This window comes from uncultured Dechloromonas sp., from assembly GCF_945957265.1.
In the GTDB taxonomy this organism is placed as follows: Bacteria; Pseudomonadota; Gammaproteobacteria; order Burkholderiales; family Rhodocyclaceae; genus Azonexus.
The window spans coordinates 52,330-93,383 of the sequence record NZ_CAMFKO010000015.1 but is presented as its reverse complement, the minus strand read 5'-3'; the positions used below and the strand labels follow the sequence as shown (position 1 = coordinate 93,383).

Sequence of the window (41,054 nt, the reverse complement as noted above, 5' to 3'; positions counted from 1 at the left end):
GGATGGCGTGGTGTCGAATTTCGCCTTCCACGGTGCCGAACAGGCCAGGCCGCTGTGGCGTTACCCTGATCTGGGGCCCCACGTGGTGTTCCTGTCCAACGTCATTGGGCGGACCCTGACCGAACAGATGCGCGAAGAGTCTCGTTACCTGCGCAGCCATGCACGAGCGCGCGCTGCACTCAAGGAAGTGGTTGAGATGCCGGATCAACAGGCGGATAGGGTGCTGCGCTCGCTTGAGCAGAGCCGTGGGGAGCTCAGCAATGTGCTCGCCAGGGAAATGCCGGTGTTGCGGCAGCCCGGCGTGTGGGACGAAATTGTCGCCGCGGTCGCCCAGGCGTTTCGGGACTAGTAGCCAGTCACGCAGGTGTGCGGGGCGTTCCGAACACAGCGGAATCTGCGTGACTGACTATCCGGATAGCCAAAGTTCTACAAACCAGGCATCCGGCCGCGCCGTTGCGCGCGGCGCATGACGGCCCGCCAGCGGCTGCGCAGGTGATAGGCCAGCCCGCGCCGTACCTGCCGGCTGCGCCGACGCAAGGCCGACAGCGCGGCATGCAGGCGCCGGTAGGCCGGGTGGGCGTGCAGCCGGGCGAAAACGGCCGACTTGAAGCGGGTGACGGCGGCGTAGGCGCGCGCGAACCAGGCTATCGTCAGCAACTGCGTCTTGGTCAGCGTGAAGATGCGGGCGAGCAGGGCGGTGCCGACGATCTTGGCCGCCATGAAGGTGAGCACGCCGAGCAGCGGCGCGCCGTGGGCGAGAAAGTACAGGCCGGCCAGCTTGAACGGCAGCAGTGCTGCACCGGGCAGCAGGAACAGGGCCAGCGCGACGTAGCGCGGGGCGCCGGCGACCCAGGCGTCGACCTGGCGCAGCAGCGGCCAGCGGGCCAGCCAGGCCATGGCGCCCTGCAAGGGTTCCCACAGCCATTCCCAGAACCACAGCACAAAGGCGGCGAGCAGGATGAACGGCGTGGTCAGGGCGCGCTTCAGGCGGTGTTCCATGACGGCAATCTCGGAAGGGAGGCGCCAGTATAAGGAGGCGCCGCCTTGCCGTTTGTCGGCTTTGCGTGACGGTGCGTGATCGGGGCCGCCGCAACTTTTCCGGCAGCGCCGGGAACATTGGGCGCCGCCACGGAGTCCGAGATCACACACGATCCTTGCCTCTTACAAAAATCCCCATGCTGACCATCGAAATCGTTTCCGACGTCGTCTGCCCGTGGTGCTTCATCGGCTTGCGGCGCATCGACGCCGCCATCGAGCTGGTGCGGCGCGATGTTCCCGACTTTCACTGCGCCAAGCGCTGGCTGCCGTTTTTCCTGAACCCGGATACGCCGCCGGAAGGCGAGCCTTACCTGCCTTTCCTGGTCGCCAAGTTCGGTGGCGTCGAGCGGGTCGAGGCATTGTTTGACCGGGTGCGCGATGCCGGGCGCGAGTATGGCCTGGACTACGCCTTCGAGAAAATTGTCTTGCGCGCCAACACGCTGCGGGCGCATCGCCTGATCCACTGGGCGCAGCAGCGGGGCGATGCCGAACGCCTGGTCGAGCGCCTGTTCGCCGCCCAGTTCCAGCGCGGCGAGCATGTCGGCGATATCGGCCTGCTGGCGGCCATCGCGGGCGAATGCGGCTATCCGGCCGACGAGGTCGCCGCCTACCTGGCGTCGGATCAGGATGTCGAATTGCTGCGCGCCATGGAGGCCGAGATCCGGGCGGCGGGAATCCGCCAGGTGCCGACTTTCATCGTCGACCGCCAGCGCGTGGTGGTCGGCGCCGAAGACCCGGCGGTGCTGGCCGAAGCCATCCGCGAAACCCTGGTTCGGCGCTGAGCGCGGCGCGTCATAAAAAAAAGGGCCGGCATGGGCCGGCCCTTCCTGTTCGTCTCGCGTTTCAGAGCATCAGAAAGCGTACTTCACGCCGACCTGGATCAGGCGCGGCATGCCGACCTGGATGCCGCGGGTGCGATCCACGATATAGGTCTTGTCGAAGACGTTCTTGCCGGTGATGAAGGCCGACAGCGATTTGTCGAAGCGATAGTTGAGCGCGGCGTTCCACACCGTGTAGGCCGCGATCTCGCCCTTCTGGCCATCGGCCGTCGGCGCCACCGTGTTGGCGAAATCGGAATACTGGCTGCCGACATACTGGGCTTCGACTTCGCCCCTGAACGGACCGATGCCGTAGCCGAGCGCGGCGGTCAGCGTGTGCTCCGGCGCATAGGCCTGGCGCTTGCCCTGGACGCCGACGACGGCGCCGTTGGCCACGTTGCGGAAGGCTTCGGTCTGCTCCGCCGTCGGCAGCCAGGTGTAGGCCATGCGGCCGAACACGCCGTTCGACAATTCGGCATTGGCGGCCAGTTCAAGGCCTTCGAACAAGGCCTTGCCCTGCGAGAGCGGCGTGCTGCCGCCGGCAATCGAACCGACGGCGATCAGGTTGTCGTAGTCGTTGCGGAAATAGGCGGCCTGGACGGAAACGCCTTGCAGCGGTTGCGAACGCACGCCGAACTCGAAATTCAGCGACTTTTCGTAATCCACATCGACGACCGTGCCCGTGCCGCCGATCAGGTCTTCCACGCGCGGCGGGGCAAAACCCTTGTGCAGGCTGGTGAATACGGTCAGCGTCCGGGTCGGGTTCCAGGTCGCGCCGATACCCGGCGTGAAGGCGTGCACGCTGGATTCGCCGCTCTGGCCGGTCAGGCGATTGGTGCGCTCGGCCTTGATCGATTCGTAACGGGCGATCGGCGTCACGCTGAACTGGCCGATGTCGAAGCGGTTGGCGATGAAGCCCGAATAGGCGCTGGTCTTGCGCAGGTTGCTCTCGACCAGCGTGCCGCTGCGGGCCATCGGGCTGGTGCCGTTGACCTGCTTGCGATCCTGCTCCTCGAAGTGTGCCCGGACGCCGGCCTGGAACTCGCCCAGTCCATGCGCCACGGTCAGGCGAGGCTCGATCCCCCAGGTCTCGTAGCTGCGCAGGCGCCCCTGGGTGGAGTTGCAGGCGTCGGGGTTGATGGCGACGCCGGCCAGGCGCGACGGATTCAATGCGGCGCATTGAGCGTCCTGGCTGTTGCTCGCCTGGCGCCACCAGTCGCGGTCGAACTTCGAGTAATACAGGCTGGTGGTCAGCGTGCTCTTGTCGTCGATCAGGAAGTCGTGGGTTGCGGAGAGGCCGGTCCGCTCGGCTTCGAAACGGTCGTTCTTGAACGGGTTGTAGCGGGCGCCCTGGCGGTCGTATTCGGCTTGCGTCAGGCCGGAGTAGGTGAGCGTCGAATCTTCCTTGTAGAAGTTCGCGCGCAGCGTGATCGCGTTGCGGTCGCCGAGCATGGCGCCGTACTTGACGTTGAAGTCGTCCAGCTTGTGGTTCATGTTGTCGCGGGCGCCGTCGCCTTGCTTGTGCCCGTAATCCAGGGTCAGGCCGCCGCCGCCGACATTCACCTTGCCGTTGAAGAAGTCGCGGCTGCCGACCACGCCCTGGACGTAACCGCCGAAGTTCTGGCGCGGCGCCGGGGTGATGTAGTTCACCACGCCGCCCACCGTCTGCGGCCCGAACATCAGCGAGCTGGCTCCTTTCAGGACTTCGATGCGCTCGTAGCGGTCGACCATCGGATGGTAGTAGCTGGCATTGTCGCCATAGGGCGCATAGGCCAGCGGCAGGCCGTCCTCGAGCAGGGTGATCTTGGTCGAACGGGTCGGGTTCAGGCCGCGCATCGCAATGTTGGGACGCAGGCCGAAACCTTCCTCGTCGCGGGCGTGCACGCCGGGCACCTTGCGCAGCGCCTCGTTCACGGTGAAGACGTGGGCATCCTCCAGCTCTTTCTTGCCGAGGATCTGGCCGGCGCCGCCCAGGGTCGGCAGGTTTTCCTCGCCGCCGATGACCTTGACGGTCGCCAGCGTTTTTTCAGGGGCGCTTTCCTTGGCATGGGCAGCCGGCAGGCAAGCGTATGCGGCGGCAATCGCCAGCACGAGCGGCGTGGGAGAAAGTGTCTTTCTCGACAAGCAGGACTTCATTTTGACTCTCCAGAGACAGTTTTTTTGTGGTGCTGGCTGGCTGCCTGGAGAACTCGATGGGTGGCTGGCTTGCAATCGTGTTGGTACAGCGGCCGGAATTGTAAATAAAAGTAAATATCATTTCAATTCAAGGTGCTGCCATGGCAGGCGATGGCGCGGGGCGCGGCCCGGAAAAAAATGGATACAAATCGTCGCACAAAGACAACTTGAAAAATTGTGCTTTGACCTGAAACTAAAGCGCATCGCGAGCCTTGAGGAGATTTCCATGCAGTCCCATGAAATCCTGCAAACCCACGTCGTCGCGGATTTCCTGACGGCCGCCAGGCGCTATTTCGGCGTGATGCCGGCAGTGTCGGCGATGACGCGCCGGGACGGTCCATATGCCCGGCTCCGTCCCGTTTTCCGTTCGCTGCTGGTCGCCGGTTCGCTGGGGACGGTGCTGGCGCAACCGGTATTCGCGCTGGAAACAATGCGTCCCGCGAGTGCGCGCGATGCCGCCAAAAGCGCGGCCAAGCGCGAGGCCTCCGCTGTCTGGGTGGACGCAGCCTTGGCAGCTGCCGAAAAACCTTCCCGCGACTGACCCATTCCAGGAGAAATGAACATGAAAGCACTGAAGATGACGGTTGCCGCAGTGGCCGTTGCCGCCGCGCTGGGCGGCGCCTATTCCTTCGGCCAGTTGCAGACGGTCGCCAGCGCCCATGCCGCGCCGGCCGCCGCCGTGGCCGCGCCGAGCGCGCCCTTGCCCGGCGTGGCTGCGGCGGCGCTGCCTGACATGCGCGGCATCGTTGCCGCCAACGCGCCGGCCGTGGTCAACATCAGCGTCAGCGGCACGCGCAAGACCTCGGTCGGCGTGCCCCAGCTTGATCCGGACGATCCGCTCTATCAGTTTTTCCGCCGTTTCGGCGGACAGATGCCGCAAGGCAGGACACCGGTGCAGGGGATGGGCTCGGGATTCATCGTCAGCGCCGACGGCACGATCCTGACCAACGCCCATGTCGTCGAGGATGCCGACGAAGTGACCGTCAAGCTGAGCGACAAGCGCGAGTTCAAGGCCAGGGTGCTGGGTGCCGACAAAGCCAGCGACGTGGCCGTGCTGAAGATCGAGGCCAAGGGGCTGCCGACCGTGCGCATCGGTGCGTCGGCGCCGACGCAGGTCGGCGAATGGGTGCTGGCCATCGGCTCGCCCTTCGGCTTCGAGAGCAGCGCCAGCGCGGGCATCGTCTCGGCCAAGTCGCGTACGCTGCCGGACGGCAGCTACGTCCCGTTCATCCAGACCGACGTCGCGGTCAATCCGGGCAACTCGGGCGGTCCGCTGTTCAACATGAACGGCGAGGTGATCGGCATCAATTCGCAAATTTATTCGCGCAGCGGCGGTTACCAGGGGCTGTCCTTCGCCATTCCGATCGAGGTGGCGATGAACGTCGAGCGGCAGATCGTGACGACCGGCAAGGTCCAGCGCGGCAAGCTGGGCGTCAGCATCCAGGAGGTCAACCAGTCCCTGGCCGATACCTTCGGTCTCGCCAGGCCGGCCGGCGGCCTGGTCTCCTCCGTGGAAAAGGGCGGGCCGGCAGCCAGGGCCGGGATCGAACCGGGGGACGTGATCATTGGCATCGACGGCAAGGCGGTGAATGCGGCCGGCGATCTGCCGGCGGCCGTGGCCCTGAAGAGTCCCGGCGAAACGACCCGCCTGCAGGTCTGGCGCAAGGGCCGGGCGCAGGATGTCGAGGTCAGGGTCGGCAGTTTCAACGACGAGAAAGTGAGCGCCGCGGAAGCGCCGAGCGCCGACAAGGGGCGCCTGGGCGTCGCCGTCCGGCCGCTGACGCCGGAGGAAAAGCGCCGGGCCGACGTGGCGGCCGGCCTGCTCGTCGAACAGGCCGGCGGTTCGGCGGCCAAGGCCGGCATTCAGCCGGGCGACATCATTCTTTCGGTGAACGGTCAGCCGGTCGCCAGCGTCGACCAGCTGCGCAGCGCCATTGCCAGTGCCGGCAGGAAGGCGGCGATCCTGGTCGAGCGGGGCGAATCGCGCATCTTCGTGCCGGTCGATCTCGGCTGACGGCGGGTTTGCCGGCGCCGTCGCGCGCTCAGCTGCCGTCCTTCTTCTTCAGCCGGTACTGCAGTTGCGGCCGGGTGATGCCCAGCCTGCGGGCAGCGCCGGCCAGGTTGCCGTCGGCGCGCTTGACGGCTTCGTCGATGAGGCGGGTTTCCAGGTCCTCGAAGGGAATCCCGCTGTCGAGGATGGCGTCGATCAGGGCCGAGGAGGCGCAGGGTTCCTTTTTCTGCTCCAGGCCACCGGCCTGCGTGATCTGCGTTTCGCTGAAATCGCTGGCGGCGACGTTGGCGAACAGGTGCTCGAGTTCGATCCAGCCGCCGTTGGGGGCGAGGATGAGGCCGCGCTCGATCATGTTTTCCAGTTCGCGCACGTTGCCCGGCCACTGGTAGGCCTTGATCGCCTGCATGGCCTTGTCGCTGACGCCGAGCAGCTTCTTCTCGTAGAGCGTGCAGAAGCGGGCGAGCATGGCCTCGATGAGCAGCGGGATGTCGGCGATACGCTCGCGCAGCGGCGGAATCTGGATGGGATAGACGCTGAGCCGGTAATAGAGGTCGGAGCGGAAGCGCCCGGCCTTGACCGCGGCCTGCAGGTCGACGTTGGTGGCGGCGACGAGGCGGATGTTCAGCTTGCGCACGCGGTCGTCGCCGAGGCGCTCGATCTCGCCTTCCTGCAGCACGCGCAGCAGCTTGGCCTGGGCGGCGAGCGGCAGTTCGCCGATTTCGTCGAGGAACAGCGTGCCGCCGTCGGCACGCTCGAACTTGCCCATGCGTGAGGTCTGGGCGCCGGTGAAGGCGCCTTTCTCGACGCCGAACAATTCCGATTCGATCAGGTCGTTGGGCATCGCCGCGCAATTGACGGCGACGAACGGCCCCTGCTTGCGGTTGCTCATCTGGTGCAGGGTGCGGGCGAAACGCTCCTTGCCGACGCCGGTTTCGCCGAGCAGCAGCACGGTGACCTGGGTGCCCGAGGCGCGGGTGACCAGGTCGTGGGCGTGCTGGAAGCCCTTGGAATTGCCGACCAGTTGCGGTGTCTGCGTCTGCTGCGAGATGGTGGTGCGCAGGTAGTCGACCTGGTGGCGCAGTTCCAGCAGGTGGTTGAGCATCGAGTCGGATTCGAAATAGCCGGCGTGCTGGTCGGCGTCGTCCCATTCCTCCAGCGGCTTGCCGACGATGCGGCAGTGGTTGTGGCCGCAGGCCACGCATTCGACTTCCTTGAACAGGATGAAACGGCCCATGAAGGCCGAGGTGTAGCCCGAGGCGTAGCCGATCTGCGACCAGCACACCGGCTCGTCCGACTGGCCCAGTTCGCGCAGGTGGATGTCCTGCTCCCAGGAGTTTTCCCACAGGAATTCGCCATAGAAGTCGCCGCTGTCGAAATCGAGCCGCATCTCGATCGGCGTGACGCGGACGATGCCCTCCAGCATGTGCAGTTGCGGCCCGGTGAAGAAGGCGTCCTGCATCGACTGGTGGCCGCGGATGCGCTTGGCCAGTTCGGCATCGCAGACGCCGGCGGCGTAGCCCATGCGGGTCAGCAGGCGGCGGGCGTGCTCCTTGCCGACCGAGCCGACCAGTTCGCGGCGCAAGGCGCCGAGCGCCGAGGTGTGCATGAGCACCATGCGGTTCTCGGCCAGCCAGATCGTGCCGTCCCTTTCGCAAAACTTGACCAGGTTGCGCAGGTCGTTCGATTCCGGATAACGGATGGTTGTCATCTTGTCTCTCTGTCACGAATGGCCGGCGTTACCGGGGTGATCCGCTCTTGTTTTTGTATTGCTGCCTGGCCGGTTGATCCGGGCGGTTTTGCGCCGGTCGCCGGTAATTTTCTCGAGATTATTTCACGGTTTTGTTCGTCGTGGGGTCGCAAATTCGCCCGCAATCCATCCGGCATGGCCGCGTCGGACGCGGGAAGCGGCGGCTCGGCCCGGCGCTCTTCCGGGCAGCGAAACCCGGCTGTCGGCAGTTGATCATTTGATTAACTCAATCGAAATTCATTCACCAGATCGTAATGATGCACTGCGGAAAAATGGCTGCCGATTTTTCGTGATCTCAATGAAAACAGTCGCTTAACTCATTGGCACGCTCCTTGATAAAGAGAAGCCCGGCAGCGATGGGCGCTGCGCGGTTTTCAGGAGGCAGGCGATGGGGCGGCAAGAGAGGCAAGGCAGCACGTTCGACGCAGGGCGGCGTTACGTCCGTATCTGCAGGCGGCGTCCGGACGGCTTCATCGAATTCGAGTTCTCGATTGGCGATCCGGAACTGGCAGTCGAGCTGATGTTGCCGGAGTCGGCCTTCCACGAGTTTTGCCTGGCCAACGAAGTCATCGTGCTCGATCCCGCGACCTCGGATCAGGGCGACTGGGTTTCCCGGTTGAACGACGCCTCGCGCCAGGGTTTTGAAGACGCAGTCTGAACACACCATCCCGCGTGCGGGAATAACGACAGGAGACAACAATGCAGATCGATCTGCGCACCGTGGCCATCAAGCCTTTGCGCCATACCTTCGACCACCTGGTCGAGCGTTTCGGCGACAAGCCGGCCAGCCGCTACCAGGAGGGCAGCTACAACATCCAGCAGGAAAGCATCTTCCACTACCGGCCGAGCTGGGATGCCGAACGCGTGCTGTTCGACAAGAAGCGCACCAAGATCCAGATGCAGGACTGGTACGCCCTGAAAGACCCGCGCCAGTACTACTACGGCGCCTACACCATCGCCCGCGCCCGGCAGCAGGACGCCGCCGAGTCGAGCTTCGACATGATCGAGGAGCGCGGCCTGGCCGAGCTGATCCCGGCCGAGCTGAAGCAGATCGCGCTCGACGTCCTGGTGCCGATGCGCCACGTCGAGTGGGGCGGCAACATGGGCAATTCCTACATCACCGCCTACGGCTACGGCACGGTCATCACCCAGCCCTGCCTGTACCACGCCATGGACCACCTCGGCGTCGCGCAGTACCTGACCCGCATCGGCTTGGTGCTCGACGGCCCGGAGGCGCTCGATGCCGCCAAGGAAGCCTGGATGTCCGCCACCGCCTGGCAGCCGATGCGCCGCCATGTCGAGAACCTGCTCGTGCTGGAGGACTGGTTCGAGATCTTCGTCGCCCAGAACCTGGTGCTCGAAGGCCTGCTCAACCCCATGCTCTACGACTACCTCGACGCCGAGTTCTCGGCCAAGGGCGGCACGGCCATCTCGATGATGACCCGATTCATGGCCGAATGGTCGGCCGAGACCGCCAAGTGGATCGACGCCCAGATCAAGACGGCGGCCGCCGAGTCGCCGGAGAACAAGGCGCAACTGAGCGCCTGGGTCAGGCACTACCGCTCGGCCACCCGCGAGGCGCTCGCCCCGATAGCCCAGCGCGCCTTCGGCGACAAGGCCGACGAGGTGCTGGCCGATCTCGCATCCGAATTCAACGCCCGCTGCGCCAAGCTCGGCCTGGCTGTCTAGGAGTCTTCATGTCTACCGTATTCATCGCCTTTCAAACCAACGAGGACACCCGTCCCATCGTCGAGTCCATCCTCGCCGACAACCCGCATGCGGTGCTCGACGAGCAGCCGGCCATGGTCAAGATCAACGCCGAGGGCAGGCTGGTCATCAAGCGCGAATCCATCGAGGAACGCATCGGCCGCGACTTCGACCTGCAGGAGCTGCAGATCAACCTGATCACCCTCTCCGGCAACATCGACGAGGACGACGACCAGTTCACGCTGGCCTGGAAAAACTGAGCAAGGAGACTCTGATGGACATGAAAGCCAACAAGAAAAAGCTGGGCCTGAAGGAAAAATACGCCCACATGACGCGCGGCCTGGATTGGGAAACCACCTACCAGCCGATGGACAAGGTCTTCCCGCAGGCGACTTTCGAAGGCATCAAGATTCACGACTGGGACAAGTGGGAAGACCCCTTCCGCCTGACCATGGATGCCTACTGGAAGTACCAGGCCGAGAAGGAGCGCAAGCTGTACGCCGTGCTCGACGCCTTCGCGCAGAACAACGGCCACCTCGGCATTACCGACGCGCGCTACCTGAATGCGGTGAAACTGTTCCTGACCGGCATCTCGCCGCTCGAATACGTCGCCCACCGCGGGTTCGCCGCCGCCGGCCGCAACTTCCCCGGCGTCGGCCCGCGCGTCGCCTGCCTGATGCAGTCGATCGACGAGATCCGCCACGCCCAGACGCAGATCCATGCCCTGTCGAACTACAACAAGTTCTACGAAGGCTTCCACGCCGGCGCCGCGCACCAGATCGAACGCGTCTGGTACCTGTCGGTGCCCAAGTCCTTCTTCGACGACGCCTTTTCGGCCGGCCCCTTCGAATGGATGATCGCCATCGGCTTCTCCTTCGAGTACGTGCTGACCAACCTGCTGTTCGTGCCCTTCATGTCCGGCGCCGCCTACAACGGCGACATGGCGACCGTGACCTTCGGCTTCTCGGCGCAGTCCGACGAAGCACGCCACATGACCCTGGGTCTCGAGTGCATCAAGTTCATGCTCGAGCAGGACCCGGACAACCTGCCCATCGTCCAGAAATGGATCGACAAGTGGGCCTGGCGCGGCATCCGCGTGCTGACCCTGGTCGGCATGATGATGGACTACATGCTGCCCAAGCGCGTGATGAGCTGGAAGGAAGCCTGGGAAATCTACTTCGAGCAGAACGGCGGCGCGCTGTTCAACGACCTGGCCAAGTACGGCATCAAGGTGCCGGACTGCATCACCCAATGCACGGTTGACAAGGAACACATCTCGCACCAGGCGTGGTGCACCTTCTACCAGTACGCCCACGCCTCGGCCTTCCATACCTGGCTGCCCAACGACGAGGAAATGGACTGGCTGTCCGCCAAGTACCCGAACAGCTTCGACAAGTACTACCGGCCGCGCTACGAGAAGTGGCGCGAAATGGCCGACAAGGGCGAGCGCTTCTACAACAACACGCTGCCCATGCTGTGCCAGGTCTGCCAGATCCCGATGGTGTTCACCGAGCCGGACGACCCGAGCAAGATCTGTTACCGCGAGTCCGACTACAACGGCGAGAAGTACCACACCTGTTCGGACGGCTGTAAGCACATCTTCGACGACGAGCCGGAGAAATACATCCAGGCCTGGCTGCCGGTGCACCAGATCTACCAGGGCAACTGCTTCCCGGAAGGCACCGATCCGACCGCGGAGGGTTTCGACCCGATGGCCAAGGTGCTCGAGTGGTACCACATCGAAAACGGCAAGGACAACCTGGACTACGAAGGCTCGGGTGACCAGGCCAACTTCGCCGCCTGGCGCGGCGCAGCCACGCAAAACGTCTAGAGGCAGTTGGTAGTTGCTTGTCGTTAGCAACTGCCAACCCCAAACCACAGCGCTAGCAACGAGTGACTAGCGACTAACAACTAGAAGGAGATAAACATGGCTGTCAAAGCCCTTGGCGATTACAACTTTCCGCCTGCCGACACGCAGGACAAGTTCCACGGCAACCAGCTGCTCTATGTCGGCTGGGACGACCACCTGATGTTCTGCGCGCCGTTCGCGTACTGCCTGCCGCCGGGCACCCTGTTTTCGGAACTGGTGGAGAAACACCTGCCGCATTCCTTCGGTCCGCACCCCGACTGGGCCAAGGTCGAGGTCGCCGGGATCGTATGGCTGAAGTCGGGCAAGCCCTTCGTGCCCGATTTCAACAAGACGCTGGCTGAACAGGGACTCCGGCACAAGGACGTGCTGCGCATGCAGACCCCGGGCCTGAACGGCAACGGCACCTGCTTCTAGGTCGAGGGCGGCATGAGCTACGAACTGACCATCGAACCCCTCGGCCAGACCATCGAAGTCGAGGACGGCCAGACCATCCTCGACGCCGCCCTGCGCGCCGGCATCTACCTGCCGCATGCCTGCTGCCACGGCCTGTGCGCGACCTGCAAGGTGCAGGTGACCGACGGCGAGATCGATCACGGCGAGGCCTCGACCTTCGCGCTGATGGACTTCGAGCGCGAGGAGAACAAATGCCTGGCCTGCTGCGCGCGCCTGGAGTCGGACGTGGTGATCGAAGCCGAGATCGAGGACGACCCCGATTCGCTCAACCTGCCGGTCGAGGACTACGCGGGCGAGGTGGTCAGGATCGAGTCGCTGACGCCGACGATCAAGGGCATCTGGCTCAAGCTCGACCGGCCGATGCAGTTCCAGGCCGGCCAGTACGTCAATCTGGAAATCGACGCCCTGGGCGGCCAGTCGCGTGCCTTCTCGCTGGCCAACGCGCCGCAGACCGATGATGTTGTTGAGCTCAACGTGCGCATCGTGCCCGGCGGCCAGGTCACGACCTGGCTGCACGAGCAGCTGAAGGTCGGCGACCGGCTGAAATTCAGCGGGCCGTACGGGCGTTTCTTCGTCAAGAAGTCGGCCCAGGTGCCGCTCGTCTTCATGGCTGGCGGTTCCGGGCTGTCCAGTCCGAAGTCGATGATCGAGGACCTGCTCGACGAAGGCTGCACCCTGCCGATGACCCTGGTCTATGGCCAGCGCAGCCGCGCCGAGCTGTACTACGACGCCGAGTTCCGGGCGCTGGCCGGGAAGTATCCGAATTTCAGCTACGTGCCGGCGCTCTCCGAGGAAGCGGCCGGTTCCGACTGGGACGGCGCGCGCGGCTTCGTGCACGAGGCGGCCAAGGCGCATTTCGGCAACGACTTCCGCGGCCACAAGGCCTACCTGTGCGGCCCGCCGGCGATGATCGAAGCGTGCATCACGACGCTGATCCAGGGCCGGCTGTTCGAGCGCGACATCTACATGGAGAAATTCTTCTCCGCGGCCGATGCCTCGCAGCAGCTGAAGAGCCCGCTGTTTCGGAACATCTAGTCGCTAGTGCCTGGTTGCTGGCAAAAGCACCCCCCGCCTCTGCTGGCAACCAATGACTAGCGACTAATAACTGGGTCCCAAAAATGATCTATTTCAACGTGTTGATCGAGGAAACCGGCGAGAGCTATCGCTGTTCCCCGCAGGAGTCGCTGTTGGCCGGCATGGAGCGCCTGGGCAGGAAGGGCATTCCGGTCGGCTGTCGCGGGGGTGGCTGCGGGGTGTGCAAGGTGGAAATCACCTCGGGCAGCTATTTCAAGCGGGTAATGAGCCGCGACTACGTCAGCGTCGAGGACGAGGCGGCGGGTCGGGTGCTGGCCTGCCGGGTGCGGCCGACCAGCGACATCACGCTGAAGGTGCTGGGCAAGATGGCGAAGGCCGTTTGTCGCACCCAGCCGGCCGCATCGGCGGCGGCCTAGGGCGGAGCCGGCGGGAATGAGGGCTCAGGCCTGCCGTTTGTCGCTCTGCTGGTCGGCCTGGATCGCCTGCACCGAACGGAAGGTCAGGCGGATGTGCTCGGACAGGATGTCGGCGGCCTTGTCGGCGTCGCGGTTCATCGCGGCGTGGAGCAGGGCTTCGTGCTCGACGTGAATGTCGCGCGGGATGGGCTGCAGGTACAGCGACATGCGCCGGTAGCGTTCGGCCTGCTGGTAGAGGATGGACAGGAAATGCTTGAGCCAGCGCGACGGACAGGCGGCGATCAGCACCTCGTGGAAGATGCGGTTGCGCTCCTCCCATTCTTCCCGGTCCTCGCTGCCGATGCGCTTTTCCTCGGCCTTGGCGAGGCGGTGGAAGGCGGCCAGCAGGCTGGCCTCCCAGGCATCGTCGCCCATCGCGATGGACTGGCGCAGGGCGTCGCATTCGAGCATGACGCGGGTCTGGGTGATGTCCTCGAAGTCCTCGAGCGACACCGGGGCGACGCGAAAGCCGCGTTGTCCCTGGCTGACGACCAGGGCATCGGAGATGAGCAGGGAAAGCGCCTCGCGCAGGGTGCCGGCGCCGACGCCGTAGTTGTCCTTGAGGTGCTCGACGCGGAGCTTCTCGCCCGGCGCCAGGCGGCCTTCGATGATGTCCCGGCGCAGGGCGCGGTAGGCCGATTCGACCAGGGTTTTCGGCTCGGCGGCGAGGCCTTCGGCAGGGGCGCTGATGTTCATGATGTTTGGCTATCGGTAGGAGCACGTTTGCAAAATTCTAACCCGATATCCGGAATTTTCGGTTGAAATTAAAAATCTCGAGAAAACGTGTTGACATCGAGATTGGTTGTAAATATCGTTATGGTAAATCGATTGCATGGATTTCTTGTGCAGTCACCTCACTCGAAAAACAGGAGAAGACAAATGGCAATGACTGGCGTACTTCGTCCCGGGCACATTCAGCTGAAAGTGCTCGACATGGCCGAAAGCGTTGATTTCTATTCACGGGTGCTGGGCCTGATCGAAACCGGTCGCGATGCCCAGGGCCGCGTCTATTTCAAGACCTGGGAGGAGCGCGATCACCACAGCGTGATCCTGCGCCAGGCCGAGTCGGCCGGCATCGACTTCTTCGCCTTCAAGGTCGATAGCGACGCCACCCTGGCCAAGCTGGAGAAGGATCTCCAGGCCTACGGCGTCGCCACCCGCCGCATCGAGGCCGGCGACCTGCTGGAAACCGGCGAGCGCGTGCGCTTCACGCTGCCGACCGGCCACGACATCGAGCTCTATGCGCACAAGACCGCCGTCGGCAACGACATGGGCGAGTTGAATCCGGAAGCCTGGTGCGCCAGTGCCGAAAAGGGCATCGCCCCGATCCGCCTCGATCACGCGCTGCTCTACGGCCCGGACATCGAAAAGGCACAGGCTATCCTCCAGGACGTGCTGGGCTTCTACCTGGTCGAGCACATCCAGCTCGAAGACGGCCAGACCGACCTCGCCATCTGGCTGTCGTGCTCGACCAAGGCGCACGACATCGCCTTCGTCCGCCATCCGGAGCCGGGCAAGCTGCACCACGTTTCCTTCCTGCTCGAAACCTGGGAGCAGGTGCTGCGCGCTGCCGACCTGATGTCGATGAACCGCGTTTCCATCGATATCGGTCCGACCCGTCACGGCGTGACGCGCGGCACGACCATCTACGCCTTCGACCCCAACGGCAATCGCTTCGAAACTTTCTGCGGCGGCAACTACGCCTATCCCGACCAGAAGCCGACCAAGTGGACGATGGATGAGGTCGGCGCCGCCGTGTTCTATCACGACCGCAAGCTGAACGACCGCTTCCTGACGGTGGTGACCTGATGCAAGTCGCCGTCGCCACGCCGGGGATCACCGCCGAAGCGGCCGCCGCAGCCTGTGCGGCGGCGGTCGCTCGCGCGGTGAGCAAGGGCTGGAGGATCAACGTCGCCGTCGTCGACCGCGGCGGCAACCTGATGGCCTTCCTGCGCCAGCCGGGCGCCTACATCCACTCCATCGACATCGCCATCGACAAGGCCTACACCGCGGCCAGCTTCGGCTTTCCGACCAGGGCCTGGATGGGGGCGATCGGCCACGACGACGGGATGAAGCTGGGCTTCTCCAGCCAGCCGCGCCTGATCGTCTTCGGCGGCGGCCTGCCTATTCCGGGCACTGCGGGCGAGGGTGGCGAGTGGATCGCCGGCATCGGCGTCTCCGGCGCCTCCGAGTCCGAGGACGAGGAATGCGCGCGGGCAGGGCTGGCGGCCATCGGCCTGGCCTGACAACAGAAACCCATAGAGGACAGCATGAAACAAATCCTGAATTTCATTAATGGCGAATTCGTCGCGACTGCCCGTCAGTTCGAGAAGCGCACGCCGCTCGACAACAGCGTCATCGGCCTGGTGCACGAAGCCGGCAAGGCCGAGGTCGATGCCGCGGTCAGGGCCGCGCACGAGGCGCTGGAAGGGCCGTGGGGCAGGATGGCGGTAGTCGAGCGCACCGACATCCTGAACAAGGTGGCCGACGAGATCAATCGCCGCTTCGACGAATTCCTCGACGCCGAGTGCGCCGATACCGGCAAGCCGAAGAGCCTTGCGTCGCACATCGACATCCCGCGCGGCGCCGCCAACTTCAAGATTTTCGCCGACGTGATCAAGAACGCGCCGACCGAGTTCTTCGAAATGGCCACCCCGGACGGCAAGGGCGCCATCAACTACGCCATGCGCCGCCCGGTCGGCGTGGTCGGCGTCGTCTGCCCGTGGAACCTGCCGCTGCTGCTGATGACCTGGAAGGTCGGCCCGGCGCTGGCCTGCGGCAACACCGTGGTCGTCAAGCCGTCGGAGGAAACGCCGCAAACCGCCACCCTGCTCGGCGAGGTGATGAATGCCTGCGGCGTGCCCAAGGGCGTCTACAACGTCGTGCATGGCTTCGGCCCGAACTCGGCCGGCGAATTCCTGACCACCAACCAGGACGTCAATGCCATCACCTTCACCGGCGAAACCCGCACCGGCGCCGCCATCATGAAGGCCGCTGCCGATGGCGCCCGCCCGGTGTCGCTGGAAATGGGCGGCAAGAACCCGGCCATCGTCTTCGCCGACGCCAATCTCGACGTCGCCATCGAGGCCACCCTGCGCTCCTGCTTCGCCAACTGCGGCCAGGTCTGCCTCGGCACTGAGCGCGTCTATGTCGAGCGCCCCTTGTTTGAGACCTTCGTCGCCGCGCTGAAGGCCGGCGCCGAAAAGCTCAAGCTCGGCGTGCCGGGCGACCCGGCCACCAACATGGGCCCGCTGGTCAGCCAGGAGCACCGCGACAAGGTGCTGTCCTACTACGCCAAGGCGGTCGAGGAGGGCGCCACGGTGGTCACCGGCGGCGGCATTCCCGACATGCCCGGCGGACTGGCCGACGGCGCCTGGGTGCAGCCGACCATCTGGACCGGCCTGGACGACAACGCCGCCGTGGTGCGCGAGGAAATCTTCGGACCGTGCACCACGATCATGCCCTTCGACAGCGAGGACGAAGTGATCCGGCGCGCCAACGACACGAGCTACGGCCTGGCCGCCTCGGTGTTCACGCAGGACGTCAATCGCGCCCACCGCGTCGCCGGCCGCATCGAGGCCGGCCTGGTGTGGGTCAACAGCTGGTTCCTGCGCGACCTGCGCACGCCCTTTGGCGGCGCCAAGCAGTCCGGCATCGGCCGCGAGGGCGGCGTGCATTCGCTCGAGTTCTACACCGAACTCAAGAACGTCTGCGTCAAGTTGTAGGGCGAGCCCGACATTGGCCGCTGGCCGATTCAACAGAGGAAACACCAGAGGAAATATCGCGATGGAAAAAGCACAAATCCTGCAACTGGGCGACGAGCTGTACGAGGCGCTGGTCGCCGGCCGGACGGTCAGCCCGCTGACCTCGCGCGGCTTCGACATCAGCATCGAGGATGCGTATCACATCCAGCAGCAGATGCTTCTGCGCCGCCTGGAAAAGGGCGAGAAGGTCATCGGCAAGAAGATCGGCGTCACCAGCAAGGCGGTCATGAACATGCTCGGCGTGCATCAGCCGGACTTCGGCTACCTGCTCGACGGCATGGTGTACAACGAAGGCGAGTCGATCGACATGGCGACGCTGATCCAGCCGAAAGCCGAGGGCGAAATCGCCTTCCTGCTCAAGAAGGATCTCCAAGGCCCGGGCGTCACGGCGGCCGATGTGCTGGCCGCCACCGAAGGCGTCATGGCCTGTTTCGAGATCGTCGATTCGCGCATCACCGACTGGAAGATCAAGATACAGGACACCGTCGCCGACAACGCATCCTGCGGCGTATTCGTGCTCGGCGACCAGCTGGTCGATATCGGCAAGGTCGACCTCGGCCTGTGCGGCATGGTGCTCGAGAAGAACGGCGAAATCGTCGTCACCGGCGCCGGCGCCGCGACCATGGGCCACCCGGTCAACGCCATGGTCTGGCTGGCCAACACGCTGGGCCAGCTGGGCATCGCCCTGAAGGCCGGCGACATCGTGCTGTCCGGCGCGATGGGGGCGATGGTCCCGGTGGTCAAGGGCGACAACCTGCGCGTAAGCATCGGCGGCATCGGCGGCTGCTCGGTGCGCTTCGTCTAGGCGATTACCCGACATGGACCTCCAGATTTCCGGCAAGACGGCTGTCGTCAGCGGTTCCACCGCCGGCATCGGCTTCGCCATCGCCAGCGAACTGGCCCGCGAAGACGCCAGCGTGGTCATCAACGGCCGCCGCCAGGCCGGTGTCGATGCCGCCGTCGCCCGCCTGCGTTCGCTGGTCGGCGGCGCCCGGGTCAGCGGCGTGGCGGCCGACCTGTCGACCGCCGCCGGGTGCCGGGCTTTGTTCGACGCCTGTCCGCGGGCCGACATCCTGGTCAACAACCTCGGCATCTTCGAGCCGCAGCCGTTCGCGGCCATTGCCGACGACGACTGGCAGCGCTTCTTCGACACCAACGTGATGAGCGGCGTGCGCCTGGCGCGCCACTACCTGCCGGCCATGCAGGCGGCGAACTGGGGGCGCATCGTGTTCATCTCCAGCGAGTCCGGCATCAACACGCCGGGCGAGATGGTGCATTACGGCATGACCAAGTCGGCCCAGCTCGCCGTGTCGCGCGGCCTGGCCCAGAGCTGCGCCGGCACCGGCGTCACGGTCAATGCCGTGCTCCCCGGCCCGACCCGCTCGGAAGGCGTCGCCGGGTTCTTCGCCAAGCTGGCCGCCGAGTCCGGCATCGGCCTCGACGACATGGAGCGCCGCTTCTTCGCCGAAGCCCGGCCGACCTCAATTATCAAACGCATGATCGATCCGTCCGAGGTTGCCGCGCTGGTCGCCTACGTCTGCAGCGCCCGCGCTGCCGCGACCACCGGCGCCGCGCTGCGCGTCGAGGGCGGCATCGTTTCCACCATTTGTTGAATATCCCTTCAAGGAAAATTCCATGACCCAGAAAATCAAATGCGCGCTGATCGGTCCCGGCAACATCGGCACCGACCTGCTGTACAAACTCAAGCGCAGCCCCTTCCTCGAACCGGTGTGGATGATCGGCATCGACCCCGAATCGGAAGGCCTCAAGCGGGCCGCCGAGATGGGCCTGAAGACCTGTTCGACCGGCGTGGACGGCTTCCTGCCCCACGTTCTCAAGGACGAAATCCAGATCGCCTTCGACGCCACCTCGGCCTACGTCCATGCCGAGAACACCCGCAAGCTCAATGCGCTGGGCGTGCTGATGATCGACCTGACGCCCGCCGCCATCGGCCCCTACTGCGTGCCGCCGGTCAATCTCAAGGAACACGTCGGCAAACGTGAAATGAACGTCAACATGGTCACCTGCGGCGGCCAGGCCACCATCCCCATGGTCGCCGCCGTCTCCCGCGTCCAGCCGGTCGCCTACGGCGAAATCGTCGCCACCGTGTCGAGTAAATCCGCCGGCCCCGGCACCCGCAAGAACATCGACGAATTCACCCGGACCACCGCCGGTGCCGTCGAGAAGGTCGGCGGCGCCAAGAAGGGCAAGGCCATCATCATCATCAACCCGGCCGAACCCCCGCTCGTCATGCGCGACACCGTGCACTGCCTGACCGAAAGCGCCCCGGATCAAGCCGCGATCACCGACTCCATCCACGCCATGATCAAGGAAGTCCAGAAATACGTCCCCGGCTACCGCCTGGTCAATGGCCCGGTGTTCGACGGCAACCGCGTCTCCGTCTACATGGAAGTCACCGGCCTCGGCGACTTCCTGCCCACCTACGCCGGCAACCTCGACATCATGACCGCCGCCGGCGCGCGCACCGCCGAGATGTTCGCCGAAGAAATGATCAAGGGCACGCTCAAGCTCGAGCCTGTCGTCGCCTAAGGAGAAAAAGAGATGACCCTCAAAGGCAAGAAAATCACCGTCCACGACATGACCCTGCGTGACGGCATGCACCCCAAGCGCCACCTGATGACGCTGGAGCAGATGGTCAGCATCGCCACCGGCCTCGACGCCGCCGGCATTCCGCTGATCGAAGTCACCCATGGCGACGGCCTGGGCGGTTCCTCCGTCAACTACGGCTTCCCGGCCCATACCGACGAGGAATACCTCGGCGCCGTGATCCCGAAAATGAAGAACGCCAAGGTATCGGCTCTGCTGCTGCCCGGCATCGGCACCGTCGATCACCTGAAGATGGCGCGCGAACTGGGCGTGAACACCATCCGCGTCGCCACCCACTGTACCGAGGCCGATGTCTCCGAGCAGCACATCAGCATGGCTCGCAAACTGGACATGGACACCGTCGGCTTCCTGATGATGGCTCACATGAACAGCCCGGAAGGCCTGGTCCGGCAGGCCAAGCTGATGGAAGGCTACGGCGCCAACTGCATCTACGTCACCGACTCGGCCGGCCACCTGCTGCCGGAGACGGTCAAGGCGCGCCTCGGCGCCGTGCGCGACGCGCTGAAGCCGGAAACCGAACTCGGCTTCCACGGCCACCACAACCTGGCCATGGGCGTCGCCAACTCCATCGCCGCCATCGAGGTCGGCGCCAACCGCATCGACGCGGCGGCGGCCGGACTGGGCGCCGGGGCCGGCAACACGCCGATGGAAGTGCTGATCGCCGTGTGCTCCCTGATGGGCATCGAGACCGGGGTCGATGTGGCGAAGATCACCGATGTCGCCGAAGACCTTGTGGTGCCGATCATGGACTTCCCGATCCGTATCGACCGTGATGCGCTGACCCTGGGCTATGCCGGGGTCTATGGCTCCTTCCTGCTCTTCGCCAAGCGGGCCAGCCAGAAGTACGGCGTGCCGGCCCGGGAGATCCTGGTCGAGCTGGGCCGTCGCGGCATGGTCGGCGGCCAGGAGGACATGATCGAGGATACCGCCATCACCATGGCGCGCGAACGGGGATTGATCGCATGAAGCTGAACCAGAACACCATCGCCGGCCTCGCCGAACTGCTCGAAAACGCCGAGCTGAAGGCGCACGACGTCGTCAAGATCACCGATGCCCATCCCGACATGGACTGGGACGACGCCTACGCCATCCAGAACGAGATCCTGCGCCGCAAGCTGGCGCGCGGCAACCGCGTCGTCGGCCTGAAGTGCGGCCTGACCTCGCGCGCCAAGATGAAGCAGATGGGCGTCGAGACGCCGTGCTTCGGTTTCCTGGTCGACACCTTCACCGTGCCGGACGGCGGCGAGGTGAAGATTGCTGAACTGATCCACCCCAAGGTCGAGCCGGAAATTGCCTTCGTGCTCAACAAGCCGCTCAGGGGGCCGGGTTGCCATGTCGGCGCGGTGCTCGCGGCGACCGATTTCGTGATGCCGGGTATCGAGGTCATCGACTCGCGCTACCGCGACTTCAAGTTCGACCTGAAGAGCGTGATCGCCGACAACTGCTCGTCGTCGCGCTATGCGCTGGGCGGCATGGCGGTGCCGCTGGCCGGTCTCGACCTGCGCACGCTGGGCGTGGTCATGGAGAAGAACGGCGAAGCGGTCGCCATTGGCGCCGGGGCGGCCGTGCTCGGCCATCCGGCGGCGGCCATCGCCATGCTGGCCAACCACCTCGGCGCCCGCGGCGAAGAGATTCCGGCCGGCACCATGATCCTCTCCGGCGGGGTGACCGAAGCGGTTGCCGTCGCGGCCGGCGACCACGTCAATCTGCGCATCCAGTCGCTGGGTAGCGTCAGCATCAAGTTCGCCTGAGGAGAGCGCCATGCCGTTCGCACAAATCTACCTGATCGAAGGCCGCAGCGACGAGCAGAAGAAACTGCTCATCGAGAAGGTCAGCGCCGCCATGGCGGAGGCGCTGGGCGCGCCGCTGGAAAACACCCGGGTGTGGATACAGGACGTGCCCAAGGCGCAATGGGGCATCGGCGGCAAGACCGCCAAGGAGCTGGGGCGCTAGCGGCCTGTCGCGGCGGGCGGGGCGCAGGCCTCGACCCGCCAGGCGGGTAGCGGAAAAGTGACTGAATGATATTGGGCGGTATGGGCCGATGACGGCCCTTGTCGTGCCAAATATAAATATCGAGATTTTTCGCAATTCACGGGAAGAAAGTAAATCCCGGAAGAAGCGGAAGCGGAGCAAATCGAGGGTGTGCCGCAACAACGGCCGCCCGGTACGGAGGAGGTTTTATGGGGCGGATTTCTGCCGCACGACAATGGCCGCTGGGCCTGGCGATGACCGGCCTGTTGCTGGCGGCCTGCACGCAGGCGCCGGACATGTCGGGCATCGCGTCGGAACGCGAGCGTTCGCTGAAGCGCTACGACATCAGCCAGGCGATTGCGGCCAACGACAAGGTGATCGTGGTCGGCACGCAAAGCGGCGTCGTGCTGGTCTCGGCCGACCAGGGCGCGACCTGGAAACGCCAGGCGCTGGGGCAAACGTCGTTGATCGATATTGCCGTCTGCGCCGACCGGAGTTTCGTCGCCATCGACCATTACCACAAGCTGTGGTCGGCCGATGCCGAGGGCAAGGTCTGGCAGTCGGTCAAGCTCGAGCAGCCGCGCACGCCGCTGGCCGTCGCCTGCAGCCCGCAGGGCGGCTGGTGGGTGGCCGGCACCAACGCGGTGATCGCCGGCAGCGCCGACCGGGGCAAGACCTGGCAGGTCACCGATCTCGGCGAGGACACCCAGATCACCACCCTCCAGTTCATCGACGACAAGCGGGCCGTGGCGCTGGGCGAGTTCGGCATCACCGTCATGTCCGACGACGGCGGGGCGACCTGGAAGAAGGGGCCGAAGATGCCCGGCGACTTCTACCCCTATGCCGCGCTGTTCCGCGATGCCCGCGACGGCTGGGTGAGCGGCATCGCCGGTCAGATGCTGCATACCCGCGACGGCGGCCAGACCTGGCACAAACAGGCCAATGCCACGCAGGCTTCGCTGAACCGCCTGTTCATGCACGACGGCGTGCCCTACGGCGTCGGCAACGGCGGCATCGTCGCCCGCCTCGAAGGCGACAGCTGGCGCAACGTCCCCTATCCCGATCCGCTGCCGATGTTCCTCGGCGGCGGCGCTTCCCTGCCCGGCCAGGCGGCCATCGTCATCGGCGGCCCCGGCGGCCTGCTGCGCACCGTCGGCACGGCGAACAACAAATAGACCCGGGAGCAGACAAGAACATGGTTAGCAAACTCCGTCATTCCATTACCCACCGCCTGCACCAGGGCGAGGAGTGGATTTTCCGCAATCCCAAGATCGTCCTCTCGCTGGTCCTTGCCGTGACGCTGCTGTTCGGCATGGCGCTGCCCAGGCTGCGGGTGTTTACCGACTTTTCCGACCTGCTGCCGCAGAACCACGGCTACATCAAGGTCTACAACCGCCTGAAGGAGAATTTCGGCGGCGCCAACATGCTGGTCATGTCGGTCGAGGTCGAGCAGGGCACGATCTTCAACGACGACACGCTGAAGCTGATCCACGAGGCGACGCAGGGCATCGACAACCTGCCCGGCGTCAACCACAACCTGGTCAGCAGCCTGACCCACCGCACGGCACGCAAGGTCTTCCTCGACGACCAGGGCGGCTTCGCCTCGGAGTCCTACTACGATCCGCTCAAGCCGACGCGCACCGTCGCCGAGCTGGAGCAGCTGAAAAAGGACGTCATCGCCAACCCGACCATCTACGGCCTGCTCGTCTCGCCGGACATGAAGGCGGCACTGATCAAGGCGCAACTGAACGAAGGCGACATCGACTACCCGGCCACCTTCGCCGCGCTGCAGGAAGTGCGCAAGGCGCTGGCCAAGCCGGGGCACCAGATCCACGTCACCGGCAATCCGGTGCTCACCGGCTGGGTCTATACCTACCTCAACCAGATCGTCGAGATCATGGCCTGGACGCTGGCCCTGCTGGCGACGCTGCTCATCGTCTATTTCCGCCGCTTCTACGGCATCGCGCTGCCGCTGCTCGGCATCGCGCTGTCGTCGATCTGGGGCCTCGGCTTCATGGCGGTCATGGGCATCAACCTGGAACCGCTGTCGCTGCCCATTCCCTTCCTGATCGCGGCGCGCGCCACCTCGCACGGCGTGCAGCTGGTGGTGCGCTATTACGAGGAACTGGCCATCGTCCATGACGGCAAGAAGGCGGCGCGCAATGCGCTGGATGCGCTGTTCCGCCCGGGTTCGCTGGCCATCATCGTCGACGCCGTCGGCATTGCCGTGCTGGTGCTCGGCGCCGCGCCGTTCAACCACAAGCTGGGTATCGCCGCCGGTTTCTGGGGGTTCTCGGTGATCTTCACGGTGCACTTCATGGTGCCGCTGGCCCTCACCGTGCTGCCGGCCCCGAAGAAGCACGAGAACGGCAACGAATGGATGCGCAACGTCCTCGGCAAGGCCATGGCGCTGACCGGCGGCACCGAGGGCGGCGCCCGTTCGATCCTGATCCTGACGCTGATCGGCGCCATCGGCGGCAGCTACCTGGTCGGCAAGGTGCAGCTCGGCGAATCCGAGCCCGGCTCGCCGCTGCTCCATCGCGACCACGACTACAACATCTCGACCAAGGCGATCAACACGCGCTTCCCCGGCTCCGAGGAACTGCACGTCGTGGCCCGCACCGACGACAAGGGCGGCATCAAGCGTCCGGAAGTCATGGCCGCCATCGAGCGCTTCCAGGCGCACATGCTGTCCGACCCGCAACTGGGCGGCACCAAGGCCATGCCGGGCGTCGTGCGGGTGGTCAACAAGCTGACCCACAACGACGACCCGCGCTGGATGCAGCTGCCCGACACGGCCGACGAAATCGGCGGCCTGATGTTCGCCTACATGGCCTCCAGCCCGATTCCCGGCGCCCTCAAGGAGTTCGTCACGCCCGACGAGGACGAGGCCGACATGGTGTTCTACTACAAGGATCACCAGGCCGACACCATCAACCGCGTCGTCGCGCTGGCCGAGGAGGGCATCAGGCAGATCGAGAAGGAGGTGCCCGGCCTGCACATCGAGCTGGGCGGCGGCATCATCGGCGTCACGGCCGCCGGCAACCAGGCGCTGCACACCGACCACCTGATCATCATCCCGGCGGTCATGCTGCTCGCCTTCGTCATCGTCATGGTCTATTACAGCTCGCTGCACGCCGGCTGGCTGATGATCCTGCCCATGCTGTTCTCGACGCTGATGACCTACGCCTACATGGGCGCGCTCAACATCGGCATCAACGTGAACACCGTGCCGGTCATCGCCGTCGGCGTCGGTGTCGGCATCGACTACGCGGTGTATTTCATGGACCGCATCCGCGAGGAGTTCGCCAAGCTGCGCGACATCAAGCGGGCGGTCATCGAGGCGGTGGCCACCACCGGCTCGGCGGTCAGCTTCACCGCCGCCACGCTGATCGCCGGCGTCGTGATGTGGATCTTCATGTCCGACCTGCGCTTCCAGTCGGATGCCGCCGTCCTCCTTTCTTTCATGCTCATCGTCAATGCGATCGCCGCCGTGCTGATCGTGCCGTCGTGGTGCGTGGTCTTCAAGCCGAAGTTTGTGACCGCCATCCACTACGACGAGGACGGGGTGCTGGAAAACGATTAACAACATTCCGGACCAACCGGAGGGGAACAGCACCATGCAACTTAACAACCATTGGGGGATCAAATCCATGGAGACATCCTTGAAAACTGGAAGGCGCCTGTCGCTGCTGGCGGCGGCGCTGACTGCCACTTGCGCGACGCAGGCGTGGGGCAGCGAACTTCCGTCGCTGGGCGAGGACTCCTCGCCCTGGCAGGTCGACCTGACCTACGAGAACCACACGGTCAAGCGCGAGCACACCGGCCTGGCCAAGTTCCGCAACACCATGCAGGCCGAGTTCGACAAGCGCGCCGGCAACGGCTGGGGCATCCACGGCATCCTGCGCGGCAGCTGGGACGGCGTGTATCGCATGAACAGCAAGGAATACGGCAACGATGCCGGCGGTTCGATCACGACGCAGTCGACGACACCGGGCGGTGTGGTCAACAGCCCCTGGGGAGCCGGCCCGGTGACGCATACGCTGGTCGCCGGTCTGGGTTACCCCGGCGCGGCCGGCAACGCCTTTGTCGATTCCTACGGCGCCAACAATCCGAATAGCGGCCTGCGCATCCTGGGCGATCGCTGGCACGGCACCAACGGCGGGGTCGGCTTCGCCGTGCCGGTCCGCCCCTGCGACGTCGATAGCCGCGGCTGCCGCGATTTCGGCGGCTACGGCAACAAGACGCTGTCCGAGCTGGAAATGCCCGAGTTCAACGACCGTCTCGACTTCATCCGCGAGCTGTATGCCAAGAAGTCGTTCAGCCTCGGCGACGGCAAGGAACTGTTCGTCAAGGTCGGCAAGCAGCAGGTGGTGTGGGGGCGCACCGACCTGTTCCGCGTGCTCGACGTGATCAACCCGGTCGATTTCTCGCGCAACAACATCTACGACGAGCTGTCCGACATCCGCATCCCGATGTGGATCGCCCAGGCCGAATACCGCATGGGCGCCAGCGACTGGATGCAGGACCGCAACTTCCAGATCGTCTGGAACTTCGACAAGTTCCGTCCCAACAACCTGGGCCAGTGCGGCACGCCGAACGTCATCCTCGACGCCGGCTGCTTCTTCCGCGGCATGGCCAACCTGTGGGACAACGGCGGCACGGTGGCCAACTTCGCCAACGTCGCGCCGGGCACCCTGCTGGCGACCAACTTCGGCCCCGGCCAGATCGGCCTGAAGGACGTGCATCTGCCGGAGTGGAGCCTGTCCAACACCCAGCTCGGCGCCAAGTACGAAGGCGTGACCATGGGCGGCCTGTCCTTCTCGCTGAACGCGCTGACCTATCGTTCGCAACTGCCCTCGCTGCACGGCGGCAAGCGCGCGACGAACTCGTTTACCGGGCAGTACCAGAACGCCTGGCCCTACCTGATCTCCTTCGACATGGAGTTCCCCCGCGTCAACCTGGTCGGCGGCTCGATGGACTTCCAGATCCCGGCGGCGGGTGCGGCGGTACGCATGGAAGCGGCCTATACGCAGGGCGAGGAATTCGCCAACACCATGCGCGAGCAGCTGTACTCGAAGAACGACGTGTTCCGCGCCGTGATCGGCGTCGACCGCCCGACCTTCATCCCCTTCATCAGCGAAACCTCGGCGACGCTGATCTCGGCCCAGCTGTTCTACCAGCACATCTTCAATCACGAGTGGAAGCAGGAGCAGTACGGCCCGGTCGGCATGCCGGACTGGGAAAACAACTTCATCGGCACCCTGCTGATCAAGGGCTTCCTGAAGAACGGCACGGTCAGCCCGCAGATCATCTTCGCGCATGACTTCCGGGCCCAGGCCACGGCCGTCGCGCCGCAGGTGGAGTGGAACTACACCAACGACCTGAAGATCACCATCGGCGCCAACTACAAGCTGGCCGACGGCCGCGATCACTGGAAGTTCGACGACTGCCGCGCCTGCAACCCGTTCGCGCCCTTCACCGCGCCGAGCGGCGATGGCAACCCGACCACGGCGTATTCCCGCGGCTTTGGCGGCATGGAGCCGCTCGGCCGCTTCCGCGCCGGCCCGATCGGTGCCGCCTTCAAGGAAAACGACATTTTCCTGCGTGTTAATTACAAGTTCTGAGCCAACAGAGGAGACATAGTATGAAAAAGCATTTGATCGCCATGGTGCCGTTGCTGGCGGCCGGCACGATGGGCCTGGCCCAGGCCTCGAGCGAAGCCGACGTCGACAACTCGTTCAACCCCTACAAGGCCGGCATGCCGAGCTTTGCCGGGCTGACGGCGGGCACCGTCATCAACAAGGCCAATGCCGACCAGTTCAAGGACGTGCTGGGCGCCGGCGTCTACAAGCTGATCAAGGAAGGCCTGTTCGAAATGAGGGTGGGGGCGACCACCCAGTTCGCCATTTCCAAGGCCTACATCGACGCCACCAAGGCCAATCTCGGCAAGGCCAAATTGGGCGCCAAGCCGGGCGACAACCTGGCCGGCTACGTTGCCGGCCGTCCCTTCCCGGAAGAGCCGGACGTCAAGGACCCGCGCGCCGGCGAGAAGCTGGCCTGGAACTACAAGTACGGCGTGAACTGGGGCGACGGCGCGATCATTTCGCCGTTCTTCTGGAAGTACAAGAACATGCAGACCGGGCAGGTGGAAAAGACCATCAAGTACGACTTCCACTTCCTGAACTTCATGCACCGCACCAAGGATGCGCCGGTGCCGGAAATCACCCCCAACCCGTCCGGCATCTTCCGCGCCATCTACGTCAAGGCGCATGAGCCGCAGGATCTGAAGAACACCCAGCTGCTGATCCAGCGTTTCGAGGACGACGCCAAGCTCGACGACGCCTATCTCTACCTCGGCTTCCAGCGTCGCGTCCGCCGCCTGGCGCAGGGTCAGGTGACCGATTCCTTCCTCGGCTCCGACCTGATGATCGAGGACTTCGAGGGCTACAACGGCCGCGTCTCCGACATGAAGTGGACCTACAAGGGGACGAAGAACGTGCTGCTGCCGATGTGGAACCACAACGAGCTGAAGCTGGCCGCCGACATGCCGGCCGAGGCCGACGGCTACAAGTACGTCGATTTCGCCGGCCAGGGCAAGTGCTTCCACGAAGGCACCTGGCAGCTGCGCAAGGTCTATGTGCTCGAAGCCGCGCCGGTCAATACCAACCACCCGGTCAGCAAGCGCGTCTTCTACATGGATGCCCAGCTCGGCAACCTCAACGGCGCCAACGAGATCTACGACCGCAAGGGCGAGCTGTGGAAGGTGTTCATGGTCGGCAAGTCGCACGCCGACTCCCACCTGCCGGTCAACAAGGGCGCCGGCATCGGCATCGACGATGCCTTCTCGATGGTCGACCTGCAGTCGAAGCATTGCACCACCGGCCAGTTCAAGGGCCAGGTCGATCCCAAGAAGAATCCGCCGGGATTGTTCCAGGTGCAGAACCTGCGCGGCGGCGACTGATCTTTCTTTCCTGCACCCAAGAGGGTGTCTCTGCGGTCGGAGGGCCCTGCTGCGTTGGGTTCTCCGCCATCTTTCAGGGGGCTTCGGCCCCCGTTTTTTTGGTGCATTGCGCCTTGATCCAGTCGCGCTGCGCCTCGCGGCGGCGTTTGTCGGTCAGGCGTTCGACGATCTTTTCGCCGACTTCGGCGAAGGGCAGCCTGCCGTCGGGCAGGATTTCGTCGCAGCGGATGATGTGCAGGCCGATCGGCGATTCGAGCACGGCGCTGATCTCGTCGACCTTCAGCGCGAAGGCCGCCGGCTCCAGCGCGGCGTAGAGCTGCTGGCGCCTGACCGTGCCGAGCATGCCGCCGTCCATGGCGGTCGGGCATTGCGAGTGGCGCAATGCGGCGTCGGCAAACCGCTCGCTGCCTTTCAGTGTTTTCCGCAGCCCTTGCAGCGTCAGCAGCGCCTTTTCCTTTTCCCGGTCGTTGTCGAAGGTCAGCAGGATGTGGCGCAGGCGGCGGGCTTCCGGGCGCTCGAAGGCTTCGGGATGCAGGCGGTAGTAGATTTCGGCATCGACCAGGCTGACGGCGGGCACGGTCGAGGCGACTTTATCGAGCACGGCTTCGATCCGCAGGTCGCGTTCGACGGCAGCTTCGAGGTCGGCCATCGTCAGCCGGCTGTGTTCGAGATCCAGGGCGAACTCGTCGGCCGACGGGTAGCGCTGGCGGATTTCGGCAATCCGGGCGGCCAGCGTGGCGGCCGGCACGACCACGCGGGCCGCTTCGGCACTGCCCAGGATGCGCTGTTCGATGCCGTCCTGTTTGCGCGCCACGTCGTCCAGCCGGTGGCGTTCCGGCTCGCTCAGGGCGTCCGGCCCCTTGCGGAACAGTTCCCAGGAGAGCTTCAAGGCGAGGTAGCCGTCTGCTTGCATGGCCTTACTCCCGTGCCTCGGCTGCTTCGAGGACGGTTTCCGGTATCTGCAGCAGGCGTCCCGGCAGGCTGTCGAAGTGGATGTGGTAGGCGACGCCGCCCGGCGCATCGCGGATGACCTTGATCACTTCGCCGATTTCGCCGGCAGCGACCAGCGTTTCGCCGCTCACCGCGAGGCCCCTGGCGGCGCGCACCTTTTCGCGGAACTCGAATTTCGACGGCGTCCAGGCTTCGTCGGCGCCGATCAGCTCTTCCTCGCGGCAGCCGACGATCTTGCCCTCGTCGAGGAAATTGACCGAGTAGATGACCTGGTCCTGCAGGAAGGTGCCGACATCGACGACATAGCCGATGCTGCCCCGGCGGACGAGGAAGGCACCCGGATCGAGGCCGGGATAGGTGCCGTCGTTGCGGACGTTGCGGGTCAGCCGCACCGCCTCGCCGTAGTCCCAGCGGGCATTCATCATGAGCGGAACACCTTGTCGAGCGAGACGAAGGAGCTGAAGCCGCCGCCCGGCTGGGCCTGGTTCTGGAAGACGGCGAAGACCTTTTCCTGGATCGAGTTCGATTCGACGAAATCCTGGTAGGCGCGCTCCAGCCACAGGCGGTAGATGCCGCGCTGCTGCTCTTCCTCGGGCGGCAGGTTGGGCGCCTGCTTGGCCAGGTAGTCGTGGAAGCGCTGCAGGATGTGCAGGCGGTTCACATGGACGACGGAGGGCTCGTAGGGGACTTCGAAATAATCGAGAAAGTCCTCGGCCGAAACCAGTTCTTCCATGGCTTCTTCAAGGGTCAGGGCGATGTCTTCCATGATGCCTCCTCAGGCTGCGGCAAAGGTGAGGGATGGGGTGTCGGCCGGGGCGCTTGCGGGCTGGCCTTCCTGCTGGAATTCGTCGACCACTTCAAGTAGCTTGGCGGCGCCGAGGTGGTCGCGGCTGTCCAGCGCGGCCAGCTTGCTCAGCCGGTCGCGCGATTCGGCGATGCGGCCGAGGCGGAGCAGGACGACGCTTTCGGCCTTGAGCGCCAGCAGGTAGAAGCGGAGCAGGCCGAAGGAGGTGGCGGCGGCCGAGCCGAGCCGGGCCTCGTCGATCTGCCGCCAGTCGTCGGGCATGCCGAGGTGGCGGGCGGATACGCGCTTGGCGTGTTCGGCGACGATCAGCACGTCGTCGAGGCGGTGCTGGTAGAAGTAGTAGCGGTACAGGCTGACCAGCACGGTCAGGTGTTCCGGCGCCAGCAGGTGGGCGCGGAGCAGGCTCAGTTCGGCCGCCGGGTCGCCGTAGTCCTGCGCCGCCCGGGCGATCAGCCGCTCGGCATCGGCGGGCAGCGCGTCCTCGAAATAGAGCTTGCAGTCGGAGAAATCGAGCAGGTCCATGTCAGTGCATGGCCTCACGCAGTTCTTCATGTTCACAGCACAGGTCGCCGGCGGAGCAGCTGCGGCATTCGCCGGTGCGATCGGCGGGGGGCGGTTCGTGGCGCAGCTCGGCCAGTTCCCTTTCCAGCGTTTCGATGCGCTCGATCAGGCAGGCGATGGATTTGGCGACCGGGTCGGGCATCACGTTGTGGTCGAGGTTGATGCCTTCGCTCAGGCGTGCCGGGCCGAGACGGGTGTCGACGATCCGGCCGGGAACACCGACGACGGTCCGCTCGGCCGGCACGTCCTTGACCACCACCGAATTGGCGCCGACGCGGACGCGCTCGCCGATGCGGATGGGGCCGAGTATCTTGGCGCCGGCGCCGACGACCACGCCGTCGGCCAGCGTCGGGTGGCGCTTGCCCTTGTTCCACGAGGTGCCGCCCAGCGTGACGCCGTGATAGAGCGTCACGTCGTCGCCGACTTCGGCCGTCTCGCCGATCACCACGCCGGCGCCGTGGTCGATGAAGAAGCGGCGGCCGATGGTGGCGCCGGGGTGGATGTCGACATTGGTCAGCGTCCGCCCGAGGAAGGACAGGAAGCGGGCCGGGAAACGCCAGCCGGCTTGCCACAGGCGATGCGCCAGGCGATGGGTCAGGATGGCATGGACGCCGGGATAGGTGGTCAGCACCTCCAGGGTCGAGCGGGCCGCCGGGTCGCGCTGGAAGACGCAGGCCAGATCCTCCTTGAGGGTGGCCCACAGGCCGGGGGTGGGCAGGGCGGACGGCAAGGGGGCGGTCATGGTCATCGTTTCAGACATGGTGGAGGCTCCGCAGCGAAGCCAGAAGGTCGCGCAGGTCGGACGTTTCTGGCGGGTGCTTGTGTGCGGCGACGAAGGCGCGGACATGGGGCAGCATGGCCTGCGCCTCGCTTTCGCCGAGTTCGACGCCCAGCCCGGCATAGACGACCTGCACGGCACGCGAGCCGGAATGCTTGCCGAGCACGATGCGGTGCGCCTGGCCGACCTCGCGCGGATCGAAGCCCTGGTAGTTGTCCGGGTGCTTCAGCAGGCCATCGACGTGGATGCCGGCTTCGTGCGTGAAGGCGCCGGCGCCGACCACGCTCTTCTGCCACGGGATGGCGCGGCCGGAGGCGGCGGCCACCTTGGCCGACAGCGACGGAAAGCCCTTGAGGTCGATGCCGGTGGCGATGCCATGCAGCTTGTCGAGGCCGAGCACCACTTCCTCGAGCGGCGCATTGCCGGCCCGTTCGCCCAGCCCGTTGACCGTGGTGTTCACGTGCGTGGCGCCGGCCTTGCAGGCGGCGAGGGTGTTGGCCGTGGCCAGCCCCATGTCGTCGTGGGCATGCATTTCGATCTCCAGGCCGCTGCGCCGGCACAGCGTGGAAATCCTGTCGTAGGTGGCGAAGGGTTCGAGGATGCCCAGGGTGTCGGCGAAGCGCAGGCGGCGGGCGCCGGCGCGCTCGGCGGTTTCGGCCAGGGCGCACAGGAAACCCATGTCGGCCCGCGAGGCATCCTCGCAGCCGAGGCCGACTTCGAGGCCGAGGCTGAGCGCGGCGCCGATGTACCTGGGCAGTTCGCGCAACAGCCAGGCGCGATCCTGCTGCAGCTTGTAGGCCAGGTGCTGGTCGGAGGCGGGCACCGAGATGTCGATCAGGTGGGCGCCGAGGCCGGCGCAGGCGGCGATGTCGGCCGGGTGCATGCGGCTCCACACCATCAGGCGCGGCGCCAGCTTGAGGTCGGCCACGGCGCGGATCGATTCGCGCTCCTCGTCGCCCATGGCCGGGATGCCGACTTCCAGTTCCGGCACGCCGATGGCGGCGAGCTGGCGGGCGATCTCCAGTTTCTCCGCCAACGAAAACGCCACGCCCGCCGATTGCTCGCCGTCGCGCAGGGTCGTGTCGTTGATGGTGATGAAGGACTGGGTCATGGCAATCTCCTTGCTGCTTCCGTAGCAAGGGTGGTGCCAGTATTCAACCCATTGAATTTACTATTGTTTTTATCCTGTCGCGGGGCGCTTGTCGGGGTCGTGTCGGGAACGCGACAAGAAGGTGGCGAATGGCGGCCGCCTCCCGTCGCTTACTGCGGACATGCCCTAGAGGACGACCTGCGAACCCAGTTCCACCACCCGGTTCGACGGAATCTTGAAGAATGCGGTGGCGCTGCCCGCATTCCGGAACATCGCCACAAACAGCAGCTCCCGCCAATAGGCCATGTCCGATCCCAGCTTCGGTATCAGGGTCTCCCGGCCGAGGAAGAACGAGGTGTCCATCATGTCCACTTCCAGGCCGACTTCGCGACAGCGTGCCAGCGCGGCCGGAATATCCGGCTCGTCCTTGAAACCGTACTGCACGATGACCTGGCTGAAGTTTCCGCTCAGACGACGTATTTCGACCCGGTCGACATCGGGCACGTAAGGCACGTCGAAGACTTCGACGCTGAGGACGATGACCTGTTCGTGCAAGGCCTTGTAGTGCTTCAGGCTGTGCAGCATGGCGTGCGGCACCAGCTGGGGGTTGGGCGTCAGGAATACCGCGGTTCCGGCGACGCGTTCGACGCCGCCTTCGCCAATGCTGGCGATGAACGGCGGCAAGGCCATGGCGTCCGCGGACAGGCGTTCGCCGAGCAGCTCGCGGCCGCGCTTCCAGGTTGTCAGCAGGATGAAGATGGCCAGGCCGAAGAGCAGCGGGAACCAGCCGCCGTCGGGAATCTTCACCGAGTTGGCGAGGAAGAAGCCGAGGTCGATGCAGATGAAGGGCAGGGCGCCGAGCACGGCCCGCAGCGGGCTCCAGTCCCACAGGCGGACGGCGACGGCAATGGCCAGGATGTTGGTGATCAGCATGGTTCCCGTGACGGCAATGCCGTAGGCCGCAGCCAGGTTCGACGACGAACCGAACTCGACGACCAGCGCGACGATGGCGATCAGCAGCAGCCAGTTGATGCCGGGCAGGTAGATCTGGCCGATTTCCCGCTCCGAGGTGTGCTGGATTTCCAGGCGCGGCGTGTAGCCGAGCTGAATGGCCTGCTGGGTGATCGAGAAAGCGCCGGAAATGACCGCTTGCGAGGCAATGATGGTGGCGATGGTGGACAGGATGACCAGGGGCAGCAGGGCCCATTCCGGCGCCAGCCGGTAAAACGGGTTCTCCACGGCACCCGGGTCGGCCAGCAGCAGTGCGCCCTGGCCGAAGTAGTTGATGAGCAGGGCCGGCATCACGTAGCCGAGCCAGGCGTATTGGATCGGCTTGGCGCCGAAGTGGCCCATGTCGGCATAGAGCGCCTCGGCGCCGGTGATGCAGAGGACGACAGCGCCCAGCGCAAAGAAGCCGAGCAGCGAATTGCCGGTGATGAAGCGCAGGGCATGCAGCGGGTTGATGGCGGCCAGCACGGCCGGGTTGTCGACGATGGCGAGGGCGCCGAGCAGCGCCAGCACGGCGAACCAGATGAGCATGACCGGGCCGAACAGGGCGCCGACGCTGGCGGTTCCCCGGCGCTGGAAGATGAACAGGCCGACCAGGACGCTCAGGGTGATCGGCAGGATGTAGGGCTTGCAGGCCGGAGTGATGATTTCCAGCCCCTCGACGGCGGACAGGACGGAAATCGCTGGCGTGATGACCCCGTCGCCGTAGAACAGCGCGGCGCCGAACAGGCCCAGGGTGATCAGCAGCTTCTGCTGCCAGGTGCCGGGCGTTCCCTTGTGCAGGGCCAGCGTCATCAGGGCGATGATGCCGCCTTCGCCCTTGTTGTTGGCGCGCATGATGAAGGAGACGTACTTCAGCGTGACGACGACGATCAGCGTCCAGAAGAACAGCGACAGGATGCCGAGCACGTTGTCCGGGGTGATCGGCACCGGATGGTGGGCGCCGCCGAAGACCTCCTTGATCGAATACAGCGGGCTGGTCCCGATGTCGCCATAAACGACGCCGAGGGCGGCCAGGGTCAGCGTCGCCAGACGCTTCTTGTCGTGTTCTTGGTGCATGATTTTCCCTTAGGGCTGGAAGCGGTAGCCGACGCCGGTTTCGGTCAGAAAATGTCGGGGCTGGGTCGGGTCGTCTTCGAGTTTCTGGCGCAGGTGGCCGACGTAGACCCGCAGGTAGTGGCTGCTCTCGATATAGGCCGGTCCCCAGATCTCGCGCAGCAGGTTGCGCTGGGTCAGCACCTTGCCGGGTTGCGCCAGCAGGGCCGACAGCAGGCGGTATTCGAGCGGCGTCAGATGCACCGCTTCGCCGGCGCGGCTGATCGTTCGCCGCGACAGGTCCACCACGATGCTGCCGAATTCGATGACCGGGGAGGCCGTCTCCCCGCTGCGGCTGCGCCGCCGGAGGAGGGCGCGCAGCCGTGCCCGCAGCTCGCCGACGCTGAAGGGCTTGGTCAGGTAGTCGTCGGCACCGGCGTCCAGCGCGTCGATCTTGTCGGTTTCCTGGGAGCGCGCGGAGAGAATGAGGATCGGGATATTCGACCAGCCGCGCAGGTCGCGGATCAGGTCGATGCCGTTGCCATCGGGCAGCCCGAGGTCGAGGATGAGCAGGTCCGGCTGGCGGGAGCCGGCCTCGATCAGTCCCTGCGCCATGCTTTCCGCCTCGCTCACCTGGCAGCCTTCCTCTTCCAGCGCCGCCCGCACGAAACGACGTATCTGCTTCTCGTCCTCGATGACCAGAACCTTGGCGGCGCTCATTCCGCTTCCTCCTCGACGACGGGCGGATTGCCGACGGGCAGCGTGAAGCTGACGCAGGCGCCGCCGGCGGGCCGGTTTTCGGCACGGATATGGCCGCCATGCGCTTCGACGATGGCCTTGCAGATGGCCAGGCCGAGGCCGGCGCCGGGCTTGCCGGATTCGGCCTGGCCGCGCACGAACATGTTGAACAGTTCGTCGCGCCGATGCTCGGGGAAGCCGGGGCCATGATCCTTGACCGTCACCTCGACGATTCCGCCGCTGCGTCGGGCCGCCAGTTCGATCGGCGTGCGCGGCGGTGCGTATTTCGCGGCATTCTCCAGCAGGTTGCACAGCACCCGCTCGATCAGGACCGCATCGAATTGCAGGAGGGGCAAGTCCGCCGGCAGGTCGACCTTGACCGGGTGCTCGGCCAGGGCATTGCCGAGCAGCTTGATCCCGGCGCCGACCACTTCCTCCAAGGGCTGCCACTCGGGGCGCAGGGTGACTTCGCCAGCGTTGAGGCGGGCCATGTCGAGCAGGTTGCCGACCATGCCGGCCAGTCGTGCCGACTGTTCATGCAGGGCCTGTGCGGTTTCCAGTGCGGTGGCAGGCAAGGCCGGCTTGACCAGGAAGAGCGAATCGGCCAGGCCGACCATGGCGGTCAGCGGCGTGCGCAGGTCATGGGACAGCGCCGACAGGATGGAACTGCGCAGGCGTTCGGTCAGCATCTTCACCTCGGTCGCCTGGGCGACCTGGACATAATGCAGGCGCTCCAGGGCCACCGCGACCAGGGAAGCCAGCGCTTCGAGCAGGGAGATCGTATCGGCGGAAGGTTCCTTGGGCGGGGCGGCAAAGCGCACGGCCAATACGCCGCGAATGCGCATCGAGGCGCGCAAGGGCAGATAGAGCGGCGCATAGCCCATGTCGCCGATTTCCTCGCTGCGCACCAGCTGGCCGCTTTCCAGCGCAACGGTCGCCAGGCGGGTTTCGATCGGCAGCGGGTTGGCGGTGCCGGCCGCGAGCAATCCCTGCCCGCTGTCATCGGGGACCAGGATGCAGGACCGGGCGGCGAGTTGCTGGCCGATGAAGGCTTCGGCGATGTCGACCACCTGCTCCGTGGTGAGTGTCCCGGCCAGTTGGCGCGCCAGCTGGTACAAGCCGGCGGTGCGCTGCTCGCGCTGCTCGGCCTCTTTCGCCTTCTGGCGGAGAATCGAGGTGAAATGCGCGGTGGTCAGCCCGGTGACCAGCATCACCGCAAAGGTCACCAGGTACTGGATGTCGCTGACCGCCAGCGAGAAACGCGGCGCGACGAAAAAGATGTCGAACAGCAGAACGCTGAGAATCGAGGCCAGCACGGCGGCGTTCCGGCCGAGCTTGACGGCGATGACCAGCACGGTCAGCAGGAACAGCATGACGATGTTGGCCAGGTCGAGATGACCGAGCAGGGGGGTGGCGACGACCGTCGTGGCGATGCAGGCGAGAACCGTCAGCCCAAGGTTCTTGAGGGCCGATGCGTGAGCGTTCTGGGCAGTCGATTCCATGTCGCGTTTCCGGAGTTGGGGTAGCGACAGACTAGGCTACCCCGTATAAAAACGCTGATCATTCTGGCAATTGCCTCGTAAAAATGTCGTAAAGATTCCTGCCCGTGCCAGGCGCGGCATCGCCGCGCGCATTCCCTACGGCGCGTACGGCCGGTGCAGCCAGCCGCGCACCACGTCCACGTCCTTCTGCGGCAGGTAGGCGAAGCCGGCCAGGGCGTCCTCCACGGCCGTCTGCGCCACCCAGTGCGGCACTGCCTTGCCGCTCAGCATGTGGAAGTACCAGGCCATCGGGTAGCCGACTTCGCGGTCGAAATGGCTCAGGCTTTCCTGCAGTTTCAGCCCGCTGATGCCCTGGGCGGCTTCGAATTCCGGCGGGTCGCCGGCCAGGGTGGCGATGGGCTGGGCGCGGAATACCGCCTGGTGGTAGCGGTCGAGGTGTTCGCGGGTGGCGATGACCCAGTGGTTGCACCAGGCGCTGGTGCTGCCGGCGCTGCTTTTTGCCCAGTCCTCGAGCATGCGGTGGATGGGGGCGGGTTCCGGCTTTTGTACCCGCATGCGGTTCAGGAAGGCGCCGATGTGCTGCAGGCGGCGGAAGGCGTAGAAAGGCAGGCCGACCGGGAGCGGCGTTTCCTTGCCGCCGCGCGGATCGACCAGTTCTTCCACGCTCCCCGGATCGTTGGCGAACAGCCGGTGGGCGCGGATTTCCTGCAGGTCCTCGATTTCCAGTTGCAGGAAGCCGTCGTGCCTGTCGCCTTCCGAGGCGACCAGGTAATGCGTCTGGCCGACCAGGCGGGTGGCGAACAGCGTGCGCTCGGCGTAGTCGTCGGCGAGCCGGTGCAGGTCGCCGTCGCGGGCGTCGAGTTCCTGCTCGACCCAGGTTTCCAGGCTGTCGCTCAGGCGATTGCCGGCATCGTCGATCAGGCCGCCCAGTCGATACCAGCCGCCGCGCGCGAAGCTGTGGCGGAATTTCCAGTCGGGGATTTCGTGGCCCAGCGCCTTGACCAGCGCGGCGGGGCCGGCGCTGACCGCTGCCTTGGCGCAGGTTTCGACGATCGCCGGCGACAGCGACTTGCAGTATTCCGTCCAGGCCAGGGTTTCCTTCATGATTTTTCCTTGGGTCAGAGTCTGTGAATTATTCGGGCGCGGCCGAGCAACGTGCCCGGGCGTGCACGATCAAGGCGCAAAGCACAGCCATAGCTTGGCCTATGGCGAGCATTTGCAACGCCGAGCGGGCTCGTCTGGGCGCGGGGAGCGGGCGTGAATGAATATTTCACAGGCTCTTAGGCAGCTTCCGACTCGGCGAGCCGGGCTTGGGCAGCCTCGCGGACTTCGACCTCGGGGTCTTCGGTCAGCGGCGGCAGGAATTCGAGCGGTGCGTTGCCCACGGCGGCCAGGCGCACCCACCATTCGGGGTCGTTGAGCAGCGTGGCGGCCAGGCCGGGCAGGGCGCGCTCGGCGACGATGGCGCGCACTTCCGGTTCGGCGTCGCCGGCCAGCAGGTGCAGCGCAAAGGGCGGCAGGCGCGAGGCGACGACCTTGCGTACCTCGCGCTCGCCGTCCCTGGCCAGCTTGGCCAGCTGGCCGTGCGGCAGGCGGCGGGCGACGGTGGCGCGGATCAGGTAATCGCCGTCGTCGAGCAGGCGGACGAGCAGCGCTTCGGGCAGCCGGGTGGCGACCGACAGGCGCACCTCGCGGTCCGGGTCGCCGATCATGCCGGCGAGCTGTTCGATCGGCAGGCGGGTGGCGACGACGCGGCGGACGACCTCGTCGGGGTCGGACTTCAGGTGGTCGATGGCGGCTATGGGCGCATAGCGGGCGGCGATGGCGCGCCGCTCCCAGAAAATGTCGTCGAGGTATTTCGCTGCCTCGTCGCGGTTCTGGCGCAGGAAGCGGTCGATCTGCCGGCCGCTGTGGGCGCGGATGCAGGCGTCGCCCGGCGTGCAGCGCCCGGCCTTCAAAAAGTCCGGATAGTGGCTGCAGCCGGAGCACAGGCCCAGCTTGCCGACGCCGGCGGTGCCCGGTTCACTCGTCATCGACCTTGCTGGCAATCAGGATGCCGGTGGCGCTGCCGGAATCGTTGGTCAGTTCCAGGCAGTGGCCGCTGGCGCCGGTGATCAGGTAGAGGTCGTAACCGTCGACGGTGAAGGCCGCATGGTAGCGGGGCGACACGTCGTCCTCGCTGCATTCGCTGAAGTGCAGCTTGGGAAAACGCTGGCGCAGCGAGGCGGCGCGGGCGTCGAGCAGAGCGGCTTCGCCGACCCGGGCGAGAATGGCGGGGGTGATCATGCCGATTCCTCGTTTTCCAGTTCTTCCTCGAAGCGGGCCAGCGAGGCTGACGGCACGCCCATGATCTGGGCCAGCCACGGCGGCGGGCTGGACAGGCGCCCCTGCAGTTCGGCCAGGGCTTCGCGGGCCGGGCCGCCGGTCGGCTTCTTGACCGGATGGACGCCGGCGCGCACCACCTTGGCGGCGGCCGGGCCGCCGATGGACTGGATGTAGACGATCTGGCAGTCGCCGATCAGGGCCGAGCGGGCAGCGTTCTTGTCCTCGGCGCTGTCGGCCTCGGCGGTGCTGCGCACGTCGATCAGCTTGATCGCCTGCCGGCCGACCTGATACACGAGGAAACGGTCGCAGGAGCCGAAGTGGCCGTCGAGGTTCTCGCCGCGGTTGGCGGCGACGGCGACGCGGATGGAGCCGGGCATCTCGCCGTCAGCATAAGCCTCGATGCCGGGGAAGTCGCTGTGGGCGATGCCCTGGCCCCAGAGCAGGCGGACGGCTTCCTTGAGCTGCTCGGCTTCGACGCCGACGTGGCAGCCCTGTTCGGCGAAATCGCCGGCCAGGATGACGCGCAGGTCCTCGACCGTCAGCTTGCCGAGCTTGGCCTCGGTGAGCGGCGGTTCCAGCTTTTCGATCAGGGCGCCGACGAAGGCCTTGACGTCGAGGCCGTTCAGGGCGCGGGCAGCCAACGCGATACGCAGCGCGGCTTCACGGGAGGCGATGGGTGAGGGCGACATGATGGGCTCCTGGCAGTGTTTTCAGTGGAGCGCCGGTTCAGTTTTGACGCTGCGCCGGCGCTCGGCTCAAGACGCTGGAATCAGGCCGGGCTGATGCAGCCGGATGGGCAGACGTCGACGCACAACGGGGAGTCGTTGTGGCCGTCGCATTCCGTACAGGTGGCGCCGTCGATCTTGAAGAAGATCTTGCCGGAACTGATCGACTTGGTCGGGCAGACCGGCTTGCAGTCGCCGCAGGCGGTGCACATGTCGGGGTCGATTTTCATTGCCATGATGCTCTCCTTTCAATCCGCCCTTGGCTGGCCGCAGTGGTCAAATAAGCGGCTGGCTGGGGCGGGCAGGTTTCAAAGGCTTAATCTTCAGCAGCGCCGAGGCGCTTGGCTCTCAGGGATACCGGCAGGCGAGGTGGCTTGGCGATCGGGTCGATGTAATACGTGCCGCCGTTGTCCAGCTTCAGTTCGCCACCCCATTTTTCCGGGGTGTCGAATTCGATGGACTCGATGGACGCTTCCAGGTCGCGCTTCGGAAGGTAGAACACCAGCCCGCCGCTGCTGCCTTGCTGGATCATGATGTTGGCCATTTCAGCTCCCTAGGTTTCGTTTGTCGCTGGACTTCGTGCCGATGCCCCACCGCCGTTGCCGGCAGCGGGGCGCCGGTCTGGCCGGATTAGCGGACCAGGTCGAAGTTGTAGTCCGTCGTTCCCATGCCGATGGTTTCCTTGTCGAGTTGCTCAAGGATGGCGTTGGTCAGCTGGGTGACCACGGACATCATCCCTTCGTAGCCCATGGTGGTGGCCCGGTGCTGATGGTGGCGGTCGAAGATCGGGAAGCCGAGGCGGATCAGCGGCACTTCGAATTCCTCGCCCTTGTGGCGGGTGTCGCGCTGGATGTACTTGCCGTAGCTGTTGCCGATCAGGAAGTCAGGCTTGTCCGTGAA

44 protein-coding genes (1 of these 44 running past the window's edge) are annotated in these 41,054 nt (G+C 65.3%); 24 read left to right on the top strand and 20 right to left on the bottom strand.

Features of this window, described 5'->3' with window-relative positions:
- Window positions 1-349 (top strand): hypothetical protein (locus tag Q0P59_RS10170; protein ID WP_295006268.1); only part of this gene is annotated, 349 nt, incomplete at its 5' end.
- A gap of 77 nt (window positions 350-426) precedes the next feature.
- Here Q0P59_RS10170 and Q0P59_RS10165 read toward each other — a convergent pair.
- Window positions 427-999, bottom strand: coding sequence for a hypothetical protein (locus Q0P59_RS10165; RefSeq protein WP_295006266.1), 573 nt, complete (start codon window positions 997-999; stop codon window positions 427-429).
- A gap of 176 nt (window positions 1,000-1,175) precedes the next feature.
- On the opposite strand from Q0P59_RS10165, the gene Q0P59_RS10160 reads away from it, so the two are divergent.
- Entirely contained in the window at window positions 1,176-1,820 is a 645-nt protein-coding gene (locus Q0P59_RS10160) for a DsbA family oxidoreductase (protein ID WP_295006264.1), read from the top strand.
- Window positions 1,821-1,889: 69 nt separating this feature from the next.
- Here the strand turns inward: Q0P59_RS10160 and Q0P59_RS10155 are convergent, their stop codons facing one another.
- Window positions 1,890-3,992 (bottom strand): TonB-dependent siderophore receptor, encoded by a 2,103-nt coding sequence (locus Q0P59_RS10155; RefSeq protein ID WP_295006262.1) that lies wholly within the window; start codon window positions 3,990-3,992, stop codon window positions 1,890-1,892.
- Here Q0P59_RS10155 and Q0P59_RS10150 point away from each other — a divergent pair.
- The gene (locus Q0P59_RS10150) at window positions 3,955-4,572 is read left to right on the top strand and encodes a hypothetical protein (protein ID WP_295006259.1); all 618 of its coding nucleotides are present in this window, start codon (window positions 3,955-3,957) and stop codon (window positions 4,570-4,572) included. The genes Q0P59_RS10155 and Q0P59_RS10150 overlap by 38 nt on opposite strands.
- A 21-nt stretch (window positions 4,573-4,593) precedes the next feature.
- Window positions 4,594-6,045: a DegQ family serine endoprotease gene (locus Q0P59_RS10145; protein ID WP_366090586.1), complete on the top strand. Its 1,452-nt coding sequence runs from the start codon at window positions 4,594-4,596 to the stop codon at window positions 6,043-6,045.
- A 28-nt stretch (window positions 6,046-6,073) separates the two neighbouring features.
- Here the strand turns inward: Q0P59_RS10145 and Q0P59_RS10140 are convergent, their stop codons facing one another.
- A complete protein-coding gene (locus Q0P59_RS10140; RefSeq protein WP_295006255.1) occupies window positions 6,074-7,750 on the bottom strand; it encodes a sigma-54-dependent Fis family transcriptional regulator in 1,677 nt (558 codons plus the stop codon).
- A gap of 427 nt (window positions 7,751-8,177) precedes the next feature.
- On the opposite strand from Q0P59_RS10140, the gene Q0P59_RS10135 reads away from it, so the two are divergent.
- The 7 genes from Q0P59_RS10135 (at window position 8,178) to Q0P59_RS10105 (ending at window position 13,270) form a co-directional block, all read left to right on the top strand.
- A complete protein-coding gene (locus Q0P59_RS10135; protein WP_295006253.1) occupies window positions 8,178-8,447 on the top strand; it encodes a phenol hydroxylase subunit in 270 nt (89 codons plus the stop codon).
- 41 nt (window positions 8,448-8,488) lie between these two features.
- Window positions 8,489-9,478, top strand: a complete 990-nt coding sequence (locus tag Q0P59_RS10130) for an aromatic/alkene monooxygenase hydroxylase subunit beta (RefSeq protein WP_295006251.1) — start codon at window positions 8,489-8,491, stop codon at window positions 9,476-9,478.
- An 8-nt stretch (window positions 9,479-9,486) separates the two neighbouring features.
- Window positions 9,487-9,756 (top strand): MmoB/DmpM family protein, encoded by a 270-nt coding sequence (locus Q0P59_RS10125; RefSeq protein ID WP_295006249.1) that lies wholly within the window; start codon window positions 9,487-9,489, stop codon window positions 9,754-9,756.
- A 14-nt stretch (window positions 9,757-9,770) separates the two neighbouring features.
- Entirely contained in the window at window positions 9,771-11,327 is a 1,557-nt protein-coding gene (locus Q0P59_RS10120) for an aromatic/alkene/methane monooxygenase hydroxylase/oxygenase subunit alpha (protein WP_295006246.1), read from the top strand.
- Between the two features lie 96 nt (window positions 11,328-11,423).
- The gene (locus tag Q0P59_RS10115; protein WP_295006244.1) at window positions 11,424-11,780 is read left to right on the top strand and encodes a phenol hydroxylase subunit P4; all 357 of its coding nucleotides are present in this window, start codon (window positions 11,424-11,426) and stop codon (window positions 11,778-11,780) included.
- 12 nt (window positions 11,781-11,792) lie between these two features.
- Entirely contained in the window at window positions 11,793-12,854 is a 1,062-nt protein-coding gene (locus Q0P59_RS10110; RefSeq protein WP_295006242.1) for a phenol 2-monooxygenase domain-containing protein, read from the top strand.
- 83 nt (window positions 12,855-12,937) lie between these two features.
- Complete coding sequence (locus Q0P59_RS10105; RefSeq protein ID WP_295006240.1) at window positions 12,938-13,270, top strand: 2Fe-2S iron-sulfur cluster binding domain-containing protein; 333 nt, start codon at window positions 12,938-12,940, stop codon at window positions 13,268-13,270.
- A gap of 24 nt (window positions 13,271-13,294) precedes the next feature.
- Here the strand turns inward: Q0P59_RS10105 and Q0P59_RS10100 are convergent, their stop codons facing one another.
- Complete coding sequence (locus Q0P59_RS10100; protein ID WP_295006238.1) at window positions 13,295-14,005, bottom strand: FCD domain-containing protein; 711 nt, start codon at window positions 14,003-14,005, stop codon at window positions 13,295-13,297.
- Window positions 14,006-14,188: 183 nt separating this feature from the next.
- Between Q0P59_RS10100 and Q0P59_RS10095 the strand changes: the two genes are divergently transcribed.
- The 13 genes from Q0P59_RS10095 (at window position 14,189) to Q0P59_RS10035 (ending at window position 28,636) form a co-directional block, all read left to right on the top strand.
- Window positions 14,189-15,118 carry a catechol 2,3-dioxygenase gene (locus Q0P59_RS10095; protein WP_295006236.1) on the top strand — a complete coding sequence of 310 codons (930 nt, stop codon included), beginning with the start codon at window positions 14,189-14,191 and terminating at the stop codon, window positions 15,116-15,118.
- Window positions 15,118-15,555, top strand: coding sequence for a heme-binding protein (locus Q0P59_RS10090; protein WP_295006234.1), 438 nt, complete (start codon window positions 15,118-15,120; stop codon window positions 15,553-15,555). The genes Q0P59_RS10095 and Q0P59_RS10090 overlap by 1 nt, the downstream gene beginning before the upstream one ends.
- Window positions 15,556-15,579: 24 nt before the next feature.
- Entirely contained in the window at window positions 15,580-17,034 is a 1,455-nt protein-coding gene (locus tag Q0P59_RS10085; protein WP_295006232.1) for a 2-hydroxymuconic semialdehyde dehydrogenase, read from the top strand.
- Window positions 17,035-17,095: 61 nt separating this feature from the next.
- A complete protein-coding gene (gene dmpE / locus Q0P59_RS10080) occupies window positions 17,096-17,878 on the top strand; it encodes a 2-oxopent-4-enoate hydratase (protein ID WP_295006229.1) in 783 nt (260 codons plus the stop codon).
- A gap of 13 nt (window positions 17,879-17,891) precedes the next feature.
- Entirely contained in the window at window positions 17,892-18,686 is a 795-nt protein-coding gene (locus Q0P59_RS10075; protein ID WP_295006227.1) for an SDR family oxidoreductase, read from the top strand.
- A gap of 22 nt (window positions 18,687-18,708) precedes the next feature.
- The gene (locus Q0P59_RS10070; RefSeq protein ID WP_295006225.1) at window positions 18,709-19,623 is read left to right on the top strand and encodes an acetaldehyde dehydrogenase (acetylating); all 915 of its coding nucleotides are present in this window, start codon (window positions 18,709-18,711) and stop codon (window positions 19,621-19,623) included.
- 12 nt (window positions 19,624-19,635) lie between these two features.
- A complete protein-coding gene (gene dmpG / locus Q0P59_RS10065; protein ID WP_295006223.1) occupies window positions 19,636-20,667 on the top strand; it encodes a 4-hydroxy-2-oxovalerate aldolase in 1,032 nt (343 codons plus the stop codon).
- The gene (gene dmpH / locus Q0P59_RS10060; RefSeq protein WP_295006220.1) at window positions 20,664-21,452 is read left to right on the top strand and encodes a 2-oxo-3-hexenedioate decarboxylase; all 789 of its coding nucleotides are present in this window, start codon (window positions 20,664-20,666) and stop codon (window positions 21,450-21,452) included. Before dmpG ends, dmpH begins: the two co-directional genes overlap by 4 nt.
- Before the next feature lie 10 nt (window positions 21,453-21,462).
- Window positions 21,463-21,654, top strand: coding sequence for a 2-hydroxymuconate tautomerase (locus tag Q0P59_RS10055; protein WP_295006218.1), 192 nt, complete (start codon window positions 21,463-21,465; stop codon window positions 21,652-21,654).
- Between the two features lie 227 nt (window positions 21,655-21,881).
- A complete protein-coding gene (locus Q0P59_RS10050) occupies window positions 21,882-22,847 on the top strand; it encodes a YCF48-related protein (protein WP_295006216.1) in 966 nt (321 codons plus the stop codon).
- A gap of 20 nt (window positions 22,848-22,867) precedes the next feature.
- Window positions 22,868-25,258: an MMPL family transporter gene (locus Q0P59_RS10045; protein ID WP_295006214.1), complete on the top strand. Its 2,391-nt coding sequence runs from the start codon at window positions 22,868-22,870 to the stop codon at window positions 25,256-25,258.
- Between the two features lie 79 nt (window positions 25,259-25,337).
- The gene (locus tag Q0P59_RS10040) at window positions 25,338-27,299 is read left to right on the top strand and encodes a DUF1302 family protein (RefSeq protein WP_295006212.1); all 1,962 of its coding nucleotides are present in this window, start codon (window positions 25,338-25,340) and stop codon (window positions 27,297-27,299) included.
- A gap of 20 nt (window positions 27,300-27,319) precedes the next feature.
- Window positions 27,320-28,636 carry a DUF1329 domain-containing protein gene (locus Q0P59_RS10035; RefSeq protein ID WP_295006210.1) on the top strand — a complete coding sequence of 439 codons (1,317 nt, stop codon included), beginning with the start codon at window positions 27,320-27,322 and terminating at the stop codon, window positions 28,634-28,636.
- A gap of 73 nt (window positions 28,637-28,709) precedes the next feature.
- Here the strand turns inward: Q0P59_RS10035 and nifM are convergent, their stop codons facing one another.
- From nifM to nifK, 16 genes are all read right to left on the bottom strand, one after another.
- Window positions 28,710-29,549 carry a nitrogen fixation protein NifM gene (gene nifM, locus Q0P59_RS10030; RefSeq protein ID WP_295006207.1) on the bottom strand — a complete coding sequence of 280 codons (840 nt, stop codon included), beginning with the start codon at window positions 29,547-29,549 and terminating at the stop codon, window positions 28,710-28,712.
- A gap of 4 nt (window positions 29,550-29,553) precedes the next feature.
- Window positions 29,554-30,012, bottom strand: coding sequence for a nitrogen fixation protein NifZ (locus Q0P59_RS10025; protein WP_295006205.1), 459 nt, complete (start codon window positions 30,010-30,012; stop codon window positions 29,554-29,556).
- The gene (locus tag Q0P59_RS10020) at window positions 30,009-30,353 is read right to left on the bottom strand and encodes a nitrogenase-stabilizing/protective protein NifW (RefSeq protein ID WP_295006203.1); all 345 of its coding nucleotides are present in this window, start codon (window positions 30,351-30,353) and stop codon (window positions 30,009-30,011) included. The genes Q0P59_RS10025 and Q0P59_RS10020 overlap by 4 nt, the downstream gene beginning before the upstream one ends.
- Window positions 30,354-30,362: 9 nt before the next feature.
- On the bottom strand, window positions 30,363-30,932 hold the full coding sequence (locus tag Q0P59_RS10015; RefSeq protein ID WP_295006200.1) for a hypothetical protein: 570 nt from the start codon (window positions 30,930-30,932) through the stop codon (window positions 30,363-30,365).
- Window positions 30,916-31,656, bottom strand: a complete 741-nt coding sequence (gene cysE / locus Q0P59_RS10010) for a serine O-acetyltransferase (protein WP_366090589.1) — start codon at window positions 31,654-31,656, stop codon at window positions 30,916-30,918. The genes Q0P59_RS10015 and cysE overlap by 17 nt, the downstream gene beginning before the upstream one ends.
- A 49-nt stretch (window positions 31,657-31,705) precedes the next feature.
- On the bottom strand, window positions 31,706-32,842 hold the full coding sequence (gene nifV, locus Q0P59_RS10005) for a homocitrate synthase (protein WP_295006196.1): 1,137 nt from the start codon (window positions 32,840-32,842) through the stop codon (window positions 31,706-31,708).
- A 165-nt stretch (window positions 32,843-33,007) separates the two neighbouring features.
- The gene (locus tag Q0P59_RS10000; RefSeq protein ID WP_295006194.1) at window positions 33,008-34,888 is read right to left on the bottom strand and encodes a potassium transporter Kup; all 1,881 of its coding nucleotides are present in this window, start codon (window positions 34,886-34,888) and stop codon (window positions 33,008-33,010) included.
- Between the two features lie 9 nt (window positions 34,889-34,897).
- Window positions 34,898-35,584 carry a two-component system response regulator KdpE gene (gene kdpE / locus Q0P59_RS09995; RefSeq protein WP_295006192.1) on the bottom strand — a complete coding sequence of 229 codons (687 nt, stop codon included), beginning with the start codon at window positions 35,582-35,584 and terminating at the stop codon, window positions 34,898-34,900.
- Window positions 35,581-37,104 carry a DUF4118 domain-containing protein gene (locus Q0P59_RS09990; protein ID WP_295006190.1) on the bottom strand — a complete coding sequence of 508 codons (1,524 nt, stop codon included), beginning with the start codon at window positions 37,102-37,104 and terminating at the stop codon, window positions 35,581-35,583. Before Q0P59_RS09990 ends, kdpE begins: the two co-directional genes overlap by 4 nt.
- Before the next feature lie 135 nt (window positions 37,105-37,239).
- On the bottom strand, window positions 37,240-38,208 hold the full coding sequence (locus Q0P59_RS09985) for a hypothetical protein (protein ID WP_295006188.1): 969 nt from the start codon (window positions 38,206-38,208) through the stop codon (window positions 37,240-37,242).
- 176 nt (window positions 38,209-38,384) lie between these two features.
- Window positions 38,385-39,137 (bottom strand): 4Fe4S-binding leucine-rich repeat protein, encoded by a 753-nt coding sequence (locus Q0P59_RS09980; protein ID WP_295006186.1) that lies wholly within the window; start codon window positions 39,135-39,137, stop codon window positions 38,385-38,387.
- On the bottom strand, window positions 39,127-39,390 hold the full coding sequence (locus tag Q0P59_RS09975; RefSeq protein WP_295006184.1) for a DUF6129 family protein: 264 nt from the start codon (window positions 39,388-39,390) through the stop codon (window positions 39,127-39,129). Before Q0P59_RS09975 ends, Q0P59_RS09980 begins: the two co-directional genes overlap by 11 nt.
- A complete protein-coding gene (locus Q0P59_RS09970) occupies window positions 39,387-40,118 on the bottom strand; it encodes a dinitrogenase iron-molybdenum cofactor biosynthesis protein (RefSeq protein ID WP_295006182.1) in 732 nt (243 codons plus the stop codon). The genes Q0P59_RS09975 and Q0P59_RS09970 overlap by 4 nt, the downstream gene beginning before the upstream one ends.
- Window positions 40,119-40,198: 80 nt before the next feature.
- Entirely contained in the window at window positions 40,199-40,390 is a 192-nt protein-coding gene (locus Q0P59_RS09965) for a 4Fe-4S binding protein (protein ID WP_066879924.1), read from the bottom strand.
- Between the two features lie 80 nt (window positions 40,391-40,470).
- A complete protein-coding gene (gene nifT, locus Q0P59_RS09960) occupies window positions 40,471-40,698 on the bottom strand; it encodes a putative nitrogen fixation protein NifT (protein WP_295006180.1) in 228 nt (75 codons plus the stop codon).
- 86 nt (window positions 40,699-40,784) lie between these two features.
- Window positions 40,785-41,054: the final stretch of a nitrogenase molybdenum-iron protein subunit beta gene (gene nifK, locus Q0P59_RS09955; protein ID WP_295006178.1), read on the bottom strand. The gene runs 1,299 nt beyond the window's last position; only the last 270 of its 1,569 coding nucleotides appear in the window; its start codon lies beyond the right edge, outside the window; the stop codon is at window positions 40,785-40,787.

Bases quoted from the DNA above. Each gene is read 5' to 3' on its own strand.
- Q0P59_RS10165 (WP_295006266.1), bottom strand. From the start codon at position 999: ATGGAACACCGCCTGAAGCGCGCCCTGACCACGCCGTTCATCCTGCTC.
- Q0P59_RS10160 (WP_295006264.1), top strand. From the start codon at position 1,176: ATGCTGACCATCGAAATCGTTTCCGACGTCGTCTGCCCGTGGTGCTTC.
- Q0P59_RS10155 (WP_295006262.1), bottom strand. From the start codon at position 3,992: ATGAAGTCCTGCTTGTCGAGAAAGACACTTTCTCCCACGCCGCTCGTG.
- Q0P59_RS10145 (WP_366090586.1), top strand. From the start codon at position 4,594: ATGAAAGCACTGAAGATGACGGTTGCCGCAGTGGCCGTTGCCGCCGCG.
- Q0P59_RS10140 (WP_295006255.1), bottom strand. From the start codon at position 7,750: ATGACAACCATCCGTTATCCGGAATCGAACGACCTGCGCAACCTGGTC.
- Q0P59_RS10135 (WP_295006253.1), top strand. From the start codon at position 8,178: ATGGGGCGGCAAGAGAGGCAAGGCAGCACGTTCGACGCAGGGCGGCGT.
- Q0P59_RS10130 (WP_295006251.1), top strand. From the start codon at position 8,489: ATGCAGATCGATCTGCGCACCGTGGCCATCAAGCCTTTGCGCCATACC.
- Q0P59_RS10125 (WP_295006249.1), top strand. From the start codon at position 9,487: ATGTCTACCGTATTCATCGCCTTTCAAACCAACGAGGACACCCGTCCC.
- Q0P59_RS10120 (WP_295006246.1), top strand. From the start codon at position 9,771: ATGGACATGAAAGCCAACAAGAAAAAGCTGGGCCTGAAGGAAAAATAC.
- Q0P59_RS10115 (WP_295006244.1), top strand. From the start codon at position 11,424: ATGGCTGTCAAAGCCCTTGGCGATTACAACTTTCCGCCTGCCGACACG.
- Q0P59_RS10110 (WP_295006242.1), top strand. From the start codon at position 11,793: ATGAGCTACGAACTGACCATCGAACCCCTCGGCCAGACCATCGAAGTC.
- Q0P59_RS10105 (WP_295006240.1), top strand. From the start codon at position 12,938: ATGATCTATTTCAACGTGTTGATCGAGGAAACCGGCGAGAGCTATCGC.
- Q0P59_RS10100 (WP_295006238.1), bottom strand. From the start codon at position 14,005: ATGAACATCAGCGCCCCTGCCGAAGGCCTCGCCGCCGAGCCGAAAACC.
- Q0P59_RS10095 (WP_295006236.1), top strand. From the start codon at position 14,189: ATGGCAATGACTGGCGTACTTCGTCCCGGGCACATTCAGCTGAAAGTG.
- Q0P59_RS10090 (WP_295006234.1), top strand. From the start codon at position 15,118: ATGCAAGTCGCCGTCGCCACGCCGGGGATCACCGCCGAAGCGGCCGCC.
- Q0P59_RS10085 (WP_295006232.1), top strand. From the start codon at position 15,580: ATGAAACAAATCCTGAATTTCATTAATGGCGAATTCGTCGCGACTGCC.
- dmpE (WP_295006229.1), top strand. From the start codon at position 17,096: ATGGAAAAAGCACAAATCCTGCAACTGGGCGACGAGCTGTACGAGGCG.
- Q0P59_RS10075 (WP_295006227.1), top strand. From the start codon at position 17,892: ATGGACCTCCAGATTTCCGGCAAGACGGCTGTCGTCAGCGGTTCCACC.
- Q0P59_RS10070 (WP_295006225.1), top strand. From the start codon at position 18,709: ATGACCCAGAAAATCAAATGCGCGCTGATCGGTCCCGGCAACATCGGC.
- dmpG (WP_295006223.1), top strand. From the start codon at position 19,636: ATGACCCTCAAAGGCAAGAAAATCACCGTCCACGACATGACCCTGCGT.
- dmpH (WP_295006220.1), top strand. From the start codon at position 20,664: ATGAAGCTGAACCAGAACACCATCGCCGGCCTCGCCGAACTGCTCGAA.
- Q0P59_RS10055 (WP_295006218.1), top strand. From the start codon at position 21,463: ATGCCGTTCGCACAAATCTACCTGATCGAAGGCCGCAGCGACGAGCAG.
- Q0P59_RS10050 (WP_295006216.1), top strand. From the start codon at position 21,882: ATGGGGCGGATTTCTGCCGCACGACAATGGCCGCTGGGCCTGGCGATG.
- Q0P59_RS10045 (WP_295006214.1), top strand. From the start codon at position 22,868: ATGGTTAGCAAACTCCGTCATTCCATTACCCACCGCCTGCACCAGGGC.
- Q0P59_RS10035 (WP_295006210.1), top strand. From the start codon at position 27,320: ATGAAAAAGCATTTGATCGCCATGGTGCCGTTGCTGGCGGCCGGCACG.
- nifM (WP_295006207.1), bottom strand. From the start codon at position 29,549: ATGCAAGCAGACGGCTACCTCGCCTTGAAGCTCTCCTGGGAACTGTTC.
- Q0P59_RS10025 (WP_295006205.1), bottom strand. From the start codon at position 30,012: ATGATGAATGCCCGCTGGGACTACGGCGAGGCGGTGCGGCTGACCCGC.
- Q0P59_RS10020 (WP_295006203.1), bottom strand. From the start codon at position 30,353: ATGGAAGACATCGCCCTGACCCTTGAAGAAGCCATGGAAGAACTGGTT.
- nifV (WP_295006196.1), bottom strand. From the start codon at position 32,842: ATGACCCAGTCCTTCATCACCATCAACGACACGACCCTGCGCGACGGC.
- Q0P59_RS10000 (WP_295006194.1), bottom strand. From the start codon at position 34,888: ATGCACCAAGAACACGACAAGAAGCGTCTGGCGACGCTGACCCTGGCC.
- kdpE (WP_295006192.1), bottom strand. From the start codon at position 35,584: ATGAGCGCCGCCAAGGTTCTGGTCATCGAGGACGAGAAGCAGATACGT.
- Q0P59_RS09990 (WP_295006190.1), bottom strand. From the start codon at position 37,104: ATGGAATCGACTGCCCAGAACGCTCACGCATCGGCCCTCAAGAACCTT.
- Q0P59_RS09985 (WP_295006188.1), bottom strand. From the start codon at position 38,208: ATGAAGGAAACCCTGGCCTGGACGGAATACTGCAAGTCGCTGTCGCCG.
- Q0P59_RS09980 (WP_295006186.1), bottom strand. From the start codon at position 39,137: ATGACGAGTGAACCGGGCACCGCCGGCGTCGGCAAGCTGGGCCTGTGC.
- Q0P59_RS09975 (WP_295006184.1), bottom strand. From the start codon at position 39,390: ATGATCACCCCCGCCATTCTCGCCCGGGTCGGCGAAGCCGCTCTGCTC.
- Q0P59_RS09970 (WP_295006182.1), bottom strand. From the start codon at position 40,118: ATGTCGCCCTCACCCATCGCCTCCCGTGAAGCCGCGCTGCGTATCGCG.
- Q0P59_RS09965 (WP_066879924.1), bottom strand. From the start codon at position 40,390: ATGGCAATGAAAATCGACCCCGACATGTGCACCGCCTGCGGCGACTGC.
- nifT (WP_295006180.1), bottom strand. From the start codon at position 40,698: ATGGCCAACATCATGATCCAGCAAGGCAGCAGCGGCGGGCTGGTGTTC.